Consider the following 57,671-nt stretch of genomic DNA (forward strand, 5'->3'; position numbering starts at 1 on the left):
AGAAGAAAGGCGACGACATACTCTCCCACATAACTGCAGTACCATCTGCGCAGGCGGGCTTAACTACTCTGTTCGGGATGGGAAGAGGTGAGCCCCGCCGCAATAACCACCTTAAGAGGTTATAATTGCTTTGGGCAATTATTGTAATGTTGTTTATTGTATAATAAACATCAATCACATAATATCTTAACATACTGAGATAAAGAAAAGTTTTTTTTATTAGAAAGTTTCTCCCCCCGACTTGCATCGGGGGAAAAGCGTACATAAGCTTACGGGTTATTAGTACTACTCGACTATGACATTACTGCCTTTACATCTATAGCCTATCAACGTGGTCATCTCCCACGACCCTTAAAAGAAATCTCATCTTGTGGTGGGTTTCGCGCTTATATGCTTTCAGCGCTTATCCCTTCCAAACGTAGCTACTCTGCGATGCCACTGGCGTGACAACAGATACACTAGAGGTTTGTCCAATTCGGTCCTCTCGTACTAGAATCAGATCCACTCAAATTTCTTGCGCCCACAGTAGATAGAGACCGAACTGTCTCACGACGTTCTGAACCCAGCTCGCGTGCCACTTTAATGGGCGAACAGCCCAACCCTTGGGACCTTCTCCAGCCCCAGGATGTGACGAGCCGACATCGAGGTGCCAAACCCCCCCGTCGATATGAGCTCTTGGGGGAGATCAGCCTGTTATCCCCGGCGTACCTTTTATCCTTTGAGCGATGGCCCTTCCATGCGGAACCACCGGATCACTATGCTCTACTTTCGTACCTGATCGACCTGTATGTCTCTCAGTCAAGCTCCCTTATGCCATTGCACTCTACGCACGGTTACCAAGCGTACTGAGGGAACCTTTAGAAGCCTCCGTTACTCTTTTGGAGGCGACCACCCCAGTCAAACTACCCACCAAGCAATGTCCCCCGTATTACGGGGTTAGGCCTCAGATAAACAAAGGGTTGTATTTCAACAATGACTCCACAACGCCTAGCGACGCCACTTCACAGTCTCCAACCTATCCTACACATCATTTATCCAAGGTCAATACTAAGCTATAGTAAAGGTGCACAGGGTCTTTTCGTCCCACTGCGGGTAAGCGGCATCTTCACCGCTACTACAATTTCACCGAGCTCATGGCTGAGACAGTGTCCAGATCGTTACACCATTCGTGCAGGTCGGAACTTACCCGACAAGGAATTTCGCTACCTTAGGACCGTTATAGTTACGGCCGCCGTTTACTGGGGCTTCAATTCAATGCTTCTCCGAAGATAACATCTCCTCTTAACCTTCCAGCACCGGGCAGGTGTCAGGCCCTATACTTCATCTTACGATTTTGCAGAGCCCTGTGTTTTTGATAAACAGTCGCCTGGACCTCTTCACTGCGGCCAGCATTGCTGCTGGCGACCCTTCTCCCGAAGTTACGGGTCTATTTTGCCTAATTCCTTAGCCATGAATCTCTCGAGCACCTTAGGATTCTCTCCTCGACTACCTGTGTCGGTTTGCGGTACGGGTACTTATTACCTGAAGTTTAGAGGTTTTTCTTGGAAGCCCTTAGGCGCACTATCTCTTTGTCCGAAGACTCCGAGTACTATCGTATTTCCCCAAGCCGCGTGGATTTGCCTGCGCAGCTTATAGGTAGGTACTTCAACGAACTATTCCGTCAGTTCGCGGCGCTTTCATCACTCCGTCACCCCATCACAGTAATAACTAGTACGGGAATATTAACCCGTTGTCCATCGACTGTCCCTTTCGGGTTCGCCTTAGGTCCCGACTAACCCACAGCTGATTAGCATAGCTGTGGAAACCTTAGTCTTTCGGTGTGCGGGTTTCTCGCCCGCATTATCGTTACTTATGCCTACATTTTCTTTTCTAACCAGTCCAGCATCCCTTACGAAACACCTTCTACCCTGTTAGAATGCTCCCCTACCACTTAGAGTAAACTCTAAATCCATAGCTTCGGTAATATACTTATGCCCGATTATTATCCATGCTCGTCCGCTCGACTAGTGAGCTGTTACGCACTCTTTAAATGAATGGCTGCTTCCAAGCCAACATCCTAGCTGTCTGGGCAGACAAACCTCGTTCTTTCAACTTAGTATATATTTGGGGACCTTAGCTGATGGTCTGGGTTCTTTCCCTCTCGGACTTGGACCTTAGCACCCAAGCCCTCACTGTTATGAAACATTATATAGCATTCGGAGTTTGTCAGGAATTGGTAGGCGGTGAAGCCCCCGCATCCAATCAGTAGCTCTACCTCTATATAACTTTACGCATAACGCTGCACCTAAATGCATTTCGGGGAGTACGAGCTATTTCCGAGTTTGATTGGCCTTTCACCCCTACCCACAGGTCATCCGAAGACTTTTCAACGTCAACCGGTTCGGACCTCCACACTGTGTTACCAGCGCTTCATCCTGCCCATGGGTAGATCACACGGTTTCGCGTCTAACACTACTGACTAAAGCGCCCTATTCAGACTCGCTTTCGCTACGGATCCGTGGCTTAACCACTTATCCTTGCCAGCAACGTTAACTCGTAGGCTCATTATGCAAAAGGCACGCCGTCACCCCACGAAAGGGCTCCGACCGCTTGTAAGCGTATGGTTTCAGGATCTATTTCACTCCGTTATTCACGGTTCTTTTCACCTTTCCCTCACGGTACTGGTTCACTATCGGTCTCTCAGGAGTATTTAGCCTTAGCGGATGGTCCCGCCAAATTCAGACAGGATTTCTCGTGTCCCGCCCTACTCAGGATACCACTATCGTTATCTTCTATTACTTATACAGGGCTATCACCTTCTTTGGCTTTACTTTCCAGTAAATTCTAATTCTATCCGCAACAAATGTCGTGGTCCTACAACCCCAATATTGCCGTAACAACATTGGTTTGGGCTAATCCGCGTTCGCTCGCCACTACTTACGGAATCACTTTTGTTTTCTTCTCCTCCGCCTACTTAGATGTTTCAGTTCAGCGGGTTTGCCCACCTATCGGTGTACTATGTCTTCAACATAGTGGGTTGCCCCATTCAGGTATTTACGGATCATATCGTGTGTGCCAATCCCCGTAACTTTTCGCAGCTTATCACGCCTTTCATCGCCTCTGAGAGCCAAGGCATCCCCCATACGCCCTTATTTTGCTTATTGTACCAATCTCGTTAGTTAAAACAAGACCGTTTCTTTTACTTGTCTAATGATAAACAAGCAAAAAATGCTTTCTACTTTTTATTATTTTCTTATCTCAATATGTCAATGAACTTGTATCCTTTCGGATTTGTGGAGAATAACGGAGTCGAACCGTTGACCTCCTGCGTGCAAGGCAGGCGCTCTAGCCAGCTGAGCTAATCCCCCAATCTAATTATGAATTGTGAATTATGAATTATGAATTTATACTTCATAACTCCTCAACTCTAGAATTTCTTCTTTTTTTAAGTCTAAAATAGTTGTCTCGGACAGACTCGAACTGTCGACCCCTACATTATCAGTGTAGTACTCTAACCAGCTGAGCTACGAGACACTCTTATTCTTAAATGGTATTATTTGAACTAACAGCAAGAGTAATATAATGTTGAAACTTGTTTCCAACTCGAACTTTCGTCTTCTTTCCCTAGCGTGTATTAATACTAACACTAAGGCTCTAGAAAGGAGGTGTTCCAGCCGCACCTTCCGGTACGGCTACCTTGTTACGACTTAGCCCTAGTTACCAGTTTTACCCTAGGCAGCTCCTTGCGGTCACCGACTTCAGGCACCCCCAGCTTCCATGGCTTGACGGGCGGTGTGTACAAGGCCCGGGAACGTATTCACCGGATCATGGCTGATATCCGATTACTAGCGATTCCAGCTTCACGGAGTCGAGTTGCAGACTCCGATCCGAACTGTGACCGGTTTTGTAGATTCGCTCCTGGTCACCCAGTGGCTGCTCTCTGTACCGGCCATTGTAGCACGTGTGTAGCCCAAGGCGTAAGGGCCGTGATGATTTGACGTCATCCCCACCTTCCTCTCAGTTTGCACTGGCAGTCTCGTTAGAGTTCCCGACATGACTCGCTGGCAACTAACAACAGGGGTTGCGCTCGTTATAGGACTTAACCTGACACCTCACGGCACGAGCTGACGACAACCATGCAGCACCTTGTAAATTGTCTTGCGAAAAGTCTGTTTCCAAACCGGTCAATCTACATTTAAGCCTTGGTAAGGTTCCTCGCGTATCATCGAATTAAACCACATGCTCCACCGCTTGTGCGGGCCCCCGTCAATTCCTTTGAGTTTCATTCTTGCGAACGTACTCCCCAGGTGGGATACTTATCACTTTCGCTTAGCCACTGAGATTGCTCCCAACAGCTAGTATCCATCGTTTACGGCGTGGACTACCAGGGTATCTAATCCTGTTCGCTACCCACGCTTTCGTCCATCAGCGTCAATCCATTAGTAGTAACCTGCCTTCGCAATTGGTATTCCATGTAATCTCTAAGCATTTCACCGCTACACTACATATTCTAGTTACTTCCTAATAATTCAAGTTTAGCAGTATCAATGGCCGTTCCACCGTTGAGCGATGGGCTTTCACCACTGACTTACTAAACCGCCTACGGACCCTTTAAACCCAATGATTCCGGATAACGCTTGGATCCTCCGTATTACCGCGGCTGCTGGCACGGAGTTAGCCGATCCTTATTCTCACAGTACCGTCAAGACGCTACACGTAGCGTTGTTTCTTCCTGTGCAAAAGCAGTTTACAATCCATAGGACCGTCATCCTGCACGCGGCATGGCTGGATCAGGCTTGCGCCCATTGTCCAATATTCCTCACTGCTGCCTCCCGTAGGAGTCTGGTCCGTGTCTCAGTACCAGTGTGGGGGATCTCCCTCTCAGGACCCCTACCCATCGTTGCCTTGGTAAGCCGTTACCTTACCAACTAGCTAATGGGACGCATGCTCATCTTTCACCGTTGTGACTTTAATTATAAAGTGATGCCACTATATAATACTATGAGGTATTAATCCAAATTTCTCTGGGCTATCCCTCTGTGAAAGGTAGATTGCATACGCGTTACGCACCCGTGCGCCGGTCTCTAGGTCCGAAAACCTATACCCCTCGACTTGCATGTGTTAAGCCTGCCGCTAGCGTTCATCCTGAGCCAGGATCAAACTCTTCATCGTATATTATTTGCTTGATTGCTCAAGCTATTGTCATTCGACTAAATTCTAGTGGTTTTTTCAAATCTCTCGATTCTATTACTCTTATTCTTTTGTTCCGATTTTCATCGGAACGGCTGTCAATTCAATATGTCTAGGAACGTGTTCTTATCTCTTTTTTCAACTCCGTTAACACTTGTTATAGTGTTTCTCGAAGCGGGTGCAAAAGTACAACTTTCTTTTTAACTGGCAAGAAAATTTTGAAGTTTTTTTGGAAATTTTTATCTCCCTTTAATTCTTATTTTCTCATCAATCTTTCAAGGAACTTTGCGCGTTTTGCGGGGTGCAAAGGTAACATCCGTTTTCTAATCTCACAAGCTTTTTTAATCTTTTTTTGAAAATAAATTTTCTAATTTGATTCGTTTTGCTTGCCAGTATTTAAAAGAACGTCTGCGTTGTTGCGGGTGCAAAACTACACCGTTTATTGAGTTATTCAAGCTTTTTAATTACTTTTTTTTGATGTTTTCTTAACTTAAACTTTAACTCGCTGAAACCGTGAATTTTGAAAGTAAATTATTTTACTCTCCCTGGCCCTATCCAAAGGAAAGCTTGGCTTTATCCCCAGAAAACTGTGAATCATATTACCTATAGACAACCTGATCACACCTTTCTTTACCTATACAACCTTATTGTACTTTACCTTTATTCCCTTTTTTACAGCCACTTTGTCCATCTTACTACTGAAAAAAGCTCCAGCTCTCTGCCTACTAACCAAAAAATCGTATGAATTAGTGAAATGACGTTATACGATAACAACTTCCCCTTTTTTAGTCGTTCCTATATATAGCCTCTCCTAATATATAAGGAAACAAAAATTTGTCGTGTAGATGTCATTTTGATTTAGTCGAATAACCAAAAAACTCTGGATTACTGCAGTTCGCGTTAGGGATAGCAGTGGAAAGCCCACAGATAAGTGGAGTGTAACGGAACTTAACGAGGACTTGCAGCGGATAGCCCGACTCATTATATAAAGAAAGGCAATTATCTTTTTTAGATAATTGCCTTTCTTTATATGAGGAGGAACGCACAAATGAATTTTATTATCCGTTCTTCTTTTCCATACTTTCTAATGTTATATTAGAAAGTATGGATTTGTCTTGGTTCAAAATATCTTCATCATTTGCATATTGATCTTTTGACTTTATTAAAAGCCATGTGTTCTCCTGTTTTGTTTTTAATTTCACTAATGCAAATTCACCTTTCAGTTTTTTCCCATTAAGAATAAAACTAAGACGCCCTTTTTGCAAATCGGAATGTAATTTATCTTCAACTTTATTCAATCCATCTTCGTCCGCTATAGTATACGTTCCATTATCCCAAACAATAACACTCCCCGCACCATAATTACCCTCCGGAATAGTACCTTCGAAATCCTTATAACTATAAGGATGATCTTCTACCATGATAGCCAATCTTTTATCAGCTGGATTCATAGAAGGTCCTTTGGGTATTGCCCAACTTTTTAACACTCCATTCATTTCCAATCGAAAATCATAATGCAAATGAGAAGCCGCATGTTTTTGTACTACGAAAATCAATTCGGTCGATGATTGCTTTATTTTCCCTTTAGGCTCTAAAGTAGAATAAAAATTACGTTTTTGGCTGTATTCATTTAAAGACATGATTAATCAGATTAGTAATTAAAACTTACAATAAACCCACTAACTAATTTTTATCTCCAGCATTCTCATCTAAATTACTATGATTATCACCACCTATACTATAATGGTTGTTTACTTCATCTTCATTTCCCCAGTTTTCCTGTTCATCATCTAATTCTGAGCCAGGAATATCTAAATCTCCTCCAGAAACATCCTCTTCAAAATTTTTCTCATTCAATTCCATGATATTATTTATTTCAACCGGAGACTTTTTTAGAAAGATCTTCGGGATCAATTTCCATCTCTTTTTCAAATCGGTTATAAATATCCTCGCTTGGCGGATATAAAAGAGAATCAGGGATTGCATTTTTATCTTTCTTCCCCGGTTTTCTTTTGTCAAAATTCAATTTATTGCTTCTATTATTCATATCACACTCATTTAATTGATTTTCAATATACTAAGTTAAACATTTTATAATAAAACCAACCTAAATTGTTTACATTATTCAAGATAAATCACTAACTTTAAACTACTTAACTCACAATTACAACAATCTACTATGCAATTACTAATCTTAAAAAATAAAAACATAAGTATACTAACTGATAATATAATCCCAGGTAATCATGGTCAAATTTTCGGAACAAATGCCATGAAAGAAGCCGATTTAATAGAAATAAAATCTAGCCTACTAGAACTAGACGGAATAAAAGAGGTTTTATTGAATACTGAAATTTTCCCAAGAGAATTTACCATTCACACTTCAAAAATGATACCTATAAGTAATATTGAAAATCGAGTAAAACTAATCGGATTTCATGCTATACCAAAAGGAGTATTTAAGCTTTGATATTTGGGAATGAATTTTCCCAAATATCAAAGCTTTCACTATTACCTCTAAAATAAAAAAAAACAACCAGATTCAGTTACTTTCTAATTATTTAAAAAAGATGAAAAATGGAAACTAAAAAAACAATTTATGAATTACACGAAGAACATAAAACGTGGCTAAACAAATTTTTATTCTATAAAGATGAGCTTAAAATTATGACTGATCGAATTACGGAGGTCGCTGAAAAGAATACCTCTAACGAGTTACGTGCCTTAGCAGATCATTTTACTAATCAACTGATCATTCAAAAAGAACAGATTGATATCTTAAATCATGATATTAAAAGTCACGAATCTTACCTTGAGGCTGCTGTGCAAAAAAATCCCAATGCTGTAGATCATGAAAAATTTTCAGACCATAAAAAGCACCGAGAAAACATCGCCGTATTTGAAAAATTATTTAAAGAATTAAGAGAAGAGTTGATTGATTTTCTATCAAAATGGATGTAAATTCTAAAACTTTCAACAAAAAAAACTTTTAAAACAGTTTGAATCTTTATTCATTACATGATTTATATCATAGAATATAAGCCTGAAATAAATGAACTTTGGATAGTAATTTTTTAGTTCTAAAGGTCATTAAACACTGCAAAGTATTTATAATTTTTTAATAATCAGATCGACCGATATCAAGACATAATAATATTGCCAGTCCAATAATGGATAAACAACAATCAAACAAAAGTAAAATGGTTCAGACCAAAACAATGAAGGCTCTAGTTTATGACGGTCCTGGAAAAATACAATTAAAAGACGTCCCGCTACCTAAAATCGAAAAACCGACCGATGTATTGGTAAAAATATTGAAAACTACCATCTGCGGAACTGATTTAGGAATTTTACATGGAAAAACGCCATCTGTAAAACCAGGAACGACTCTGGGTCATGAAGGAGTTGGTATAATTGAAGAAATTGGAACCTCCGTTAGGAATTTCAAAAAAGGAGATCATGTAATTATTTCCTGCATCACTTCAGATGGTTCTTGCGAATATTGCAAAAAACAAATGTACGCTCATTGCGAGGATGGCGGCTGGATATTAGGACATCTTATTAATGGTACTCAGGCAGAATATGTTCGTATTCCGCATGCAGATAACAGTCTTTATCTTATTCCTGACGGCGCTGATGAAGAAGCTTTAGTAATGCTAAGCGATATTTTGCCAACAGGTCATGAAATTGGCGTGATTAACGGTGGCGTAAAACCCGGAGACACGATTGCAATTGTTGGAGCCGGACCTATAGGAATGTCGGCTTTGCTTACTGCCCAGTTCTATTCTCCTTCTAAAATTTATATGATTGATATGGATGAAAATCGTTTGAAAATGGCTAAAAAATTTGGCGCCACAGATACGATTAACTCAGCCAAAGAAGATGTGCAGAAAAGAATATTAGCAGAAACGAAAGACGGAGTTGACGTGGCTATTGAAGCAGTTGGAGTTCCGGCTACTTTTGATATCTGTCAAAAAATTGTTCGTCCAGGTGGTAATATTGCAAATATTGGCGTGCATGGAAAACCCGTAGAACTACAAATTCAAGATTTGTGGATTCAAAATATTACAATAACAATGGGATTGGTAAATACAAATACTACTCCAATGCTATTAAAAACTGTTTCATCAGGAAAATTGGAACCTTCTAAGCTAATTACACATCATTTTAAATTAAGTGAAATACTAAAAGCCTATGAAGTTTTTGGAAACGCAGCAAAAGAAAAAGCGATGAAGGTAATTATTGAAGCCTAAAATCTGATTGTAGCTTAAGCAATCTGCATTGTTACTTGAGAAATATTCAAAGAAATAGCAATACGATCATGGTAGAACTCTGTTCACTCCTACTATATTGTGTTGCTTTTTAATTATAAATTGACGCAAAATATTTTGTTGTTTCTTTCTAAGATCGTAATATTGCAATATAAATATATAGCGATGGGAATTACTAAATCAGAACATTTCACAGACGAGCAAAACGAATTGGCAACTTTGGCGAAAGCCATAGGTCATCCTGCACGAATTGCCATTATTCAACATCTCATAAAAGTAAATAGTTGCGTGTGCGGCGATATTGTAAACGAATTGCCTTTGGCACAACCTACCGTTTCGCAACATCTGAAAGAACTGAAAAATGCCAGGCTTATAAAAGGTAATTTTGAAGGAGCTTCCATTTGTTATTGCTTAAATGAAGACGGTTTTAATAAAATAAAAGGTTTTTTTGAACACATCAATACCTATTTAGAAAATAAGAAAAACCAATGTTGTTAATTTTTAAATTACACAAATCATGAAATTATCAGAAATTAAAAAAGAGTTAAGCACGTTGGACAACGTTGCTTTTGTATTGCCAAATGGAACCTATGTACCAGAACATTTTCACGTAACCGAAGTAGGTTTAATAACCCGAAACTTCATTGATTGCGGCGGAAAAGTTCGAAAAGAAACTGTGGTAAATTTCCAATTATGGGATGCCGATGACTTTGAACACCGTCTAAAACCAAAAAAATTATTGGATATAATTGAATTATCTGAGAAAGTATTAGGCATTGAAGATTACGAGGTGGAAGTAGAATTTCAAGCGGAAACTATTGGTAAATACGATATTGGATTCAACGGAACAGCTTTTACATTATTAAACAAACAAACGGCTTGTTTAGCAGAAGACCAATGCGGAATTCCTGCAGAAAAACAAAAAGTAAAATTATCCGAAATCCCAAGTCAAACCAATAGCTGCACTCCAGGTGGAGGTTGTTGCTAATTTTTTGAAAACTGTAAAATGGAACTAACCAAAACCACCCTATTTCCAGAAATTGCAAAAACAATTTCTTCTTTTAATTTCGAAAGCATTTCTGCTGAACGGAAAATCATTTTGCAACCGCTTATTGATTTTATTCAAGTAAAAGCATCGAATCAACAAGAAGTCAGGCTGAACTTGATTTGTACTCACAATTCCAGAAGAAGTCATTTATCCCAAGTTTGGGCACAAACTGCAGCGGTACATTTCGGTGTGAAAAATGTATTTTGCTATTCTGGGGGCACCGAAGCAACTGCTTTGTTTCCTATGGCAGCTAAAACATTGGAACAATCAGGATTTAAAATCAAAACCATCGCGGCAGGAACTAATCCTATTTATGCCATAAAATACGCCGAAAATGAACATCCTATTATTGGTTTTTCTAAAACGTATGATGATGAATTTAATCCTAAAAGTGAATTTGCAGCGATATTGACTTGTTCGCAAGCAGATGGCGGCTGTCCATTTATTGCAGGAGCTGAAATTCGTATTCCAATCACTTTTGAAGATCCAAAAGCATTTGACAATACGCCACAACAAGCAGAAAAATATCAGGAACGCAGTTTGCAAATTGCAACCGAAATGTTTTATGTTTTCTCTCAAATAAAATTATAATAATGGCTTCTAAAAAAAGATTAAACTTTCTCGACAGTTACCTTACACTTTGGATATTTTTGGCAATGGCAATTGGCGTTTCCATTGGGTATTTTATCCCTTCAAGCAGTGGTTTTATCAATTCCTTTTCAAGCGGAACGACCAATATTCCTTTGGCTTTTGGATTGATATTAATGATGTATCCGCCATTGACTAAAATTGATTTTTCGAAAATTCCTTTAATGTTTGAAAAGCCAAAATTACTGACCGCCTCTTTCTTAATCACTTGGATTGTTGGTCCCTTTTTAATGTTTTCATTGGCAACATTCTTTTTGAAAGACTATCCGGAATACATGACGGGTCTAATCATTATTGGAATTGCGCCTTGCATTGCAATGGTAATTGTCTGGAATGAATTAGCCGAAGGAAATAGGGAATTAACAGCTGGATTAATTGGTATTAACAGTTTACTTCAAGTATTCTTTTTTGGCTTATATGCGTATTTTTATCTGGAAATCATGTTGCCATTATTTGGAATAAAAGGACTTGAATTAAATATTACGGTTGCCCAAATTGCTACAACGGTTGGAATTTATTTAGGGATTCCTTTTGCATTAGCAGTAATCAGCCGTTATGCCATTAAGAAATTCATTGGAGACAAATGGTTCAATCAAAAATTCATTCCGTTTGTCTCCCCTATTACTTTGATTGCTTTACTTTTTACAATAGTAGTTATGTTTAGCTTAAAAGGTGAAATGATTGTTGATTTACCAATGGATGTAATTCGGATAGCCATTCCGCTAGTCATTTTCTTCACCATTATGTTTTTCCTGATGTTTTTTGTTTCCAAAAAAATCGGGGCTAATTATAGAGATGCCGTTGCACTTTCATTCACCGCATCGGGAAATAATTTTGAGTTGGCAATTGCAGTTTCCATTGGAGTTTTTGGCATCAATAGCGGACAAGCATTTGCAGGAGTTATTGGACCATTAGTAGAAGTCCCGGCTTTGATAATCTTGGTAAACGTCGCTTTTTGGTTAAAAAAGAAATATTATTCGAATTAGGTTTTACTATTCTTATAAAAATAAAAAAGCCCGAAATCTAAAATTTGATTTCGGGCTTTTCTATACATTCTAAAAATAAACTATTCAATAGGAAGAATAAGTGTTGTCGTTATAGCTTCTAAAACTTCAAAAGCAGTTTCTGCCATTTTATTTCCTTTAGTATCTAATAATGGATTTACCTCCACAAATTCAATGCAAACAACTTTTCTCGTTTGAATAATTTGATTGATAATCGCTATGATTTCATACTGATCAAAACCTTTGGGAACCGGTGTACCTGTTCCATAAGAAATCATATCGCAATCCATGGAATCCACATCAAAAGAAATATACAAAACTTCACAATGCGTTAATTTTGACAAAGCTTCCCTAACACACGTTTCCAATCCTCTGTAACGTACTTCGTCAACTTTATAATTTTTGATGTTTAACTTTTCAATTTGCTTATCTTCTTCTTCTTCGGTATCCCGAACACCAAAATAAATCAGGTTTTCAGCCATAACTTTAGGTCCTTTATAGCCTATATTTTTCATATCTTCCCAATGCTGTTGGGTTTCCGAAGGGACTTCGTTATTCTGACAACTCAAATTATCATCGCCAAGTGCCGCAGATAAAGGCATTCCGTGAATATTTCCCGATGGCGAAGTGTAAGGCGAATGCAAATCAGCATGGGCATCAATCCAAAACACTCCAATATTTTGCTCCGGATACACTGCTTTGATTCCACTTAACGTTCCTAATGCCGAAGAATGATCTCCTGACAAAACTATTGGAAAATAATTTCCCTCTAAATTTTTCTTTACTGCATTGCAAACTCTGGTGCATTGCTCTACAACATGCTCAATCCTTTTTGCGGAAGAACTTCGGTTTTTATCATATATGGATTCGTTATGCGTTTTGACATCTTCAAACTCAAATTGATTAAAATAATCACTGTTTTGATTTATTGCCGCAATTTCGATAGCATCAATTCCTAAATCGGAACCTCGTGTACCCGCTCCTATATCGGATCGGTTTTTTATTAATTTTATTGTTTTTCCCATTATCTAAAATCGTTTAATGCTCTTTCGATAATAGCCAAACATTCATGTATTTGAGCTTCTGTTATTACTAATGGCGGTGCAAATCGAATTTTGTTTCCATGAGTTGGTTTTGCCAATAATCCATAATCTCTAAATTTCATACAAATATCCCAAGCTAAATCAGATTCTTCATCACTATTAACAACTATCGCGTTCAATAATCCTTTTCCTCTAACCAATGTGATTAATGGATTTCTTGAAGCAATCTCATTAAGTCCGGTTCTTAAAACTTCGCCTAAGTAAGCCGCATTTTGTGCCAAATTTTCCTCTTTTACTACTTCAAGCGCAGCAATAGCAACAGCAGCAGCAATTGGATTTCCTCCAAAAGTAGAACCGTGTTGTCCTGGTTTAATCACATTCATAATGTGATCATTCGCTAAAACTGCCGAAACAGGATACACACCTCCAGAAATCGCTTTTCCTAGAATTAGGATATCGGGTTTCACTTCAGGATTGTTTTCACATCCTTTTTTACAATCACAATTTCCGCAAGTTGCCAATAATCTTCCAGTACGGGCAATTCCTGTTTGCACTTCATCAGCAATAAATAAAACATTATGCGCCTCACAAAGCGCTTTAGCTCTTGCCAAATATCCTTCGGTAGGAACATAAACTCCAGCCTCTCCTTGAATAGGTTCCACTAAAAATCCTGCTATATTTGAAGTTGATTTTAATACGTTTTCCAATGCTTCTACATCATCGTATGGAATTTTAATAAATCCAGCCGTGAATGGTCCAAAGCTTTTGCGAGCAGTTTCATCATTCGAAAAGGAGATAATAGTTGTTGTTCTTCCGTGGAAATTGTTTTCACAAACGATAATTTGTGCTTGGTTTTCAGGAATTCCTTTTACCTCATACGCCCACTTTCTACATAATTTCAAAGCAGTCTCAACAGCTTCTGCACCAGTATTCATAGGCAACACTTTATCAAAACCAAAATACTTAGTTACATATTCTTCAAAAGGTCCTAATTGATCATTATGAAAAGCACGTGAAGTCAAAGTAAGCGTTTGCGCTTGTTTTACCATAGCACCAACAATTTTTGGATGACAATGTCCTTGATTTACGGCAGAATATGCCGATAAAAAATCATAATATTTTTTTCCGTCCACATCCCAGACATGAACCCCTTCGCCTCTTTCTAAAACTACAGGTAAAGGATGGTAATTGTGAGCTCCGTATTGATTCTCTTTTGCTATCAACGCTTCAGATTTTGAAGAAAGGTTTTGTTCTGTATGTGTCATGATGTTTGGATTTTAATACTTTAAAGTACAAAATTACTATTTTTTTTTAATTTACCAATAAAAATAAATATTTTGACTTTTAAAAAGACAGTATTTAGAAATATTTCTTTAATTTAGATTAAAATTAAGTCATTTTTTAAATTTACAATTCGATTTACAGATGCATTTCGAAATAAATAAAAATAAGTACTTTTATACAAACACAAAAGCATCATTTATAATTAAACCAACATGGATATATTAGACGAATTCGATATCAATATTATCAAAGAATTAGAGAAAGACGGAAGAATGGCCTATTCAGCCATTGCAGCCAATCTAAAAATATCGAACACAATGGTGCATCAACGTATCAATAGATTAACGGAACAAGGAATACTCACAGGAATAAAACCCTTGATTAATGAAAAAAAAGTGGGTTATGATTGGGGATCATTTACCGGCATTACTTTAAATAAAGATCAAGATTCTGATAGGATTATTGAAGAATTGAAAAATATTCCGGAAATAACTGAATGCTATTACATCACCGGATCTTTTACCCTTTACATAAAAATTATTGCCAAAGATCATGAGCACATGCGTAAAGTTCTTTATGAAAAAATAGATAACATTCCCGGTATTGCTAAAACGGATTCTATAATAGAACTGGGGTGCGCTTTCAAAAGAAATGTAAGTCTCTAACATAATATTCCATAAAAATGAAGCGCTTCAAAAACCATTTGCCACTGATAGTTTTAGTTTTTTATTTTGGCTTCCCCATGTTTTCACAAAAAATATCAAACCAAGAAATAGAACGATTAAAAAAACTATCCCAACAAGTGACCATCATCAGAGATAATTGGGGAATTGCACATGTATATGGCAAAACTGATGCTGATGCCGTTTTTGGAATGTTGTACGCGCAATGTGAAGACGATTTCAAACGGGTAGAAATGAATTATATTGAAAAACTGGGACGCCTTTCAGAAATTAAGGGACAATCGGTTTTATACAATGATCTAGAAATTAAACTTTTGATAGATACCGAAGAAGCTAAAGCCGATTATAAAAAAGCGGCGCCATGGTTGAAAAAATTATTAAACAGTTATGCGGACGGAATAAATTTTTACCTATACAATCACCCCGAAGTAAAGCCCGCTTTATTAACACATTTTGAACCTTGGTTTCCGTTACTTTGGACGGATGGAAGTATTGGAGCCATAAGCACCGCTGACCTTTCTACCGGAGAATTGAAAGCATTTTATTCCGGAAACACTAATAAAGTAGCGTATATAGAACGTGAAAAAGACGTGCAAACTGGTTCTAACGGATTTGCAATTGCTCCTTCAAAAACAGCATCAGGAAATTCCATTTTATACATTAATCCCCATACTACTTTTTATTTCAGGCCAGAAATACAAATGAGCAGCGAAGAAGGATTGAACGCTTACGGAGCAGTGACTTGGGGGCAATTTTTTATTTACCAAGGATTTAATGAAAATTGTGGCTGGATGCATACCTCATCAAATGTGGATGTGGCAGATATGTATGCCGAGAAAATCGTGACTAAAAACAACAAACTATTTTACGAATACAACAACAAATTAGTTCCGGTTATCGAGAAAAAAATAACCATAAAGTATCTGGAAAACGGAAAATTGATTCCGAAAACATTCAACACCTATTATACCAATCACGGCCCAATCATGGCCAAAAGAGACGGGAAATGGATTAGTTTAAAATCCAATAATCGTTCGATGAAAAGTCTGGAACAAAGTTGGATGAGAACAAAATCGAAAAGTTTTGAAGAGTATAAAAAGGCCATGGATTTGAAAGCCAATACCTCTAACAATACTGTATATGCCGATAAAGAAGGAAATATTGCCTACTGGCATGGGAATTTTGTTCCTATTCGAGATAAAAAAATGAATTGGTCAAAAGTGATGGATGGCACAACACCGGCAACCCAATGGAAAGGATTACACGAAGTTTCAGAAACGGTACATTCGTATAATCCAATAAACGGTTGGTTACAAAACTGTAATTCTACACCGTATACTGTGGCGGGTGACAATAGTCCGAAAGAAGAAAATTACTTGCCTTATATGGCACCAGATGGAGAAAGTTTTAGAGGATTAAATGCCGTGCGATTATTGAGTAAAGGCAATAAATATACGCTCGACAAAGTAATTGCAGACGGTTACGACACGAAACTAACGGCTTTCGAGTTTTTAATTCCATCTTTAATTAACAGTTTCGAAAAAAACATCAGTGCCAATAATCCGCTTTACACAGAACTTTTAGAACCGATAACCCTATTAAAAAACTGGGATTATTACGCCAAAGAAAATTCTGTTGCTACAACCTTAGCCGTAGAATGGGCTTATAAATTAGATCCTATTATCCAAAAAGTATATACTAATCAAGGAGAATTGGACCAAATAGAAAACACCATTAATTTTGCAAAAAATGCTTTTCCAGACCAATTGCTTCCTCAACTACAAATGGTTATAAACGAATTGAAAATCAAATTTGGAACTTGGCAAATTCCTTGGGGAGAAATCAATCGTTTCCAGAGAACATCCGGCGATATTACTATGACTTACAATGATGCCATGGAAAGTTTGCTCATAGGCTATGGACCGGCACTTTGGGGAAGTTTACCAGCTTTTAAAAGTAATTATCAAAAAGACACTAAAAAACGCTATGGAACTAACGGAAATAGTTTTGTGTGCGCGGTAGAATTTGGAACAAAGGTAAAAGCTAAATCTTTATTGGCAGGAGGAAACAGTGGCGATCCAAAATCAAAACATTTTTACGACCAAGCTGAAATGTACCGAAAAGGAGAATTTAAAGACGTCTTGTTTTATAAAGATGATGTTCAAAAAAATGCACAAAAAACGTATCACCCCGGCGAATAATAACTCCTTGGTTCACCATAAGAATTAAAGATACAGTTATAAATTAAAAAAATCATAGTCCTAATTTTATGACTAATTAATCGAGACATTTGTAAAAATAAAAACACCAAATATGAAAAATATTTTCTTTGCCTTTTTAGGATTTGTATTGTTTTCCAACGGTGCATTAGCACAATTAAAAGCAGTAAAATACACGGATGGAAATCAAAAATTAAATGGATTGTCAATTGCTCCTAAGAAAGGAAGCAAAACTAAACCTGGAATCTTAATCCTTCCCGCTTGGAAAGGAATCGACACACATTCAAAACAATCCGCAGAAAAACTATCAGCCATGGGCTATTATGCATTTGTAGCTGATATTTATGGCGAAGGAAACTACCCAACAAACACCCAAGAAGCTGGAAAACAAGCTGGTTTTTACAAAAATAATGTAACTGATTATCAACGACGCATTCAACTTGCTTTAGATCAATTAGTAACAGCAGGCGCAAATCCAGATAATATTGTTGTGATAGGCTACTGTTTTGGCGGAACTGGCGTACTTGAAGCAGCAAGAGCAGGAATGAAAATTCAAGGAGCAGTTTCTTTTCACGGAGGTTTAGGACGTGATGCTGCAAGAGTAAATAATCCAATTGCTGCAAAAATTTTGGTGCTACATGGAGCTGATGACCCTTATGTTCCAGTTGCAGAAGCAGCCGCTTTTCAACAAGAAATGAGAGATACAAAAGCAGATTGGGAAATGATTTATTACGCTGATGCAGTACATGCATTTACAGAACCTGAAGCTGGAAACGATAATTCTAAAGGAGCCGCCTACAACGAAAAAGCAGCAAAACGTTCTTGGGAACGAATGAATTCTTTCTTGAAAGAAGTTTTGAAATAATTTTTTAAATATATTTTTTAAAAACAGTATAAGTTCGGTTTTTTTGTTAGTTTTATAGATTAAAATTCAACAAAAAGTCTAGAATTTATACTGTTTTTTTTATGTCAAAAAGTAAAATCCGAAACGACAAAACCTGCCTTAATTGCAGATACGTGGTCGAAAATAGATTCTGTCCTAATTGTGGACAAGAAAATACTGATACCCGAAAAACGTTTCACCACCTTTTTATCCATTTTTTTGAGGATTTAACACATTATGAAAACGCTTTTTGGCGCACCATAAAAAATCTTTTATTCAAACCTGCTGCGCTAACTAAAGAATACCTTTCAGGAAAAAGATTGTCTTATTTGGCTCCGGTTCGACTTTATATTTTTATTAGTTTTATCACTTTTCTATTGATTGCCATTTTCCCTGCTGAAATCAATTCTTCTGAAAAAACTATCGAAAAGAAATCCACCATTACCACCAAAAACAAATCGTTTCAGAATACCATAACCAAAAATGATTCGGTTAAAAAGAACCTAACTGATTCAAAAGAAGAAAAAGATTCCATTAAAAACAATGTTGCGGTTGTTGACGAGGAATATTTTAGCTATAAATCAGTTCGGGAATTAGATTCGATACAAAAACACGCACCTGAGTCGGAAAAATTATCCGATTTTAGTTATTGGGCCAACAGGAAAGTCCAAATTGTATTAGACAACAACCCAAAAGGAGACCTATTTAAAAAATTCACAGAATCATTCATCCATAATTTTTCAAAAGTCCTTTTTGTATTCATGCCTATTTTTGCTTTTTCCCTCTGGCTATTCCACAATAAGAAACGCTGGTATTACTTTGATCATGGTATTTTCACCTTACATTACTTTTCCTTTTTGTTATTACTCTTTTTGTTGCTGTTCATGATTAACAAAGGATTGACACCATTTTCAGAATCGAGTCTCGTTTCTTTCATACAGATACTAATTAATTTTATTGGTATTGGATGGATGTTTTATTATTTCTATCCAGCGCATCGTCGTTTTTATGGAGAAACTCGCTTTATCTCCTTTATAAAATGCAGCCTGCTATTTTTTATCAATTTTATACTAGTCTCTATTATATTATCCCTTTTTGCTCTTTATACATTTATCAATTTACATTAAAAACATGAAAAAAATCCCTTTATTAGGTTTACTGGTAGTTTTAAACATAAGCTGTACTACTCAAAAAGTTAGTATCGCTAACACCGACCCTACAAAATACATGAATACGATTACCGCAGACGAACTAAAAACACACCTTTATATTGTTGCTTCAGACGAAATGGAAGGCCGTGAAACTGGCTCTGCAGGTCAGAAAAAAGCAGGTGTTTACCTCATCGATCAATACAAGAAAAATGCTATTCCTTTTCCTACTGTCGCTTCTGACTATTACCAAAAAATTCCGGCAGCTTTCCTAAATGCAAAACGCAACGAAAACTTACCGGATTCCGAAAACATTTGGGCCTACATTGAAGGTTCTGAAAAACCAAATGAAATTCTTGTAATTTCTGCCCATTACGATCACGTAGGAGCAAAAAACGGAGAGATTTATAACGGTGCCGATGATGATGGTTCCGGCACAGTTGCTTTACTTGAAATTGCACAAGCATTCCAAATCGCTAAAAAAGAAGGACACGGCCCAAAACGCTCTATTCTTTTTCTTCATGTAACTGGCGAGGAACATGGCTTACACGGTTCAAGATATTATTCAGAAAATCCTTTGTACCCGCTAGCAAATACCATTACTGATATCAATATTGACATGATAGGCCGTCGTGATGAAGCTCATGCTGGCAGCAATAATTACGTGTACGTTATTGGTGCTAACCGCTTATCGACTGATTTAGATAACATTTGTACCCTTGCAAACGCTAAATACACAAATTTGGAATTAGATTATAAATACAACGATCCTAAAGATCCAAACCATTTCTATGAGCGTTCTGACCATTATAATTTTGCTAAAAAAGGCGTTCCTTCTGTATTCCTTTTCAATGGAGTGCATGCTGATTATCACAAACCAACGGACAGTCCAGACAAAATTGAATACGATGCGTTAACAAAAAGAACCCAATTTGCATTTGTAACTGCTTGGGAACTGGCTAACCGCACCGAAAGACCTGTTGTAGATAAAAAATAGATTGAAAATTTGGGCACATTCTCGCTTACACTAGCGTTACAGCGTGGTCGGGCTATACGTTACAATCTTTTCTATCCTGTCAGGGTTAAACCCTGACAGAATAGAAAAGGATTTCCACTGCTATCCCTTGTGCAAACCCCATAAAAAAAGAGCTTTGAATCACTTCAAAGCTCTTTTTTTTATCAATTATTTCTTAAACTCTTTCGTCAAATTCTATTTTATCTGCGCAATCAATTTTATTTAAAGGTTCCTCAAGAGGTAACGTAAAATAAAAAGAAGAGCCTATTCCTTCAATACTTTCAACCCATATTTCACCACCGTTTTTTTCTAAAAATCCTTTCACTAATAATAATCCAATCCCGGCACCTTTGTTCTCTATCCTCGCTTTTGAAAGTATATTCACTTGTGGTGTAAACAGTTTATCTTGGATTTCCTTAGACATACCTACACCGGAATCTTTTATTTGAACTATTATTTTATCATCTTTAATTTTTGCAGAAACGGTAACTTCTCCTCCTGGTAGTGAATGCTTAATAGCATTAGAAACTATATTTTGGATAACAGAGAGTAACATTTTTCCATCTGCAAAAACGCTGGTGTTCTCTTTAATATCATGATGCAGATTTATTGTATTTAAAGAAGCAGTATCATTTAGAGTAACAAAAACTTTTTGTACATACTCAACTAGCTCAATTTTCCTTGGAGAAAACACTTCTGCCGCGTATTTTATCCTCGCCCACTCGACTAAGTAGTCTAACATATTTAACTCATCTATTGATGCTTTATAAAGAAGCTCGAGCATTTCTTTAACTGTATCCGGCTTCATCCTTTCGAAATTTGATTTCAAATATCCAGTAGTAGCAATAATACTAGATAATGGACTTCTCAAATCATGCGAAAGTATGGCAAGAACACTTTCTTTATGTGTATTTAGATCTTCAAGATCTTTTACATATTTTTTTATGGCATCTTCAGATTTCTTTCTTTCGGTTAAGTCGCGAAGGATTTTAACATATCCTAATAACTCTCCGTCTATTCCAGTAAGTGGAAAAACCAAACCATAAGCATAAAACTCACTCTTGTCTTTACAAATGTGCCATCTGTTATCTGTTGCTCTTCCTTCTTTTAATGCCGTTTCAATTTCATTTTTTGGAATACCATTTTGTATATCTTCTTCAGTAAAAATCAAATCAAAATGCTCTCCTATAATTTCGTCTGGCTCATATCCAAAGATTTTTGATGCTCCGGAACTCCAGCTATTAATTACAAAGTCATTATCAAGAGTAAAAATCGAATAATCTTGTAAGCTATCAATTATTTGGCTATAAAACTCAGCTGTTGGAATGTAATTATTTTTAAGAATTTTAGAATTAATTTTCTCGTTTTCCATTAAATGATGTAAATAATATTTAAAATTTTGAAAGCTTATTTCGGGTTGATTTAACTACACAATGCATTCAAAGATACACAAAAGAAAATACGATTTCTGTAAAACACCGAATATAACCTTTAACGTGAAAATGTATGGCCTAAAAGCTATTATCTTACTTTATTTGATAATGAAATCCTACATGACTTCTATGAATGCACTGCGATACTATTTCCTTTTACAATATTCAAGCCAATAAAATATCACCTACAATCTCACGAAACTTTATTCCACAAAAAAAGCCTCGAATTTCTTCGAAGCTTTTGCTTTCTGGGTGGGAGACGGGGCTCGAACCCGCGACCCTCGGTACCACAAACCGATGCTCTAACCAACTGAGCTACAACCACCATTTGCTTAGCGGTGGCAAATATACAACATAAGTTTACTTCTGCAAATATTTTTTTTAAAAATTTACATGAAATTTATATCAAATCTGCTAAGCTATTGACTGCCAAATATCTTTCTACAGTAAAACCTTCCGCATGATCCACTCCAGTAAGCCTTCCTAAATCTCTGGAACGATAATTTAGGCTTTCCAAGAAATTTTTACTGGTTATTGGCGATTCAGGTTCGTTTGAATTGGCATCATAAAACTGAGAACCGTAAGCTAAAATAGATTCCATTTTTTTATCGGTGAAACCTGTAATATCTACCACAAAATCTGGTTCTATATTTTTCCACTGTATGTAATGGTAGACTAATTTTGGTCGCCAAGCAGTTTGTTTCTCTCCTTCTAGGAAAGTTTCAATCTTCATCAACCCAGACAAAAAACAAGCATCTGAAACTAATTTGCTTCCCTTTGCATGATCAATATGTCGGTCATCAATCGCATTACACAAAACAATCTCTGGTTGGTACTTGCGAATCATTTTAATGATCTCTAATTGGTGTTTTTCGTCATTGACAAAAAAACCATCTCGCATTTCTAAATTCTCACGTGCTGAAACACCTAGAATCTTTGCAGCAGCATTCGCTTCCTGATCTCTGATTTCCGCTGAACCACGAGTCCCTAATTCACCACGGGTCAAATCAATAATCCCCACAGTTTTCCCTAAAGAGATTTCTTTTAAAATGGTTCCTGCACAACCCAATTCCACATCATCAGGATGGGCACCAAAAGCAAGTATATCTAATTTCATCTAAAATTCGTTTAATGTTTTTTTGTTTAATGTTTAAGTTTCAAATACTACTACAAATTCAATATTTTCTTCATTGTCACAGATTTATTGACACTTTCATTCCACTCTTTTTCGGGAATACTATCCTTTGTAATGCCACAACCCACATATAAATGTGCTTGATTGTCTTTAATTTGCATGCATCGCAAATTAACATACAAATCGGATTTTATTTCTCCTTTATTAAATCCTTCCTTATTTAATTCGCCTAAAAAACCAGTATAATATTCTCTTTCATAACCTTCATTTTGAACAATAAAATCTTTAGCTGTTTCTTTTGGCAATCCACATACTGCGGGTGTTGGATGTAAAACAGAAACAACTTCTTTCAAACTTGAACTCTCATTTATAACCCCTTCAATATCTGTTTTAATGTGCGCTAAAGTCCCTGCTTGTATCGTATAAGGACTGGAAACTGACACTTCCGAGGCCAAGTCCTTCAGATTATTCAAAATAAAATCGGTAACAAACTGTTGCTCTTCGATTTCCTTTTTCTCCCAGACTATTTCTTTTGTACCTTGAAGCTTTTGCGTTCCAGCTAATGACATTGTATAAAAAGTATTCGTAGTAGCTTTCAGTAATCGTTCCGGTGTAGCCCCCATCCATAAGCCTATCTTTGGATGAAACCAGCAATAGCAAAAGGCAGTAGGATAATTTTGAATTAATTTTTCGAAAATTGAAACTAAATCAAAATTTGATAAATCAACTATTTCTTTCCGGGACAAAACCACTTTTTTTAAAGTCCCCATTGCAATAGCATCAATTCCTTTTTGAACAAGTATTTCAAAATGTTCTTTAGCTTGCCTGTCTTCTGAATATATAAAATCTGAAACATCCATTTCGTTAGAAGAAGTAATCAGAGCTTCCCATTTTACAGACTGATTTTTAGGAATAAGTATCATTTGACTCCCTTCAAAAGGAGCAAAAACAAAACCTGTTTCTTCAAAATTTTCAGCAAAATATAAATGGTCATTATTCTGAAAAAAACCCACTAATTTGATATCATTTGGTTTTCTGAACAATACAAACGGCAAATTTTGAGCTTTTTGTTGTTTTACTTTTATAAAAAAATCAATCATATTTAATGTATTAAAATATAAATTCCATTAACACTCCAAGAATTATTATTTGCTTGATTTTATCAAAACTATTTTGTCAATTTCCCTTTAAAACTGTTATGGCTTTAGCTACAATTGCTTCAATTATTAATCTCCGCTTTTTCTTTTTGGCAAAACCATATTTGTCAGCTTGCAAAGTGAAATTAAATTATTGTTTTCATCTGTAATTCGTATTTCCCAGAGATGAATGCTTCGTCCTTTGTGCAAAATCTTGGCAGTTGCCGTTACAATTCCGTCCCGTTTTGCTTTCAAATGATTGGCTGAGATTTCAATTCCGCGCACTTCGCTTAGTTCAGAATTTATGTAAATCATAGAGGCAGCGCTACCCACACTTTCTGCTAAAGCAACTGAAGCACCGCCATGCAACAATCCCATAGGTTGGTGTACGGAGGGATTCACAGGCATAGTAGCAACAAGAAAATCTTCTCCTGCGTCAGTATATTTAATATTCAACGTTTGCATTAAAGTATTTTTAGAAACGTGATTGCAATAATGAAGTATTTTTTCTTTGTCAAATGTCATGTTATTGTCTTTAAAAATGTAAAAATAATTAAAAGATAACTCACATAACAGCAAATACAATTGTTATTCTAATTTCGAAAATAGATTTTTCCTATTTTTACAAAAAAAATATCCAGATGCGTCCCAAAATAGTATTGTTTTTTATTGGAATTATAATCACTATCTGTTCCTGCCGTTCTGATTTTGAGACTGTAGCCAGCACAGGAGATTTAGAATTTTCCAAGGATACAATTTACCTAGACACCGTTTTCTCTAACGTAGGTTCTAGCACGTACCGACTCAAAGTGTACAATAAAAGTAAAAAAGACATTACGATTCCAAGTATTAAATTAGCAAAAGGACTGAACTCAAAATACCGAATGACCGTTGATGGAATGCAGGGTACAGGCGGGAAAGTTTTTAATAATGTAGATCTTTTAGCCAAAGACAGTTTGTATATTTTCATAGAAACCACCGCCAATATTGCTGATGCCAACCCAACCGATTTTTTATACACCGATCAAATTCAGTTTGACAGTGGCGAAAACCTACAAAATGTAGAACTGGTAACACTAATTCAAGACGCTGTTTTTCTTTATCCAAAACGGTTTGCTGACGGAACCACTGAAACACTTCCTATTGGAAACGAAAAAATTAATGGATTTTATCTGGATGAAAATGACTCTGTAAATGGAAATGAATTACAGTTTACCAATGACAAACCGTATGTAATTTATGGCTATGCAGCTGTCCCTTCGAATAAAACGGCCACTTTTGAAGCAGGAACCCGAGTTCATTTTCATGCTAATTCCGGGCTTATAGTAGCTAATAATGCCTCCATCAATATTAATGGAACACGATCAACAACAGATAAACTAGAAAATGAAGTTATTTTTGAAGGGGATCGTTTAGAACCTGATTTTTCTGATGTGCCGGGACAATGGGGAACGATTTGGCTTACTGATGGCAGTACAAATAACACCTTGAATCACCTCACAATTAAAAATGCTACTATAGGTTTGTTGATTCAAAACAATGATGGCACGACCGTTTCTGTCAAAAATACCCAAATTTACAACAGCAGTAACTACGGAATTTTGGCGCAGACCGCAAAAATAAGCGGAGAAAATGTAGTCATCAACAATGCCGGACAAGCGAGTTTAGCCTGTACCTATGGTGGAAATTATAAGTTCACTCATTGTACTTTTAATAATAACTGGAACAGCTCACAACAAGTGGCGGTTTTAGTGAGTAATTATATTTTGGGTGCAATTCCGGAAGCGAAGGATTTAACCGCAGCCACTTTTAACAATTGCATCATTTATGGTTCCTATTCAAACGAAATGAGTTTAAGCAAGAAAACAGGAGCCACTTTTGAATACCAATTCAACAATTGCCTGATTAAATTTGATAACGTATCCAATCAATTTTCAACAAATCCTGATTATCAATTCAATACTGATACTGCACATTACAACGCTATACTTTTGAACAAGGACCCAAAATTCTTCAACACCTCACAGAACAAATTCAATATTGACGAAACTTCTGCTGCTTTCGCAAAAGGGAATTCGGCCTATATGATTCCGCTTGATATCATAGGAAATACAAGAACTTTACCTCCCGATTTGGGTGCCTATCAAAACAAAGTTTTTCCAAAATAAACTGCTCTGAATTACGCCATATCACATCCTTAAACAGTTAATGCCAACAATAAAATTGGTTAACGACATACTGGCGACTGAAATGGCTTTTAATGATAATGATGCTGTAGGTTTATTCAAAAATGGCGTTTTAATTGACATCATTGAAACTTTTAACGGTATAACGGCAAACTTTGCAGCTGATAAAACAATCCGAAGAAAAGCTACTGTTACTTCTCCAACGACAACTTTTAATAAAACAACCCAATGGGATTCTTACACTTCAGATACGTGTAACAATTTAGGAAGTCGTATGATTGAAAAAACACCTAAAACAATTGTTGCTCTTGATATAAATGATATTGCTATTTATCCAAATCCATCTAATGGAACTTTTTCTGTCAATAATTCGAATAAAATGTATTCTATCGAAATTTACTCTATCATTGGTCAGAAAATTTACAGCGAAGAAAATAGCACCAAATCAGAAATTACGCTGTAAATAGTGTAAAAGGAACGTTTTTAATTCGAGTGACTACCGACTCAAATTCGGTCATCAAGAAATTAATAATCAACTAATTAAAAAAGCGGCAAATTGCCGCTTTTTTTTTACCCAAAATTTAATCTTAATTGACTAAATTTGCACCGCAATACAACAAACTAAAAAACAATGATCCATTTCTTTGAAAACCAAAGCAAAACTGTTTTTGCCGTACACACGCAAAACGAAATTTCGGCTCAAGACATTTCAAAACTTAACTGGCTTTTTGCCGATTCAAATAAAATAGAAAAATCCGTACTGACGGATTTTTTTGTTGGTCCTCGTGCCACAATGATAACGCCTTGGAGCACTAATGCAGTGGAAATCACCCAAAACATGGGAATATTCGGCATCATTAGAATCGAAGAATTTCACAAAGCAACAGCTGATTTTTCTGATTTTGACCCGATGCTTTCGCAAAAATACGCCGAGTTAAATCAAGATATTTTTACTATCAATGTACTACCAGAAGCAATTTTGGACATCGATGATATTGCTGCTTACAACAAACAAGAAGGATTGTCTTTGAGTCCCGAAGAAGTAAACTATTTAGACAATTTAGCGATTAAATTAGGACGAAAACTAACAGATTCTGAGATTTTTGGTTTCTCACAAGCCAATTCAGAACACTGTCGTCACAAGATTTTCAACGGAAAATTTATCATTGACGGAGAAGAAAAAGAGTCTTCTTTATTCAAATTAATCAAGAAAACGTCACAAGAAAACCCTAACGATATTGTTTCGGCTTATAAAGATAACGTTGCTTTTGTAAAAGGGCCACGTGTACAACAATTTGCTCCTAAAAGTGCTGACAAACCTGATTTTTATGAAGTAAAAGAATTTGATTCGGTTATCTCCTTAAAAGCAGAAACACATAATTTCCCAACAACAGTAGAGCCTTTCAACGGAGCTGCAACTGGTTCTGGTGGAGAAATCCGTGACCGTTTAGCAGGTGGACAAGGTTCTTTGCCAATGGCAGGAACGGCAGTTTACATGACTTCATACTCTCGTTTAGCTGAAAACAGACCATGGGAAAACGGTATGACCGAAAGAAAATGGTTGTATCAAACGCCAATGGATATTTTGATTAAAGCATCAAACGGAGCTTCTGATTTTGGAAATAAATTTGGACAACCGTTAATTACAGGTTCTATCCTGACTTTCGAACACGAAGAAGACGCTCGCAAACTAGGTTTCGACAAAGTGATTATGCAAGCGGGTGGAATTGGATACGGAAAATTAGATCAAGCTATTAAGAAAAAACCTCAAACAGGTGATAAAATTGTTATCCTTGGTGGTGAAAATTATAGAATTGGAATGGGTGGAGCTGCAGTTTCTTCAGCAGATACCGGAGCTTTTAGTTCAGGAATTGAATTGAATGCAATCCAACGTTCTAACCCAGAAATGCAAAAACGTGCTGCCAATGCCATTCGTGGTTTGGTAGAAAGTGATATCAATCCAATTGTTTCTATTCACGATCACGGAGCTGGTGGACATTTAAACTGTCTTTCAGAATTAGTGGAAGATACCGGTGGATTAATTGATTTAGACAAATTGCCCGTGGGAGATCCTACCCTTTCGGCAAAAGAAATAATTGGTAACGAATCTCAAGAAAGAATGGGATTGGTTATCGCCAAAGAAAACATAGATTTATTGCAGAAAATTGCCGACCGTGAGCGTTCTCCAATGTACCAAGTGGGTGACGTAACCGGAGATCACCGTTTTACTTTCGAATCAAAATCAACTGGTGCTAAACCAATGGATTTTGCTTTGGAAGACTTTTTTGGAAGTTCTCCAAAAGTGGTCATGACAGATAAAACAATCCAAAGAAACTATACTGATTTAGTATACGACAAGAAAAACATTTCAACCTACTTAGAGCAAGTACTTCAACTGGAAGCGGTTGCTTGTAAAGACTGGTTGACTAATAAAGTAGACCGTTGTGTGGGTGGTAAAGTTGCCAAACAACAATGTGCCGGTCCGTTGCAATTGCCATTAAATAATTGTGGTGTAATGGCCTTGGATTATCAAGGAATAGAAGGAATTGCCACTTCGATTGGTCACTCTCCTGTTGCAGCATTAATTGATCCTGTTGCGGGAAGCAGAACGGCAATTGCTGAGGCATTGTCTAACATTGTTTGGGCTCCAATAAAAGATGGTTTAGATGGACTTTCATTGTCTGCTAACTGGATGTGGGCTTGTAAAAACGAAGGAGAAGACGCTCGTTTGTACGCAGCTGTACAAGGCTGTTCTGATTTTGCAATCGAATTGGGAATCAATATTCCAACCGGAAAAGACTCCCTTTCCATGAAACAAAAATATCCAAATGAAGAAGTAATCGCACCGGGAACGGTAATTATTTCAGCTGGTGGAAATTGTACCGATATTAGAAAAGTAGTGGAACCCGTTTTACAAAGAGACGGCGGTTCTATTTATTACATCAATCTATCACAAGACGACTTTAAATTAGGTGGTTCTTCGTTTGCACAAACGTTGAATACTATTGGAAAAGAAGTGCCAACGATTAAAGATGCTGCTTTTTTCAAAAGAGCTTTCAATACAATCCAGGAATTGATTTTAGAAAACAATATCCTTGCAGGACACGATATAGGAAGTGGTGGTTTGATCACGACTTTATTAGAAATGTGTTTTGCAGATGTGAATTTAGGAGCTAAAATAGATTTCTCGGTTTTCGAAGAAAAAGACATCATCAAATATCTTTTTGCTGAAAATATCGGAATTGTTTTCCAAGCAAAATCGGATGCTGAAGTGGAATCTAAATTAAACGCCAATAACGTTTCTTTCTATAAATTAGGAACTGCTACAAATGAAGCGACTTTAGACTTTGGTCCTTGTACATTAGACATTGCTAAATATAGAGATGTTTGGTTCAAAACTTCTTTCTTATTAGACCAAAAACAATCTAAGAACGGAACAGCTCAAGCGCGTTTCGATAATTATAAAAACCAAGCATTACAGTATACTTTCCCAACTCATTTTACAGGAAAAAAACCAGTTATCGACGCTTCTCAAGGAAGACCTAAAGCTGCGATTATCCGTGAAAAAGGAAGTAACTCGGAGCGTGAAATGGCAAATGCGATGTACTTAGCCGGTTTTGATGTAAAAGATGTTCACATGACCGATTTGATTTCAGGTCGTGAAACTTTGGAAGACATTCAGTTCATTGGAGCTGTTGGTGGGTTCTCTAATTCAGATGTATTGGGTTCTGCCAAAGGTTGGGCTGGAGCATTTTTATACAATGAAAAAGCAAAAACAGCTTTAGACAATTTCTTCAAAAGAGAAGATACGTTATCTGTTGGAATTTGTAACGGTTGCCAATTGTTTATGGAATTGGAAGTAATTAATCCAGAGCATGAAGTACACGGAAAAATGCTGCACAACGAAAGTCATAAACACGAAAGTATTTTTACATCAGTAACGGTACAGGAAAACAATTCAGTGATGCTTTCTTCGTTAGCAGGAAGTACACTTGGAGTTTGGGTTTCACACGGAGAAGGAAAATTTAACTTACCAATGGGTGAAGAAAATTACAATATAGTTTCTAAATATGCCTATGAAGGCTATCCTGCCAATCCAAATGGCTCTGATTATAACACAGCCATGCTTTGCGACAAAACAGGGCGTCACTTGGTAATGATGCCACACATTGAGCGTTCTACGTTCCAATGGAACTGGGCACATTATCCAAAAGATAGAGACGATGAAGTTTCGCCATGGCATGAAGCTTTTGTCAATGCCAGAAAATGGATGGATAAAAAATAATTTTTTGATTTACAATATTGAAAGCGTTCTTGAAAAAGAGCGCTTTTTTTTATGGAGTTAATTTAAAAGTTATTTTGATGATTTGTAAGATAATATTTAAATTGTATCTTTGAAAGTAATACGCTACGCTGTAGCGCCTATCCACCAAAAATGTGATGTATATGTGCTATTTTGTAGCGCATATATATAAGTTACAAGCAACCCTACCACAGAACGTTGAAATACAACTATTTAATATAGATTATTCAGTTATTAAAGAATAAGTTTGACTGGGTGGAAACAATAAATTCATTGCAGAAGGTTTTAGTTTAAAGTTACAACCTTTATCTTCAACTTTTCCATTTGCTAATCTTTTCATATTATAATCAACTGTAATTGCTCCAATATCAACCAATAATCCAAATTGATTTGCTAATGGATTCTTTGTATGAACAACTTTTTTATATAAAAAATGTTCTTTTTGACTAATCATTTTACTTTCAGCTTCAATCCAAAATGTTTCTTTATGCTTTGTAATTAATGTACTTTTTAAATCCTCTAATTTCCAAGTCAAAAAATCACCAATATTTGCTTTGTCTGAATTTTCAAAAAGATAGTCTAGCTCATAATCAGTTCTTAAAATTAACCCTTGTGCATTTCGTCCAGTAGCTCTGATGGTATTGTATAATCTAAAAATTCCATTTTCCCAATATCCAAATTCATCGAGTACTTGATTTCTATTCTTAAATTTACTTAATCCCCAATTTGGTATTTGGGCAAATAAGCCTTTTCTTGTGCCTTTATTTTCTCTTGCAGATTTTAACTCAATGCCTTTATAATCAGGATTTCTAGAAGAATTCATTTGAATTCCTAATAAATGTTCTAAAGTTCGCCCGATTGAAGTATCTGCCTGTAAAAGCGCTGGAACAAATCCATTGGAAGCTATCTTTCTTAATTTTAATAAAAGCTCATCACTAATCGCATTTGATATATTGTTAATCTCATTAACTAATTCTTTTATTGGATTTACAAGTGATGAATTCATTAAAGTTTCAATTGGAGTTTTAGTTAAATTTAAAACCCAAATTCTCTTGTCAAAGCTTATTAATGCTAAAATATCATTTGGACTACAATATTTTGCAATTCCATAAAACCAAATTCTTGGATCTCCGCCTTTTCCTTTGGCTTTAGGTCTATAAAGAGATGCTTTTGAATCAACAAACGAATCACTTGTAAGTATTATAGAATCAATTAAAACACCATTTTCTTTTGCTCCTTGTTTTTGAATTTCATAGTCGTGTAAATCATTTTCTTTTAAATAACTTCGTACAGAACCAGTTGCATCCATTATTCCTTTTTCCAAACCTGTTTTAGTAAGTTCAATTAATGAAACGGAAATCGCATTCTCGGCTAAAATCTTTATTCTATCAATCTCAATTGTGGTTAAATCTCTCATAAACGATTTATTTGATGTTCTTCAATATTTCCAGAGCTACCGCTCTAGCCATTAGTGGTGGAACTGCGTTCCCAACTAAAGTATATTGTGGAACTTCAAATTTACGTTTATTTCCTCCTGTAGAACGTTTTCCTTGAAAAACAAAAGAATCATCAAATGATTGAAGTCTTGCCATTTCTCGAACAGTCAATGCTCTTGGGTTTGAATAATGAATGTAATCGTCTGCAATTGTCATAATCGTTGAACTTTGTCCTTCAGGTTTTAAAACAGTATAACTTCTTTTATCGGATTCTAATCCAATTGCTTTAAGGTTTTCCTTTGCAGATTCGTAATTTCCAGATTTTAAAATAACATCCAACCTTTTTACAACATCATTATTTTGTTTGCTGGTTTTGTGGTTTTGTAATGGTGCAACTAAATGGGATAAAGTATTTTCGAGTTCCTCGAAACTTCTAACATAAAATGGATTCTTTGCATTTGCAAAACGTCCATTTAAACGCCCTTTTTTAGACCATTCTGAATAACTTAATCCATCATTTTCATTTGGTTTACCATCAATATTTCTTTTCTGAATTAATGATTTCATCTTTTCAGTAGAACCATTATATTGTGCTTTTAAATTAATTTTTTCATAATCAAATCTTTCATCATCATTTCCAACAAAATCTAAATCATAAATAGCTTCAAATACATTAACCTTTTCGTTATGTTTTACCGTTGCAGGAACATCATTTATCAATTTTTGGTCTTTTCTACATCCAATGAATAAAACTCTTTCTCTATTTTGAGGAACACCATAATCTGATGCTAATGCTACAAATGGTTGTTCAATGTTATATAGCCTTATTTTAGATAAAATAGTTTCAAATTCTTTTACTTTATTAGCTTTTATAACAAATAAATTTAAACCTTTAACACATTCATCAAAAGAGTAATCAAATATTTCAAGTGCTGTAATAATTTGTTTTACTTCATTAGAAAAGTTTTCATTTGGTTTTAAATTATTAAAAGAAGTATGTATCTTTTCAATAATTGTTTCTGGTTCAATTGAAGTTAAAAAAGAATCAAAATCATCTGCAAAAAAATCATTATCTACATTTGAAAAGGCTTTTTCATTAATTACTTTTTTCCTAATATATTCAAGCTCTTTAACACGTTTTAAAAGATTAAAACCGTGGCGAATTGTGCTGATGTTTTTATCAGTTTTACTTGTTTTGTAATCAACAATTTTTGGCGTTAATATTCTAAATTTATTTTCTAAGCTATTAATATAACTATTCTTTAAATTATCTAACTCTTTATCAGTAGCCTTTTCAAATTGTAAACGTAAATTGTAACATTCTAAAATAAAAGATTGCTCAATTTCTATTTTCTTAAGTTGTGTAACAAAAAATATAAGTTGATTGAATTCTTTCAAATCTACAATTGACCTAATTTCTTGCAAAATCATATCTTTAATTTTACCTTGTTCTTTTGTCAAAATTCCTTTGACATTTTCCATAACAAAATATTTCGGTCTTAATTGTCTAATTACTTTTAAATAATGAGCGAATAAATCATCTTTTTTATCAAACTTTTTTCTTTTTCCAGCCAAACTAAAACTTTGACAAGGTGGTCCGCCACAAACAATATCAATTTCTTTATTACCAATTTTCTTTAAAAAATTATCTAAAAAATCTGGTTCTGTAATATCTTGACGAAGAAATTCTGCATCTAAACCAAGTTGATAATTATATCTTGCCAAATGTGTAAGTTCACAATTTTCATTTATGTCGCTTGCTAATCTAAAATCGTAAAACTTGTTTGCATATTCTGCTTGAAGAAACCCTTCACTAAAACCTCCTGCTCCAGCAAATAGATCCACAAAAGTTACTTTAGACTTTGTTTCATATTCTGTTGGCGGTTCCGAAACAATGTTAATGTCGGTATTTTCTTTTCTACTATTAACCAATGATGCTATTTTTTCTTTAATTTTTTTGTCTGTAAAATTTGTATGTGGCTCATTTTCAAAATATTTTTCAACTTCGTGTTTTAAAAAATTTAAAAACTTATTTATTGATTTATATGAATATTCAGAATCCAAAACCAATTGATTGGAGCTATCCCAATCTTTCTTCATTATCTTTTCTCCAGTTGCAACTTTGATTTGCAAATCCTTTTGACGCAAAACAAGATGAATTGGAAATCTTTTGCTTTTATCAGCTTTATCTAAATAGAATTTGACATTTATCATATTACGGACACTTTTACGGATACGGACAAATTTACGGACAAATTTTAGACACACACAAGAAAAAAAGGATTTATTTTTTAGAAAACTACGAACAAAAACAAGTAAATTCGATATAAATAACAAGGGCAGCTTGTAGCGCCGGAACATCAAACTGTCTAAAAACCTCGGTTTTGAGTTTTTGTTATCGGACTTCTATCATTAAAAATCTCAAATAAGGAATTGTTAGAGACTTGTTTTAGGTTATTAGACAAACATATGTTAGCGTAAAGTGTTACGCAGAATGAACCTATAAAGTTGATGAAATATACAATTAAAATCCCTAAACCTTGTAATGAAAATTGGAGTAAAATGACTCCAACAGAAAGAGGTATGTTTTGTTCAAATTGTAGAAAAGAAGTAATTAATTACCAATATTATTCCGATAATCAACTTTTGAAAAGTTTAAATGAAAGTAAAAAAATTTGTGGAAGGTTTTCACCAAATCAAATTGATAAAGAAATAAGCCCATTAGAAACAAATCGTTTTCATCGAATTGGATTACTACTTGGTTTTTCATCTTTGTTTTTATCAACAGCTGTTTATTCACAAAATGAAAAGTCAAAAACAGAAATTATTGAAAATAAATCAAAGGATGAACTGAAACAAAAAAGCTCAGATGAGTTTATAGCGTTTTACGGCAAAATAATGGAGAAGCCTAGAAATAATGATGAGAACACCTACCCTATCCCAGGAGTCAATATTATTCAAAAAGGAACAAAAAATATTGTACAATCAAATTTTGATGGAGACTTTAAAATCAAAATTCCAATTGAAGATTTTGAAGATAAAGTTATTCTTGTATTTAATTATATAGGAATGGATTCAAAAGAAGTAGAAGTTTTTAAAACAAAAAACAACCTAAAAATAGAAATGATTTTAAGTGATTCATTGATGGGGGAAGTTATAATTGTCAAAACTAAGAAAAAAAATATTTTTACAAGAATTGGAAATCTATTCAAATAGAGAATACCAGCCACTCCTCTGTAAATCATCGTAAAGTTATCACAACTTTTGAGAGGGTTATATGTTGGTTATTTTAAGAAAAAAAACTCGTAAATTTATAACTTTAACAAAAGAATCGTTTATGATGAAATTTTGGATAATTGCAATATTGATTTTTGCTGCTTCAACTTACATTCTTTCGAAATTTACTTTGAAAGAAAACAGAAAAGAAACTGGCGAAAAAGTTTGGAAATATGGGTATGGACAATCTACGTATTGGCGAATTCTTTGTTTATGTAGTTTCGGAATAACAGTTGCAATAATGCTTGTTATGCATTGGATAGGAATTCCTATCCAACCGCGCTGATCTGCCACAAGCGTTAGCACAGTTTTACAAATTCTACTCAGAAAGTCAATATTAGGATTTCTGACTGAAACAATTACTATCGCTTTATGCTGTAGGATTGTTTACAAAATACATTTTCATCATCCCATGGTTTTTAACTTCAATTTCACCTCTATAATCACAATCAAAAATATCCTTAATGAGTTTATACGTGTTTTCGGATATATTAATTTTCCCGGGCTCTGAATTAGATTCCATGCGAGAAGCAATGTTTACTGTATCTCCCCAAATGTCATAGGCAAATTTCTTGGTTCCAACTACTCCGGCTACCACCGGACCGGAATTAATCCCGATGCGAATTTCAAAACGGGTTTCATTTAGTGGATTATTATTTTTTGAATCCTTAACAAAAGAGGCTATTTCAAAAGCAGCTTTTACCATTTTATAAGCATGATCTTCTGTTGAAAATGGCAAACCTCCTGCGCACATATAACAATCCCCTACAGTTTTGATTTTTTCTAAATCATACTTTTCCATGATTGCATCAAATTTCGAGAAATAATAGTCCACACTTTCTACCAATTTTTCTGGCGGTAGTTTTTCTGCATATTGGGTAAATGCCTCAAAATCGGTAAATAATACAGTAACCGATTCGAACCTTTTAGCAAGTACTTTGCCATTTTGTTTTAATTCATAAGCGGTTTCTTCAGGAAGAATATTTAGCAATAAGCTGTTTGACCGATTCTTTTCTTCTTCAATAATAACATTGGTTTTCTTTATGAATTTATACCGTCTGAACATCCCGAAAGCGAGTAAAAAAACCAATCCAGAGGAAATGGCAGAGGAAATGACAATAATTTGTCGGTTTTTTTTCCTTGATTGAGTAAATCAACTTCAATTTGTTTCTGGGAAACCTCAAAATTCGTTCGCAAATCTGCCATTTGCTGAACTGATTTAAGATTAGTGATACTATCCCGATAAATAATATGATTCTTATAATGCTTAAAGGATTCGACGGGATTTCCGGATATTTGATACAGTTCTGAAAGTTTGAGATTTGAATTACTTATTTGATCTTTCAAACCATATTTTTGGGCTAGCTCCAGACTTCTCTGCGCATAATTGAGCGCAACAGTCTGGTTATTTTGTTTTAAATAAATAGCTGACATGTAGGTCAGGTAATCTGAAATTGCATAATAATCCTTTAGTTCTTCCAGAATTTTTATGGCTTTACTTATATATTTCATAGCCAAAACATCCTTTCCCTGCTCAGCATATACCATTCCTATATTTCCTAAATTATAGGCAGTACCAATTAAGTAATCAGCTTTCTTGAAGATTTCACCTGACTCTTCAAAATTCCTTAATGCTAAATCATATTTCTTGTTTTTAAAATATTCATCTCCTGCATTTAATAAAGCTGACGCCAGCCCTATAAAATTATCCGTATTTCTCAATAAATCAATAGCTTTGTTGTAATATAAATAAGCATTTTTAGAATTCCCCATAACCGAATATACATCGGCAATAGAGGAATAAGCCATTCCTTGACCCGCACTATATTTTGCTTTGCTAGCGGCTGCTTCACTTTTAAAAAAAGCGTCTAAAGATTTATTTAAATCTCCTATAAGTCTGAGCTTATTTCCTTTTTGAAAATACCCTCTGTGCAGGTATAAATAGTTATTTTCTAACTTTGACAGCGCAATAAGTTCCTCAGCATATTTTAAGGACAACCTGAGATTATTCACTTCATTAAAAGATAAATTCCTAAGCAATTCTAATTTTTCAGCATTTTCAATATTCCCTCTTTGATAAATTTTCACAAGGCTGTCAGCAACTTTTTGCTCCTGGGCTAAAATACTTAAGTGCACAAAAAAAACAAAAAGAGAGACTTTAAAAGAATATTTAAAACTCAATTGCATTAGGGATTTATGGCTAATTTGGGATCGATACTAAATGTTTTAAACAAATTACCGGAATCATAAACACTAAAATTGATGTTATAAATATCCAACTGGTTGATTAAATTAGGGTCGTTTTTGACTTTGGCAGATGCGTTTCCTGACCTTCCTCCCGATCCATAAATAGTAGCATTGTCAAAAAAATTAACGTCATTGGATTTGGACTCATAATCAATACTATCGATTGCCACAGAATATCCCGAATCTCTTGAAACACCAACCCACTTTACATTATTATTGATAAACACATAGGATTTAAAATCTTCTAAAGTTCCATTTTGAGACCTTCCGGAATTATCATCGGATAATCTGCAACAACTATCAATTTGAGGTTGTGATGGATCATTCATTCCATAAAGAGTTGCTGCTTGAACAGTCAACGTGATTACAACAGGCTTTGCCATGATTACTATATTTAAAGGTTAATAAATTCTGATTCAGAAAACTATTAATTTAAAAATGGCTGGGGAAACCAAGAAATCAAGATTTGGAGGTAACAATCTAATTATAAGGTAAATATAACATATATTTTTAAAATAAAGTAGTATATTTAAAGGATTTTAATCCAAATTCATTCTTATGAATATTGAACACCAACCAATTGACTGGAAAGAAATATTTCATCCAAAAAATATTATTCTGAATTTAGTGGGCGTAGTATTCATTACATTGGCATTAAAAGGATTTATGATACCCAATAAATTTTTGGATGGCGGTATTATAGGCATCTCGATACTCACTCATGAAATCACTCATCTGCCATTTGGAATTCTTGTTTTAGGCTTAAACATACCGTTCTTGTTTTTAGGAAAAAAGCTGTTGGGAAAAACATTTGCCATTCAAAGTTTGATAACTTTTTTATTGCTCGCCGCAAGTATGACTTTTATTGATATTGATGCTGTTACCACCGATCGACTTTTGATTGCGTTGTTTGGCGGTTGCCTAATAGGTATCGGGATGGGATTGTGTATTCGGAGCGGATCCACTGCTGATGGTGTAGAAATTTTGGCCTTATTGACTACCCGAAAAATTGGACTCAACGTATCCGAAGTTATCTTTGGGATGAATACCTTATTATTTTTGGCTGCAGCCTGGTCTTTTGGCATTGGGACAGCATTGTATTCTATTGTCACTTATTTTTCAGCTATAAAATCACTCGATTATATCACGCATGGCTTGGAACAATATACTTCCTTGCATATCATTTCATCCAAAAGTGAAATTATTAAATCTTTGATTGTGAAAAAATTTGGGAAAGGAATCACAATAATTAAAGGGGAACGGGGTTACTTACCTGATACTTTCGATTTAAGAACTGACTGTGACATTATCATCACAGTCGTAACACGACTTGAATTGCTTAGAATCAAAGATGAGATAAAAAAAATAGACCCCAATGCTTTTATGTTTATCCAATATATCAAAGAAGCCAGCGGCGGAATTCTAAGAAATAAACAAAAACACTAATATTTGAAATACATGAAACAGGCTTCTTTTGGCTTAAAATCAGCCTCTTAAAATTCATTTCAAGAAAACGATTTCGTAAAATGGAAAAATTATGGTTTAATTTTCCATTTAATTTTTGAAAATTAATAATTATTATTAATTTTTATTTAATTTGCGAATCAATTCAATATACGAATAATGACTTCTATAACCAGACTTTTTGATTTTCCCTATTATCAACAAGATAAATATACTTCAATTCCAGATGCTTTAACAACAAAGCAAAACGGGGTTTGGATAAAAACTTCTACTCAAGAATATATTGCTAAAGCCAATGCAGTTTCGAGGGCGCTCTTGAAAATGAACGTTCAAAAAGACGATAAAATTGCCATTATTTCTACTAATAATAGAACCGAATGGAACATTATGGATATTGGTGTCTTGCAAACTGGTGCGCAAACCGTTCCTATTTACCCAACAATTTCCGAAGATGATTATGAATATATCCTGAATCATTCCGGTGCCGTATATTGTTTTGTATCGGATGCCGAAGTACTGCGCAAAGTAAATTTGATTAGAAATAAAATTCCTAATGTCAAAGAAGTCTATTCGTTCAACGAAATTGAAGGCTGTAAAAACTGGAACGAATTACTAATTCAAGGTGTTGATACTGGAAATCAAAGCGAAGTTGAGAATCGTAAAAACAACGTAAAAACAGAAGATTTAGCGACTATAATTTATACTTCGGGAACTACCGGAAGACCAAAAGGCGTTATGCTTTCGCATAAAAACATTGTCTCAAATGTATTAGACAGTGCTTCGAGAATTCCTTTTGAAGCAGGAAAAAGCCGTGCATTGAGCTTTCTTCCTATTTGCCATATCTTTGAAAGAATGATTTTATATTTATACCAATATTATGGAGTTTCGGTATATTTTGGTGAATCAATTGATAAAATTAGTGACAATCTAAAAGAAGTTAGACCAACTGTTATTACTGCTGTTCCAAGACTTTTAGAAAAAGTATACGATAAAATTTACGCAAAAGGCACAGAGTTGACAGGTATCAAAAAGAGTTTATTCTTTTGGGCAATCGATTTAGGATTGCGTTATGAACCTTACGGTAAAAATGGTTTTTGGTATGAGTTCCAACTCAAAATTGCTCGCAAACTTATTTTTAGCAAATGGAAAGAAGGTTTGGGTGGCAATCTTGATTTAATGGTATCAGGTAGTGCCGCTTTACAACCACGATTAGCTCGAATATTTGCTGCAGCAGAAATTCCAGTTATGGAAGGATATGGTTTAACCGAGACTTCTCCAGTAATATCCGTTAACGATATTAGAAATAATGGTTTCAAAGTGGGAACTGTAGGTAAAGTAATTGATAATGTCGAAGTGCTAATTGCAGAAGACGGTGAAATCCTTTGCAAAGGACCAAACGTAATGATAGGCTATTACAAAGATGAAAAGCTAACTAATGAAGTAATTACTGACGGCTATTTCCACACTGGTGATATCGGAATTTTTGACCAAGAGGGATTCTTGAAAATTACGGATCGCAAAAAAGAAATGTTCAAAACCTCCGGAGGAAAATACATTGCACCACAGTTAATTGAAAATACGATGAAACAATCCCGTTTCATTGAACAAATAATGGTGATTGGTGACGGACAAAAAATGCCGGCAGCTTTCATTCAACCAAGTTTTGATTTTATTAAAGAATGGGGGGTTATCCATGGAATTGATGTTGGAAAAAGCAATGAAGAAATTGTTACAAACGAAAAAGTTATTGCCAGAATTCAAGAAGAAATAGATAGCCTAAATGAAAAATTTGGAAATTGGGAGAAGATAAAACGTTTTGAACTTACACCTGACGTGTGGTCTATTGAAGGCGGACAGCTTACTCCTACTCTAAAACTGAAACGAAAAATAGTGATGGAGAAATATATTGATTTGTTTCATAAAATCTACAATTAGTCTTTAATAAAACTGTTCCGTTATGAAACTAAAAGTCTTGATTTGCTCCGTTATAAGTGTGTTCTTTTTTTCTAATTGTCAAGAAAAACCAAAGGAAGATTCCATAAAGGCAAATTATTTAGACTTTTCCAAACGTGATGACCAGCTGACTGGCGGTATTAAAATGATTCCAATTAAAACGCCTAAAGGCACTTTCAACGTTTGGACAAAACGAGTGGGCAACAATCCAAAAATAAAAGTGTTGCTATTACACGGTGGACCGGGATTGACGCACGAACTCTATGAATCTTTTGATGGGTATTTTCCAAACGAAAGCATTGAATACATCTATTACGACCAGTTAGGTTCGTATTACAGCGACCAACCTAATGACAACAGTTTATGGACCAATGAACGTTTTGTAGAAGAAGTTGAGCAAGTACGCATCGCATTAGGCTTAGACAGTTCTAATTTTTACCTGATGGGACAATCTTGGGGCGGAATCCTCGCAATGGAATATGCTTTGAAATACCAAAAGAACCTAAAAGGCTTGATTATCTCTAATATGATGGCGAGTGCAGCGGAATATAATGCTTACGCAAAAGACGTTCTGGCACCGCAAATGGATCCAAAAATCCTAAAACAATTGCAGGATATCGAGAATAATAATGATTTTGATAATCCAAAATACAGCGAATTACTGTTCAAATATTACTACACCGAACATGTTTTGAGAATGCCACTGGAGAAATGGCCAGAATCTATCAACAGATGTTTCAAGCACATTAATCCTAATGTATATGTGTACATGCAAGGGCATAGTGAATTTGGCATTACTGGAAACGCGACTCTTAAAAATTGGGATGTCAAAGCCAGACTAAAAACCCTGACGGTTCCTACATTGAGTATTGGCTCTAAATACGACACCATGGATCCAGAACACATGAAATGGATTGCTAACGAAGTTCAAAACGGACGCTTTTTGTTTTGCCCTAACGGAAGTCACCTTTCACAGTATGATGACCCAAAAACCTATTTTCCGGGCGTGATCAAGTTCTTGAAAGATGTGGATAGTGGGGAGTTCAGAAAAAAGTAAATTCCTTTAATCAAAAATAATATTTAGAAACTACTTCTATGTACAAGTATTAATTTGGTCTTCCCAATAAAATACCTCTCTACTATTTAAAACCTTACATTTTAAGGATAATCCATTTTCTATACAATCCATTTTTTTGCATAGTTGTCAATAAGACGCCGCTTAAAAATTTATAACCGGAATCAAAGAAAAATAGTAAAAGAGTCAACATATTTAGAACTTATTAAACAACAAAAATTTAATGGGTTCTGTTTTTTAAATAAATTAATAAGTTTAAGTTTACGCTTTTTTTTAGGTTATCAAAAAAATTATTTTTTTTTAATGTAAAACAAAAAATTTAGTGGATTTGAAAAATTCCTGGATCAATTTTAAAGTACATGACTTAAAAATGAGAAACATTATTTTACTGATTTTATTGCAGTTTTCTTCCCTTCTTTTTGCCCAGCCTGGAAGTTTAGACAATACTTTTGATAATGGTCCAAGTGCAATAACCTATGGAATTATTTATTCTACAATTATACAACCGGATGGAAAAATTATTGTAGGTGGTTCATTTTATTCTACAAGCGGCAAATGGGTCCTAAATTTAACTCGCTTGAATCCTGACGGAAGTTTAGATATGAGTTTTAACACTGGTACTGGAGCAAATGACACTGTAAAAGCCATAGTATTACAGCCGGATGGAAAAATTATCATTGGAGGCGAATTCTATAATTATAACGGCACACAAATAAACAGAATAGCCCGTTTAAATTCAGATGGAAGTATTGATACAAGCTTTAATCCCGGACAAGGTCCAAATAGTGATATACTAAATATTTCTCTTCAAAGTGATGGAAAAATTATTATTGGTGGGTATTTATATACCTTCAACGGTACACTTATCAATAGAATGGCACGGTTGAATACTGACGGAAGTTTAGATACTACATTTAACCTGGGTATAATCCCTACAAATTGGATTGAGCGCACACTTATTCAACCGGATGGTAAAATTTTAATTGCTGGAAGTTTTAATTATACTAATGGTAGGATTGCACGTTTAAACGCTGATGGGAGCTTGGATTCTAATTTCAATATTGGTAGTACAAATGGTCAGGTGGAAAGTATGTTGCTTCAACCCGATGGGAAAATTATTTTAGGAGGTCAGTTCTTGAATTTTAATGGTTCCGGGAAAAATAATATTATACGTTTCAATACAGATGGTAGTATCGATACTAGTTTTAATCCAGGTTTAAATCTGACACATGATAACGGTGGAGTTAAATTGATTGGTAGTATTTCAACAATGACTCATCAACCCGACGGCAAAATTATAATCGGCGGATGGTTTGATAATTTTAACGGTACAGTAAGAAATAATATAGCCCGTTTGAATGTAGATGGAAGTTTAGACCTAACATTTGCTCCAATTACAACAACGTCTACTTTAGATAGCGGTGCGGGTTTTAACGTTACTTCTTCTGCAATACAGTCTGATGGAAAAATTATTATTGGTGGTCAGTTTACTACTTATGATGGTATACCTACCAATATTATAATCCGTTTAAACAACAATTTATTACCCCCAATAGCTTTGGCACAGTCAGTTTGCTATAACGCAACTATTTCAAATTTAACTGCATTAGGTGCTAATTTGAAGTGGTATTCAACCTCCTCAAGTACCACACCTCTAGCTACAACTAGTATTTTAGTAGCAACAACTTACTATGTTTCCCAAACCGTGGGAGGAATTGAAAGTGAAAGAACGATGGTCCCTGTAACAATTAATACCCCAATAACACCAACTTTTACACCACAAAATGATATTTGTCCAGGAACAATACTTCAACCACTACCAACTATTTCAAACAATGGTATTTCAGGAAGTTGGTCACCTGCAATAAATAATACCAATACAACACTTTACACTTTTACACCTACAATTGGTTTGTGCGCCACTACTGCCACCATGACCATTACCGTAAATTCAAATATAATCCCAATATTTACTCCGGTAATGCCAGTTTGTTCAGGAGAAATAATAGCGACATTACCTACTACTTCAAACAATAACATTACAGGAACCTGGTCACCTTCTTTAAATAACAAGACTACAACCACCTATACTTTTACACCAAACAGTGGATTGTGTACCACTACTGCAACAATGACTATTATAGTAATGCCCTTGCCAGATATTGAACCAAATCATGATGAAATAATTTGTTCTGAAAATAATGACCCTATACAACTCAACGCTGGTTTGCTGTCAGGTTCTCCATCACAATTCAGCTATGAATGGTTTCGTAACAATCAATTGATACCGTCTGAGCAGGAATATTCCCTAAACATAAATGAGGAGGGCATTTACACCTGCAAAGTAAAAAACAAAACAACAGGATGTGAGAATACTAGAACCAATAGAGTGACTTATTCTAAAAAAATCACAATAGAGAAAGTGATAATATCTGATCTAACTGAAAACAATACTGTAACCGTTTTGGCATCAGGTATGGAAAATTCTGAATATAGTCTAGATAATCCAACAGGCAACTTTCAAGATTCTAATGTATTTGAAAATGTGGAACCGGGTATTCACACGGTCTATGTAAACGATAAAAATGGCTGTGGTGTTGTTTCTAAAACTGTTGCTTTAATCGGTGCCCCCCTTTACTTTTCTCCTAACGGAGATGGATATAATGATAAGTGGACAATAAAAGGAATAAATGAACTTTTCTTCAAAAATTCAAAAGTAAAAATTTTTGACCGATACGGTAAATTAATAAAAGAGCTCTCAGATGCTTCAAGCGAAGGCTGGGATGGTACATATAACGGATATCCTTTACCTGCTTCTGATTATTGGTTTGTTGCTAATATTGATGATGGCAGGATTATAAAAGGTCATTTTGCATTAAAGCGATAACAAATATTATAAACTATAATTGCTTTTTTGCAAAAAAATACCAATTCGGAATCCACAACCTTAATAAATTTTAATTTATTCCTTTCAACAATTATAATCTAAAAAACCCAAATCATTCTTCAATGCACGATTCGCGTGAGGGATTGAAGTGGCATCCTTTTATGTAGCCAGCGGAATAAAAGATACAACGGACAGCCCGACCCACAGTCTCGTCCATAAAGACGAGACTGTGGGACACGCCCAAAATAAATAGCATCTAACGCTTTTAGATTGACAACTATTTTATAGTTGGTTGTTTTTTAACACCTTATCCATTATTTTATTATTTTTAATACCTTTATTATGTTAACCAATAAAACCAAACATTATGAATGTAAAAAAATTTTTAGTTTCAGGTATTGCGGGTGGTATCGTCCAATTTCTTTTAGGATGGTTGTTTTACGGAATCCTATTTAAAAACTCATTCCCTACTGATGGAAATGAAAACATGCTATTTATATTTTTAGGATGCATGACTTTTGGATTTTTCGTATCCTATATTTTTACGAAATGGGCCGGAATTTCGAATGTAGCTTCCGGTTTTAAAGCCGGTGCAGTTATTGGATTATTCATAGCACTGTACACTAATTTCTTTATGAATTCTATGACATCTGCAATCAATTATCAAACTATAGGGTTAGATGTTGCAATTACAGTTATAATGGCCGCATTAGTAGGTGCAGTAATTGCTCTAGTGAATGGAAAACTAAAATAAAATATAAAAGCAACCAGTAAACTCCTCATTTTATGGGGAGTTTTTTAGTTTAAACAAAAAATTTCAAAAAAATATTTCAATATATTATGCATGCATAGTATTTTTTTTATTATATTTGAAATCGATATAGTTACATATGAAAGATAAAACGATAGATTATATTTTACGTGCCACCTGGCAAGCAGTAGCCAGAATGTATAATGAAGAAGCTTCAAAATATGATGCGAGCATGGCCACAGGTTTTGCTTTGTTGAGTATTGATAAAGAAGGTGGAACTCCTTCAACTTCTTTGGGGCCAAAAATGGGAATGGAAGCCACCAGCTTAACCAGAACCTTAAAATCTATGGAGGAAAAAGGATTAATCATCCGAAAGAAAAATCCTGAAGATGGTCGTGGCGTATTGATTTATCTAACTGATTTTGGTAAAGAAAAAAGAGAATTGTCTAAGAACACCGTATTGAAGTTCAATGAAACGGTAAAACAACATATCTCTGAGGAAAAGCTGCAACATTTTATTGAAGTAGCTGAAACCATCAACGAATTAATTCTAGACAAAAATATATTTAATCACACGAACGCCAGCGAACTGGCGGAGCAAACTGAAAAAACAAATACAAACGAAGTATGAAGCGCACAATTAAAAGAGTTGCAGTAATAGGATCCGGAATTATGGGTTCAGGTATTGCCTGCCATTTTGCCAACATTGGAGTTGAAGTGTTACTGTTGGACATTGTTCCAAGAGAACTTACCGAAGCGGAAGCTAAAAAAGGACTGACTTTAGAAAGCAAAATCGTAAGAAACCGATTGGTGAACGAGCATTTGGCTAATTCCCTGAAATCGAAACCATCCCCTATTTACAGTCAGAAATTTGCCAGCAGAATTACAACTGGAAATACCACTGATGACATGGCAAAAATTGCTACTGTGGATTGGATTATTGAGGTAGTAGTAGAACGTTTGGACATCAAGAAAATGGTTTTTGAACAAATTGAAAAATTCAGAAAACCAGGAACCTTGGTGACTTCAAACACGTCCGGAATTCCAATTCACTTTATGAGTGAAGGAAGAAGCGACGATTTTCAAAAGCATTTCTGCGGGACACACTTTTTTAACCCTGCGCGTTATTTAAAATTATTCGAAATCATTCCTGGTCCGCAAACTTCAACAGAAGTTTTGGATTTCCTTACTGATTATGGTTCAAAATTCTTGGGTAAAACTTCGGTCGTGGCCAAAGATACTCCGGCGTTTATTGGGAACCGAATCGGGATTTACGGTATTCAAAGTTTGTTTCATTTGGTAAAAGAAATGGGATTGACGATTGAAGAAGTGGATAAATTGACTGGTCCGGTTATTGGAAGACCAAAATCGGCTACTTTCAGAACGGTTGACGTGGTTGGATTGGATACTTTGGTACATGTTGCCAACGGAATCTATGAAAACTGCCCGAATGACGAACAACACGAGTTGTTTAAACTTCCAGAATTTGTCAATAAAATGATGGAGAACAAATGGTTAGGAAGCAAAACAGGTCAAGGTTTTTATAAAAAAGTAGACAAGGATATTTTGTCTTTAGACTTAGATACTTTAGAATACCGTCCGGCTAAAAGAGCTTCTTTTACCACTTTGGAATTGACAAAAACGATTGATAAACCAATTGACCGTTTTAAAGTTTTGGTAAAAGGAAAAGACAAAGCGGGAGAATTTTACAGGAAAAGTTTTTCTGGAATGTTTGCTTACGTTTCCAACAGAATTCCTGAAATCTCAGATGAATTATATAAAATTGATGATGCCATGAAAGCCGGTTTTGGATGGGAAAATGGTCCTTTCGAAATTTGGGATGCCATTGGTGTTGCCAAAGGAATCGAAATCATGAAAGCCGAAGGTCTTGAACCAGCTGCTTGGGTAAATGATATGTTAGCTTCTGGAAGTTCTAGTTTTTACTCTATTAAAGAAGGAGCAACTTTTTTCTACAATATCCCTACAAAATCACAAACTAAAGTTCCTGGTCAGGATTCATTTATCATCCTGAACAACATTCGCGAAAGCAAAAAAGTATGGAGCAATAGCGGAGCGATTATACAAGATTTAGGAGACGGAATCTTGAATTTAGAATTCCAGTCTAAAATGAATACGATTGGTGGCGATGTTTTGGCCGCTATCAATAAAGCGATTGACTTATCTGAAAAAGAATACCAAGGTTTAGTTATTGGGAATCAAGCAGCGAATTTCTCTGTTGGTGCCAATATCGGAATGATATTCATGATGGCAGTCGAGCAAGAATACGATGAGTTGAATATGGCTATCAAGATGTTCCAAGACACAATGATGCGTGTGCGATATTCTGGAATCCCTGTTGTAGTTGCTCCTCACGGAATGACTTTTGGAGGTGGATGCGAAATGAGTTTGCATGCTGATAAAGTGGTTGCTGCTGCAGAAACCTACATGGGATTGGTTGAATTTGGTGTTGGGGTTATTCCTGGCGGTGGTGGTTCGAAAGAATTGGCTTTGAGAGCTTCTGATTTATTCCGTAAAAACGATGTGGAATTAAATGTTTTACAAGAATATTTCATGACTATCGCTATGGCAAAAGTATCAACTTCGGCTTATGAAGCTTTTGATACTGGACTTTTACAACACGGTAAAGATATTGTGGTGGTAAACAAAGATCGTCAGATTGCAGAAGCGAAGAAACATGCCTTATTAATGGCAGAAGCTGGTTATACACAACCAATCCGTAGAACTGATGTAAAAGTTTTAGGAAAACAAGCTTTGGGAATGTTCTTAGTAGGAACCAATCAAATGGTTGCTGGAAAATACATTTCAGAACACGATCTTAAAATTGCAAATAAACTAGCTTATGTTATGGCTGGTGGTGATTTGTCTGAAGCTACATTAGTATCTGAACAATATTTATTAGATATAGAACGTGAAGCTTTCTTGTCATTGTGTACCGAAAGAAAAACATTGGAAAGAATCCAATTTATGTTGACGAAAGGGAAACCGCTTCGCAATTAGAAATTTGAGTATTAAGATTTGAGTATTAAGTATCAAGAGTCAGTAATTAAAGTAAAACAATTATGCACCAATTTGAAAAGTTAAAAATCTGGCAAAAGGCAATGGACATTACTGAAAATGTTTACCGTGCTTGCATTACTCTACCTCAAGAAGAAAAATTCAATCTTACAAGTCAAATGAAAAGATGTTCTGTTTCAATACCTTCAAATATTGCAGAAGGATCTGGAAGAAATTCTAAAAATGAATTTGCACATTTTTTAGGAATTGCAAATGGTTCAACTTTTGAATTAATCACTCAATTAATGATTTCTAAACGTCTTGGATTAATAGATGAAGTAATAATTACACCAATAATAAATGAATTAGTAGAAGTGAGTAATATGAATTTCGCACTTCAAAAAACACTGAAAAACCAATAATTAGAAAGAAAAAGTATTAAGGAAATAGAATTAAGTATTAGTCCAAAAAGTCTAATCTACTTCCAAAATCTTAATACTTAATACTTAAATCTTAATACATTTTAAAAATGAAAACAGCCTATATAGTTAAAGCATACAGAACAGCCGTGGGGAAAGCTCCAAAAGGCGTTTTTAGATTTAAACGTCCTGATGAATTGGCAGCAGAAACGATTCAGTTTATGATGAATGAGTTGCCTGATTTCGACAAAAAACGTATTGACGACGTGATGGTAGGAAATGCGATGCCAGAAGCAGAACAAGGACTAAACGTGGGACGATTGATCTCTTTGATGGGATTGAAAATCGAAGATGTTCCGGGTGTAACCGTAAACCGTTATTGCGCGTCAGGATTAGAAACAATTGGTATGGCTACAGCCAAAATCCAGTCTGGAATGGCAGATTGTATCATTGCAGGTGGTGCCGAAAGCATGAGTTTTATTCCAATGGGAGGTTACAAGCCTACTCCGGATTATGCTGTTGCAAAAGCGGGTAACGAAGATTACTATTGGGGAATGGGATTAACTGCGGAAGCTGTTGCCCAACAATTCAATGTATCTCGTGCAGACCAAGATGAGTTTGCTTATAACTCACACATGAAAGCCCTAAAAGCGCAAGCCGAAGGTAAATTTGACAAGCAAATTGTTCCTATTACGGTAGAACAAACGTTTATCAATGAAAATGGTAAAAAAGAAACAAAATCATATATCGTCAATAAAGATGAAGGTCCCAGAGCAGGAACTTCTGTAGAAGCTTTGGCAGGTTTAAGGCCCGTTTTTGAAGCGAACGGAAGTGTAACTGCAGGAAACTCCTCTCAAATGAGTGATGGAGCAGCATTTGTTCTAATCATGAGCGAAGAAATGGTCAAAGAATTGAACCTTACTCCTATTGCCCGTTTGGTAAACTTTGCGTCAGCTGGAGTGGAACCAAGAATCATGGGTATTGGACCGGTAAAAGCAATTCCAAAAGCATTGAAACAAGCAGGATTAACATTAAATGATATTGATTTAATTGAGTTAAACGAAGCTTTTGCATCACAAGCATTAGCAGTAACGAGAGAATTAAATCTAAATCCTGATATTATCAATGTCAATGGTGGAGCAATTGCATTAGGTCACCCACTAGGTTGTACCGGAGCAAAATTGTCTGTTCAATTATTCGACGAGATGCAACGCAGAGGAAGCAAATACGGAATTGTGAGTATGTGTGTAGGAACAGGACAAGGTTCAGCAGGGATTTACGAACTTTTGTAGTCATACATTTCCATCCCTTTATTGAGGATTTAGATTATAAATAAAACATATAAAAAAATAAAAAAATGGCAGATACAATCGAAAAAAACGTAACCCGTGGCGGTCAGTTTTTGGTAAAAGAAACAAAATGCGAAGATATCTTTACTCCAGAAGATTTTTCAGAAGAGCAATTAATGATGCGTGACTCTGTAAAAGAGTTTGTAGACAAAGAATTATGGGCACATAAAGATCGTTTTGAGAAAAAAGATTACGCCTATACAGAAGAAACCATGAGAAAAGCCGGAGACTTAGGACTTTTAGGAGTTGCAGTACCAGAGGCTTATGGTGGATTAGGAATGGGATTTGTATCAACAATGTTGGTTTGTGATTATATTTCGGGAGCAACGGGTTCGTTCTCGACTGCTTTTGGAGCGCATACCGGAATTGGAACGATGCCAATCACTTTATACGGAACTGAAGAACAAAAACAAAAATACGTTCCTAAATTAGCTTCTGGCGAATGGTTTGGTGCGTATTGTTTAACAGAACCGGGCGCAGGATCAGATGCTAATTCCGGAAAAACAAAAGCAGTTTTATCAGAAGATGGAACACATTACAAAATCACAGGACAAAAAATGTGGATTTCGAATGCAGGATTTTGTTCTTTGTTTATCGTTTTTGCCCGTATTGGCGATGACAAAAACATTACCGGTTTTATACTTGAAAACACTCCAGACAATGGAATTTCTATGGGTGAAGAAGAGCATAAATTAGGAATTCGTGCCTCTTCTACACGTCAGGTTTTCTTCAGTGATACGAAAGTTCCTGTTGAAAACATGTTATCAGAAAGAGGAAACGGTTTCAAAATTGCCATGAATGCTTTGAACGTAGGTCGTATCAAATTAGCAGCAGCTTGTTTGGACGCGCAACGCAGAGTTATTTCAGGTTCAGTGAAATATGCAAATGAAAGAATCCAGTTCAATACTGCAATTTCTCAGTTTGGTGCTATTCGTGCAAAACTAGCGGAAATGGCAACAAGCTGTTATGCTGGTGAAAGTGCTTCTTATAGAGCAGCAAAAAATATTGAAGACAGAATTACAGCTCGTGAAGCTGAAGGTACTTCACATCAAGAAGCAGAATTGAAAGGTGTTGAGGAATTTGCTATCGAATGTTCTATCCTAAAAGTAGCGGTTTCTGAAGATGTACAAAACTGTGCTGATGAAGGAATTCAAATCTTTGGTGGAATGGGATTCTCTGAAGATACACCTATGGAAAGTGCTTGGAGAGATGCTCGTATTGCCCGAATCTACGAAGGTACAAACGAAATCAACAGAATGCTTTCAGTAGGAATGTTGATCAAAAAAGCAATGAAAGGTCACGTTGATTTACTTGGACCTGCATCAAAAGTGCAAGAAGAATTAATGGGAATTCCATCTTTTGAAACTCCTGATTATTCTGAATTATTTGCAGAAGAAAAAGAAATGATTGGCAAATTGAAAAAAGCATTCTTAATGGTTGCCGGTGGAGCTGTTCAAAAATACGGCCCAGATTTAGATTCACACCAACAATTATTGATGGCAGCTTCGGATATTTTAATCGAAATCTACATGGCTGAAAGTACTATCCTTAGAACTGAAAAATTAGCCAAAAAAGAGGGAGAAGCTAAAATACAAGAGCAAATTGCTATGGCAAAATTATACTTATATAAAGCGGTAGATATTGTTACTCAAAAAGGAAAAGAAAGTGTAATCTCTTTCGCTGAAGGTGATGAACAACGTATGATGTTAATGGGATTACGTCGTTTTACTAAATACACCAACATGCCAAATATTGTAGGATTGAGAGAAATAATCACTTCTAAATTAGTGGCTGAAAATGAATATTGTTTTTAATTAGAAGATAGTTTTTAGTAATTTTATTTGTAAAAGACCGCCTTGTTCCTGAAAACAAGGCGGTTTTTTTTATTTCTTTAAAACATACATCCTAGCGGTTTCTCCTATAATTACTTTGCCTTCCATGTCCAATTGCATCAACCTGTTTTCCCCCACTTTATATTGATTTGGTTTATCTTTCAACTCTTTTAAAGAAATAATTCCCCCCGTTTTATCCCAAACAAAAGTACCCTTTTCTTCGAATGTTTTTGAGTCTCCTTTTCCTAGATATTTTGTTTTTATAATAAAAGTCATGTCTTTATTCAAAACAACTTCAGTTTCAATTCCTTCGCAATCGGCACAAGGAGTTATTCCTTTATAGGTTCCCTGCCAATCTAAAGAGTTTTGGGAATTATGCATGTCTGTCGCTTTAGTATCTGCAACTGCAATAGAGTCCGCTTTAACTTCCTCTTTTTTCATTTCTTTTTTACAGCTAAAAAAGAATAATGAAGTACAGGCAAGTAAAATAATTTTATTTTTCATATTGTATTTTTATTATTTAAATTTTTCATTCCATAAAAGATTACTTAACCCTTTTTTTTCAATTTTGAATATCTCGCCATTATAAGAAATCGTACTTCGATTATTGGAACTGATGGAAAGTGTAGCACTACCCTCAAAAAAAATGGAAAGTAACAGTCTGTATGTATCTTTATCGCCTCTGACAACTGCTTTATCTGATACGCCTTTTTACCTTTTTCAATAGTAAATTCTTGCGGGATTCCTTCAAATTTCAGCCCTCCATCACCACCATAACCCACTCCACTAAATGCTCAGCCAAAAAAAGGCATTTCACTCTTGATCATATCAGGATGAAATTCCACATAATTGGAATTCGTGGTTAAATCCATAGTTCTAAACCCTTGAGAAAAAGCTGTTTTCCCAATAAAAACAAACATTTTGGGATTCACCAATACATCTATCTGTCTCTTTTTCTCTATTTTATGTTCTTCGTTTAATTCTTTCTTACTTTTTTCTTGGGCATAACCAGTAGTCATTAGGAGTGACAGAAAATTACTGATATTGATGTTTTTATTCTCATGATATACTTTTTTAATGTTTTCGTATTGATATTACAAAACCAATATTAAATACACATTGAAAGATTCTAAAGATAAATTAAACTAAAATTTTAAATTTATTTTTTCTCAAAACGCATCATTGCGATATCGTCCATGATGAAATTTAAGGTTTTTCCATCTTCTGAAATTGCATAAGAATCTATTTTTTCTAGAGTTGACATGTAAACATTTTCACCTTGAATATCCGTACACATCATTTTGGTCATCGCCATTCCCTCTTTAAAGCTGATTTTATTGCCAACTACATTTAGTTTACCTGAATATCTATTACAACTACCACTGCCTGAAACGTTGTTCTCTTTCAAATCGAAAGTGATAGTTGGTTTTTTGTTTGGATATAATCCTTCAAAAGAAATTCTTGGACCTGTAATATAATTTAACTCCCACGTTCCTTCAAGTGAAGCTGTTTTATTTGTTGCTGTTTTGACCGAGTTACAAGAGATAAATGCCAAGCATAAAATAGTCAGCGATACAATTAATTTTTTCATGTGTTCAATTTTTGATTTTTATATTTTAAATATAAAGCAAAAACATTGCCAATATATCGTTTCTCCCAAAAAATAAATACAAAATAGAGTCTTACAAAAACAATCTTTTAAAGGCATCAAACCTTTGAAATCAGGCATGAATTTATTTTTTTTTCACCTCTACAACTTCCACCTTAATTGCGACAGCATACCCATTTGGGATAATTTTATTACCATGTGCATTAGCATATACTTTAGTGAATTCAGCTCCAAAATATAAAATTATAGCTGAATAATAGACCCAAATTAAAATAATTATGATTGATCCTGCAGCACCGTACACAGTCGCAACAGTTGAACTTCCTAAATAAAAGCCAATAGCAAATTTACCAAACATAAAGAAAAATGAAGTAAAACTGGATCCTATCAAAGCATCTTTCCAATCAATATTTCCATCAGGCAAAGTTTTGAAAATGATAGCAAATAACATGGTAGTTGTTGCAAACAAGATTATTATATTGAAAATATAAAATATATAGACCGTCGTATCAGGAAAATAAACAAGTAATCGCGCGTTGATAACGTCCATCACTGTATTGACCATTAAACTCACCATCAGTAAAAAACCAACCGAAGCAATCATAGAAAATGACATCAGTCTGTTTTTAATGAATTTCATAATCCCTTTATTGGGTTTTGCTTTCAAGCCCCAAATAAAATTAATGGAACTTTGGATTTCAGCAAACACACCCGAAGCGCCAATCAGCAACATAATTCCTCCAAAAACAGCCGCAAATGTATTACTGTCAGAAAGTTCTATATTCTTAATTGTCTCTTGAATTTGAATTGCTGCCTCATTCCCAACCATACCATTAATTTGACCAAAGAATCTTCCTGTAACTGCCTCTCTTCCAAAGAAAAAACTAAAGATTGACAAAATAATAATTAACAATGGTGGTAATGAAAATATAGTATAATAAGATAATGAGGCACTTAATTTTATAGCATTGTCATCATCAAATTCATGATAGGTACGCTTGAGTAAACTCCAACTCGTCAGGGCTATTTCTTTATGTTTCATTTTGATTTTTTTATGTTCTTTATGACGAAAAGATTCCGATATTCTGATTTTCATTTATTTACAAAAAACAGAATCCCTTTTTAAGGCTATTCCATTTGCGGATGTTTTCAAAATTACAAAGATATTTTATACAAATTTGAAATGAATTTTACATAATTCCTATACGCTTTACTAAGTTTTAAATATATTAGAAACAAAAAGCGAAGCAAATTTTAAGTCTTTATTAACCCATCCCTATCTTTTAATGTTTAAATTTATGTCCTACTTTAATCACCTTTTTAGGATAAATTTTCAACCTATGGAAAATAATAATACACGAAGAAATTTTTTAAAACAAACTGCAATACTTTCCACAGGGACAATTATTGGCTCCAGCTTATTTAATTCAGCATTTGCCTCTGAAAACCCTTTAAAATTAGAAAATCAAATCTTAGAATTAGACACTATGGATTTTCAAGGAAACTATAGTCTTCCTAAATTACCATATGCTTATGATGCTTTAGAGCCACATATTGATAAAGCAACAATGGAAATTCACTATAGCAAACACCATCAAGCTTATGTCACAAATTTGAACAAAGCAATAGAAACTTTGGATAAAAATTTAGTGGAACATTCTAAATCATTGGAAAGTATCTTCGGGACAATGTCGAAATTTCCAGAAGCTATTCGTAATAATGGTGGCGGACATTACAATCACAGTTTATTCTGGAGTTTAATGAAACCAAATGGCGGCGGTACTCCAAAAGGTAAATTAGGAGAAGCAATAACTGCTACTTTTGGTACTTTTGATGAATTCAAAAAACAATTCAGTGATGCTTCCATGAAACGATTTGGTTCCGGTTGGGCTTGGTTAGTGGTTCAGGACGGCAAATTAGTTATTGGTTCAACGGCAAATCAAGACAATCCATTAATGAGTTTGCGTGGTAAAGGATTAAAAGGAAAACCTGTTTTAGCTTTAGACGTTTGGGAACATGCGTATTATTTGAAAAATCAAAACCGCAGAGCCGATTATATTGCTTCTTTTTGGAATGTAGTAAATTGGGATGCAGCTGAAGTTTTATTCAATTCTTAAATACCTATAAAAGCCCTGTTTTCAATGTAATTCAGGGCTTTAAATTATACAGATACATTTTCTAGGCAAAATTATAACAATTAAATTTATCTTGTTTAAAACTAAAAAAACAACACTAATTAATTGTAGAATCTGTGTTAAACTAAAAAACACAAGGTAAAACTACCGCAAAAAAGTATAGCTTTGTACCTTCAAATTAAAGCAATGATTAACCCTTCGGCATCAGGTTGGATAGATAAATTTTTTGTTGAACAAAAAATTTCAGAGAAAACGGTTTCTAAAACTACAGATACATTTTATCAAAAAGTTAGAGAAACTGGATTTATTTATGGGCACATAATCACATTTGACACCGTAAACACAATTGAAACCAAAGGTTGGTTCAAAGAAGAGATTTCTAAAGTTGCACTATTAAATACTTTATACGGTATTTTTTGTTTGACCAATGACGAAATCAGTTCTGAAAATTTCATTAAACAAACGGTTGCTTTTTACAACCAAATGAATCCTCAAGGTTTTAGTTTGTTTAAAAAAATACTGCCTAAAAATTCTCTTTCCTTAACACTCGAAAAAATAATTGATGAACGTGTTCAAACGAATGATAGTATTATCAGTAAAAATTTCTCCCATCTGGTAACTAATGCGTTACTTTTTATAGATGTCTTGGCTTTTCGCCAATACTTAATACATGGTGAAATTCCAGAAAAATACCTGAAGAAAATTGAAGAAACAATTGTAAATATTGTGACGCTGGCTTTAAAAATTAAATCTAAAAAATCGCAATATGATGATTTATTAATAAAACTTTTTGAAGCCTCCATACGTTACAGCAAATTTTCCCGAATCTCTGTACAAAGTCTGGAAACACTTCAATTGGATTATTTCACGAATGAATTAGAACAATATTATTTGATAGATATTGCCGGAATGGCTTTATGGAGCGATGGCAAAATTGAAAACAATGAGGCCTATTTTTTACATTCACTGGCTGAAACAGTATCGGTTTCAGATGATTTTGTAAAACAAAGTATAGACAGTACCGATGCTTTTATAACCAAACATAAAAAAGAAATACCGTATTTCAACTATTCAAATCCTGTCAAGCATTTTTACGATCAAACTACTCAAAGTGTTGTTACGCTTATAAGCCGTAATAAAAATAGGTTGATAAAGGAAATTGTGCAAAGCAAAGAATTAATGGTTTTATTGGCCTACTCTACTCGAAGAGATTTGGACGAAAAAGAAAAGAAAAAAGTCAAAAAACAACTGTTGGAAATTTGTAAAACCATTCCTTCGTTGACTATATTTTTACTTCCTGGTGGCAGTTTATTGTTGCCTATTTTAATCAAATTCATACCTACGTTATTACCTTCTGCTTTTAATGAAAATCTGGATACCGAATAAAAAAAAATCCGCTTAAAAGCGGATTTTATAATATAATTCTTTAATTAAAATTTTAACTGGTAAACCGCATCCAAATCTTTTTCGGAACTGATGTTAACCTCTAAATCTGTTACAAAACCCGAGTTCAGTCCATAAGCCCATCCGTGTAAAGTCAAATCTTGACCGTTTCTCCAAGCTGCCTGAACGATTGAGGTTTTAGCTAAATCAAAAACCTGTTCTTTTACGTTCA

Annotated in this window: 48 protein-coding genes, 3 tRNA genes, 3 rRNA genes and 1 pseudogene (1 of these 55 running past the window's edge); 29 read left to right on the forward strand and 26 right to left on the reverse strand. The window is 35.1% G+C overall.

All coding sequences use genetic code 11. From position 1 onward, the window contains the following. Positions 1-4: 4 nt before the first annotated feature. The 8 genes from rrf to ACXX80_RS00040 form a co-directional block, all read right to left on the reverse strand. Positions 5-114 (reverse strand): 5S ribosomal RNA (rrf, locus tag ACXX80_RS00005). Positions 115-259: 145 nt separating this feature from the next. Then, positions 260-3,143 (reverse strand): 23S ribosomal RNA (locus ACXX80_RS00010). A gap of 130 nt (positions 3,144-3,273) precedes the next feature. Beyond that, positions 3,274-3,347: transfer RNA gene (locus ACXX80_RS00015), tRNA-Ala, on the reverse strand. Between the two features lie 92 nt (positions 3,348-3,439). Continuing rightward, positions 3,440-3,513: transfer RNA gene (locus ACXX80_RS00020), tRNA-Ile, on the reverse strand. 124 nt (positions 3,514-3,637) lie between these two features. Further along, positions 3,638-5,151 (reverse strand): 16S ribosomal RNA (locus tag ACXX80_RS00025). The 16S, 23S and 5S rRNA genes sit together here with 2 tRNA genes alongside, the layout of an rRNA operon. 1,076 nt (positions 5,152-6,227) lie before the next feature. After that, positions 6,228-6,809, reverse strand: a complete 582-nt coding sequence (locus ACXX80_RS00030) for a DNA polymerase ligase N-terminal domain-containing protein (protein ID WP_458551438.1) — start codon at positions 6,807-6,809, stop codon at positions 6,228-6,230. Between the two features lie 43 nt (positions 6,810-6,852). Next, positions 6,853-7,083, reverse strand: coding sequence for a hypothetical protein (locus ACXX80_RS00035; RefSeq protein WP_458551439.1), 231 nt, complete (start codon positions 7,081-7,083; stop codon positions 6,853-6,855). Then, positions 7,046-7,216, reverse strand: a complete 171-nt coding sequence (locus ACXX80_RS00040; protein ID WP_458551440.1) for a hypothetical protein — start codon at positions 7,214-7,216, stop codon at positions 7,046-7,048. The genes ACXX80_RS00035 and ACXX80_RS00040 overlap by 38 nt, the downstream gene beginning before the upstream one ends. Before the next feature lie 132 nt (positions 7,217-7,348). On the opposite strand from ACXX80_RS00040, the gene ACXX80_RS00045 reads away from it, so the two are divergent. The 7 genes from ACXX80_RS00045 to arsB all read left to right on the forward strand — a co-directional run bounded on the left by ACXX80_RS00045 (position 7,349) and on the right by arsB (position 12,122). Beyond that, positions 7,349-7,639: a heavy-metal-associated domain-containing protein gene (locus tag ACXX80_RS00045; protein WP_458551442.1), complete on the forward strand. Its 291-nt coding sequence runs from the start codon at positions 7,349-7,351 to the stop codon at positions 7,637-7,639. A 107-nt stretch (positions 7,640-7,746) separates the two neighbouring features. Next, on the forward strand, positions 7,747-8,130 hold the full coding sequence (locus ACXX80_RS00050) for a hypothetical protein (RefSeq protein WP_315208104.1): 384 nt from the start codon (positions 7,747-7,749) through the stop codon (positions 8,128-8,130). A gap of 239 nt (positions 8,131-8,369) precedes the next feature. Next, positions 8,370-9,422: a zinc-dependent alcohol dehydrogenase family protein gene (locus ACXX80_RS00055; protein ID WP_458551444.1), complete on the forward strand. Its 1,053-nt coding sequence runs from the start codon at positions 8,370-8,372 to the stop codon at positions 9,420-9,422. Between the two features lie 183 nt (positions 9,423-9,605). Next, a complete protein-coding gene (locus tag ACXX80_RS00060) occupies positions 9,606-9,938 on the forward strand; it encodes an ArsR/SmtB family transcription factor (protein WP_458551445.1) in 333 nt (110 codons plus the stop codon). 19 nt (positions 9,939-9,957) lie between these two features. Further along, entirely contained in the window at positions 9,958-10,428 is a 471-nt protein-coding gene (locus ACXX80_RS00065) for a DUF6428 family protein (protein WP_458551446.1), read from the forward strand. Positions 10,429-10,446: 18 nt separating this feature from the next. Continuing rightward, positions 10,447-11,079, forward strand: a complete 633-nt coding sequence (locus ACXX80_RS00070) for an arsenate-mycothiol transferase ArsC (RefSeq protein WP_458551448.1) — start codon at positions 10,447-10,449, stop codon at positions 11,077-11,079. A 2-nt stretch (positions 11,080-11,081) separates the two neighbouring features. Next, positions 11,082-12,122, forward strand: a complete 1,041-nt coding sequence (gene arsB / locus ACXX80_RS00075; RefSeq protein ID WP_458551449.1) for an ACR3 family arsenite efflux transporter — start codon at positions 11,082-11,084, stop codon at positions 12,120-12,122. An 80-nt stretch (positions 12,123-12,202) separates the two neighbouring features. Here the strand turns inward: arsB and ACXX80_RS00080 are convergent, their stop codons facing one another. Both ACXX80_RS00080 and rocD read right to left on the reverse strand, forming a co-directional pair. Beyond that, entirely contained in the window at positions 12,203-13,165 is a 963-nt protein-coding gene (locus ACXX80_RS00080; RefSeq protein WP_458551450.1) for an arginase, read from the reverse strand. After that, complete coding sequence (gene rocD, locus ACXX80_RS00085) at positions 13,165-14,448, reverse strand: ornithine--oxo-acid transaminase (RefSeq protein ID WP_458551451.1); 1,284 nt, start codon at positions 14,446-14,448, stop codon at positions 13,165-13,167. Before rocD ends, ACXX80_RS00080 begins: the two co-directional genes overlap by 1 nt. 231 nt (positions 14,449-14,679) lie before the next feature. On the opposite strand from rocD, the gene ACXX80_RS00090 reads away from it, so the two are divergent. The 5 genes from ACXX80_RS00090 to ACXX80_RS00110 all read left to right on the forward strand — a co-directional run bounded on the left by ACXX80_RS00090 (position 14,680) and on the right by ACXX80_RS00110 (position 20,397). Continuing rightward, entirely contained in the window at positions 14,680-15,132 is a 453-nt protein-coding gene (locus ACXX80_RS00090) for an Lrp/AsnC family transcriptional regulator (protein WP_315208082.1), read from the forward strand. A 77-nt stretch (positions 15,133-15,209) separates the two neighbouring features. Beyond that, positions 15,210-17,351, forward strand: a complete 2,142-nt coding sequence (locus ACXX80_RS00095) for a penicillin acylase family protein (protein ID WP_458551453.1) — start codon at positions 15,210-15,212, stop codon at positions 17,349-17,351. Between the two features lie 112 nt (positions 17,352-17,463). Then, complete coding sequence (locus ACXX80_RS00100) at positions 17,464-18,234, forward strand: dienelactone hydrolase family protein (RefSeq protein ID WP_458551454.1); 771 nt, start codon at positions 17,464-17,466, stop codon at positions 18,232-18,234. A gap of 101 nt (positions 18,235-18,335) precedes the next feature. Continuing rightward, on the forward strand, positions 18,336-19,379 hold the full coding sequence (locus tag ACXX80_RS00105) for a DUF3667 domain-containing protein (RefSeq protein WP_458551456.1): 1,044 nt from the start codon (positions 18,336-18,338) through the stop codon (positions 19,377-19,379). Between the two features lie 4 nt (positions 19,380-19,383). Next, the gene (locus ACXX80_RS00110) at positions 19,384-20,397 is read left to right on the forward strand and encodes a M28 family metallopeptidase (RefSeq protein WP_458551457.1); all 1,014 of its coding nucleotides are present in this window, start codon (positions 19,384-19,386) and stop codon (positions 20,395-20,397) included. Between the two features lie 193 nt (positions 20,398-20,590). On the opposite strand, the gene ACXX80_RS00115 is transcribed toward ACXX80_RS00110, so the two are convergent. From ACXX80_RS00115 to ACXX80_RS00135, 5 genes are all read right to left on the reverse strand, one after another. Next, positions 20,591-21,787, reverse strand: coding sequence for a PAS domain-containing sensor histidine kinase (locus tag ACXX80_RS00115; RefSeq protein WP_458551458.1), 1,197 nt, complete (start codon positions 21,785-21,787; stop codon positions 20,591-20,593). 311 nt (positions 21,788-22,098) lie between these two features. Continuing rightward, positions 22,099-22,174: transfer RNA gene (locus ACXX80_RS00120), tRNA-His, on the reverse strand. Between the two features lie 74 nt (positions 22,175-22,248). Then, entirely contained in the window at positions 22,249-22,965 is a 717-nt protein-coding gene (bshB1, locus tag ACXX80_RS00125; RefSeq protein WP_458551459.1) for a bacillithiol biosynthesis deacetylase BshB1, read from the reverse strand. 50 nt (positions 22,966-23,015) lie between these two features. Next, complete coding sequence (locus ACXX80_RS00130; protein ID WP_458551461.1) at positions 23,016-24,083, reverse strand: isochorismate synthase; 1,068 nt, start codon at positions 24,081-24,083, stop codon at positions 23,016-23,018. A 126-nt stretch (positions 24,084-24,209) separates the two neighbouring features. Beyond that, a complete protein-coding gene (locus tag ACXX80_RS00135) occupies positions 24,210-24,644 on the reverse strand; it encodes a PaaI family thioesterase (protein WP_315208063.1) in 435 nt (144 codons plus the stop codon). Between the two features lie 116 nt (positions 24,645-24,760). On the opposite strand from ACXX80_RS00135, the gene ACXX80_RS00140 reads away from it, so the two are divergent. From ACXX80_RS00140 to purL, 3 genes are all read left to right on the forward strand, one after another. Beyond that, entirely contained in the window at positions 24,761-26,287 is a 1,527-nt protein-coding gene (locus ACXX80_RS00140) for a hypothetical protein (RefSeq protein ID WP_458551462.1), read from the forward strand. 40 nt (positions 26,288-26,327) lie between these two features. Next, the gene (locus tag ACXX80_RS00145) at positions 26,328-26,768 is read left to right on the forward strand and encodes a T9SS type A sorting domain-containing protein (protein WP_458551463.1); all 441 of its coding nucleotides are present in this window, start codon (positions 26,328-26,330) and stop codon (positions 26,766-26,768) included. A 168-nt stretch (positions 26,769-26,936) separates the two neighbouring features. Further along, positions 26,937-30,590, forward strand: coding sequence for a phosphoribosylformylglycinamidine synthase (gene purL / locus ACXX80_RS00150; RefSeq protein ID WP_458551464.1), 3,654 nt, complete (start codon positions 26,937-26,939; stop codon positions 30,588-30,590). Positions 30,591-30,831: 241 nt separating this feature from the next. Here the strand turns inward: purL and ACXX80_RS00155 are convergent, their stop codons facing one another. After that, positions 30,832-32,025: an MvaI/BcnI family restriction endonuclease gene (locus ACXX80_RS00155; protein ID WP_458551465.1), complete on the reverse strand. Its 1,194-nt coding sequence runs from the start codon at positions 32,023-32,025 to the stop codon at positions 30,832-30,834. Positions 32,026-32,032: 7 nt separating this feature from the next. Further along, on the reverse strand, positions 32,033-34,381 hold the full coding sequence (locus tag ACXX80_RS00160) for a DNA cytosine methyltransferase (RefSeq protein WP_458551466.1): 2,349 nt from the start codon (positions 34,379-34,381) through the stop codon (positions 32,033-32,035). Between the two features lie 225 nt (positions 34,382-34,606). On the opposite strand from ACXX80_RS00160, the gene ACXX80_RS00165 reads away from it, so the two are divergent. Both ACXX80_RS00165 and ACXX80_RS00170 read left to right on the forward strand, forming a co-directional pair. After that, on the forward strand, positions 34,607-35,260 hold the full coding sequence (locus ACXX80_RS00165; protein WP_458551468.1) for a carboxypeptidase-like regulatory domain-containing protein: 654 nt from the start codon (positions 34,607-34,609) through the stop codon (positions 35,258-35,260). 121 nt (positions 35,261-35,381) lie between these two features. After that, the gene (locus ACXX80_RS00170) at positions 35,382-35,606 is read left to right on the forward strand and encodes a hypothetical protein (RefSeq protein WP_458551469.1); all 225 of its coding nucleotides are present in this window, start codon (positions 35,382-35,384) and stop codon (positions 35,604-35,606) included. Between the two features lie 84 nt (positions 35,607-35,690). On the opposite strand, the gene ACXX80_RS00175 is transcribed toward ACXX80_RS00170, so the two are convergent. The 3 genes from ACXX80_RS00175 to ACXX80_RS00185 form a co-directional block, all read right to left on the reverse strand. Next, positions 35,691-36,386 carry an adenylate/guanylate cyclase domain-containing protein gene (locus ACXX80_RS00175; protein ID WP_458551471.1) on the reverse strand — a complete coding sequence of 232 codons (696 nt, stop codon included), beginning with the start codon at positions 36,384-36,386 and terminating at the stop codon, positions 35,691-35,693. Then, positions 36,362-37,408 (reverse strand): tetratricopeptide repeat protein, encoded by a 1,047-nt coding sequence (locus ACXX80_RS00180; RefSeq protein ID WP_458551473.1) that lies wholly within the window; start codon positions 37,406-37,408, stop codon positions 36,362-36,364. The genes ACXX80_RS00175 and ACXX80_RS00180 overlap by 25 nt, the downstream gene beginning before the upstream one ends. A gap of 98 nt (positions 37,409-37,506) precedes the next feature. Then, positions 37,507-37,950, reverse strand: coding sequence for a hypothetical protein (locus ACXX80_RS00185; RefSeq protein ID WP_458551475.1), 444 nt, complete (start codon positions 37,948-37,950; stop codon positions 37,507-37,509). Between the two features lie 175 nt (positions 37,951-38,125). Here ACXX80_RS00185 and ACXX80_RS00190 point away from each other — a divergent pair, with 175 nt between their 5' ends. The 10 genes from ACXX80_RS00190 to ACXX80_RS00235 all read left to right on the forward strand — a co-directional run bounded on the left by ACXX80_RS00190 (position 38,126) and on the right by ACXX80_RS00235 (position 52,294). Then, positions 38,126-39,013, forward strand: coding sequence for a YitT family protein (locus ACXX80_RS00190; RefSeq protein ID WP_315208048.1), 888 nt, complete (start codon positions 38,126-38,128; stop codon positions 39,011-39,013). Positions 39,014-39,190: 177 nt separating this feature from the next. Continuing rightward, on the forward strand, positions 39,191-40,966 hold the full coding sequence (locus ACXX80_RS00195) for an AMP-dependent synthetase/ligase (protein ID WP_458551476.1): 1,776 nt from the start codon (positions 39,191-39,193) through the stop codon (positions 40,964-40,966). 22 nt (positions 40,967-40,988) lie between these two features. After that, the gene (locus ACXX80_RS00200) at positions 40,989-42,041 is read left to right on the forward strand and encodes a proline iminopeptidase-family hydrolase (protein ID WP_458551477.1); all 1,053 of its coding nucleotides are present in this window, start codon (positions 40,989-40,991) and stop codon (positions 42,039-42,041) included. Positions 42,042-42,429: 388 nt separating this feature from the next. After that, positions 42,430-44,946, forward strand: coding sequence for a T9SS type B sorting domain-containing protein (locus tag ACXX80_RS00205; RefSeq protein WP_458551479.1), 2,517 nt, complete (start codon positions 42,430-42,432; stop codon positions 44,944-44,946). A 367-nt stretch (positions 44,947-45,313) separates the two neighbouring features. Next, the gene (locus ACXX80_RS00210; RefSeq protein WP_458551480.1) at positions 45,314-45,700 is read left to right on the forward strand and encodes a hypothetical protein; all 387 of its coding nucleotides are present in this window, start codon (positions 45,314-45,316) and stop codon (positions 45,698-45,700) included. A 136-nt stretch (positions 45,701-45,836) separates the two neighbouring features. Continuing rightward, complete coding sequence (locus ACXX80_RS00215; RefSeq protein ID WP_099714882.1) at positions 45,837-46,328, forward strand: MarR family winged helix-turn-helix transcriptional regulator; 492 nt, start codon at positions 45,837-45,839, stop codon at positions 46,326-46,328. Continuing rightward, positions 46,325-48,715 carry a 3-hydroxyacyl-CoA dehydrogenase/enoyl-CoA hydratase family protein gene (locus ACXX80_RS00220; protein WP_458551481.1) on the forward strand — a complete coding sequence of 797 codons (2,391 nt, stop codon included), beginning with the start codon at positions 46,325-46,327 and terminating at the stop codon, positions 48,713-48,715. Before ACXX80_RS00215 ends, ACXX80_RS00220 begins: the two co-directional genes overlap by 4 nt. 62 nt (positions 48,716-48,777) lie before the next feature. Next, positions 48,778-49,134, forward strand: coding sequence for a four helix bundle protein (locus ACXX80_RS00225; protein WP_196851662.1), 357 nt, complete (start codon positions 48,778-48,780; stop codon positions 49,132-49,134). A 107-nt stretch (positions 49,135-49,241) separates the two neighbouring features. Then, the gene (locus tag ACXX80_RS00230; RefSeq protein WP_315208032.1) at positions 49,242-50,423 is read left to right on the forward strand and encodes an acetyl-CoA C-acyltransferase; all 1,182 of its coding nucleotides are present in this window, start codon (positions 49,242-49,244) and stop codon (positions 50,421-50,423) included. A gap of 65 nt (positions 50,424-50,488) precedes the next feature. Beyond that, positions 50,489-52,294, forward strand: coding sequence for an acyl-CoA dehydrogenase FadE (locus ACXX80_RS00235; RefSeq protein ID WP_458551483.1), 1,806 nt, complete (start codon positions 50,489-50,491; stop codon positions 52,292-52,294). 69 nt (positions 52,295-52,363) lie between these two features. Here ACXX80_RS00235 and ACXX80_RS00240 read toward each other — a convergent pair whose 3' ends face one another. The 5 genes and pseudogenes from ACXX80_RS00240 to ACXX80_RS00260 form a co-directional block, all read right to left on the reverse strand. Then, positions 52,364-52,816: a copper resistance protein NlpE gene (locus ACXX80_RS00240; RefSeq protein WP_458551484.1), complete on the reverse strand. Its 453-nt coding sequence runs from the start codon at positions 52,814-52,816 to the stop codon at positions 52,364-52,366. Positions 52,817-52,828: 12 nt separating this feature from the next. Next, a pseudogene (locus ACXX80_RS00245) lies at positions 52,829-52,987 on the reverse strand (DUF4251 domain-containing protein); the annotation flags it as partial. A 119-nt stretch (positions 52,988-53,106) separates the two neighbouring features. Continuing rightward, positions 53,107-53,331, reverse strand: a complete 225-nt coding sequence (locus ACXX80_RS00250) for a DUF4251 domain-containing protein (protein WP_458551485.1) — start codon at positions 53,329-53,331, stop codon at positions 53,107-53,109. A 140-nt stretch (positions 53,332-53,471) separates the two neighbouring features. Next, positions 53,472-53,903 carry an META domain-containing protein gene (locus ACXX80_RS00255; RefSeq protein ID WP_458551486.1) on the reverse strand — a complete coding sequence of 144 codons (432 nt, stop codon included), beginning with the start codon at positions 53,901-53,903 and terminating at the stop codon, positions 53,472-53,474. Positions 53,904-54,045: 142 nt separating this feature from the next. Then, positions 54,046-54,963, reverse strand: coding sequence for a YihY/virulence factor BrkB family protein (locus ACXX80_RS00260; protein WP_458551488.1), 918 nt, complete (start codon positions 54,961-54,963; stop codon positions 54,046-54,048). Between the two features lie 445 nt (positions 54,964-55,408). Here ACXX80_RS00260 and ACXX80_RS00265 point away from each other — a divergent pair, with 445 nt between their 5' ends. Further along, on the forward strand, positions 55,409-56,038 hold the full coding sequence (locus ACXX80_RS00265; RefSeq protein WP_458554064.1) for a superoxide dismutase: 630 nt from the start codon (positions 55,409-55,411) through the stop codon (positions 56,036-56,038). 204 nt (positions 56,039-56,242) lie between these two features. Continuing rightward, on the forward strand, positions 56,243-57,442 hold the full coding sequence (locus ACXX80_RS00270; RefSeq protein ID WP_458551489.1) for an LETM1-related biofilm-associated protein: 1,200 nt from the start codon (positions 56,243-56,245) through the stop codon (positions 57,440-57,442). A gap of 44 nt (positions 57,443-57,486) precedes the next feature. On the opposite strand, the gene can is transcribed toward ACXX80_RS00270, so the two are convergent. Continuing rightward, a protein-coding gene (gene can, locus ACXX80_RS00275) for a carbonate dehydratase (protein WP_113667103.1) crosses the window boundary here: on the reverse strand, positions 57,487-57,671 show its 3' portion. Its footprint extends 451 nt past the window's final position; 185 of the gene's 636 nt are visible here — the last part of the coding sequence; its start codon lies beyond the right edge, outside the window; the stop codon is at positions 57,487-57,489.

It is taken from the genome of Flavobacterium sp. GNP002 (assembly GCF_054343795.1).

Bases quoted from the DNA above. Each gene is read 5' to 3' on its own strand.
- arsB (WP_458551449.1), top strand. From the start codon at position 11,082: ATGGCTTCTAAAAAAAGATTAAACTTTCTCGACAGTTACCTTACACTT.
- ACXX80_RS00170 (WP_458551469.1), top strand. From the start codon at position 35,382: ATGATGAAATTTTGGATAATTGCAATATTGATTTTTGCTGCTTCAACT.
- ACXX80_RS00070 (WP_458551448.1), top strand. From the start codon at position 10,447: ATGGAACTAACCAAAACCACCCTATTTCCAGAAATTGCAAAAACAATT.
- ACXX80_RS00195 (WP_458551476.1), top strand. From the start codon at position 39,191: ATGACTTCTATAACCAGACTTTTTGATTTTCCCTATTATCAACAAGAT.
- ACXX80_RS00090 (WP_315208082.1), top strand. From the start codon at position 14,680: ATGGATATATTAGACGAATTCGATATCAATATTATCAAAGAATTAGAG.
- ACXX80_RS00040 (WP_458551440.1), bottom strand. From the start codon at position 7,216: ATGAATAATAGAAGCAATAAATTGAATTTTGACAAAAGAAAACCGGGG.
- ACXX80_RS00205 (WP_458551479.1), top strand. From the start codon at position 42,430: ATGAGAAACATTATTTTACTGATTTTATTGCAGTTTTCTTCCCTTCTT.
- ACXX80_RS00190 (WP_315208048.1), top strand. From the start codon at position 38,126: ATGAATATTGAACACCAACCAATTGACTGGAAAGAAATATTTCATCCA.
- ACXX80_RS00065 (WP_458551446.1), top strand. From the start codon at position 9,958: ATGAAATTATCAGAAATTAAAAAAGAGTTAAGCACGTTGGACAACGTT.
- ACXX80_RS00185 (WP_458551475.1), bottom strand. From the start codon at position 37,950: ATGGCAAAGCCTGTTGTAATCACGTTGACTGTTCAAGCAGCAACTCTT.
- ACXX80_RS00240 (WP_458551484.1), bottom strand. From the start codon at position 52,816: ATGAAAAATAAAATTATTTTACTTGCCTGTACTTCATTATTCTTTTTT.
- ACXX80_RS00220 (WP_458551481.1), top strand. From the start codon at position 46,325: ATGAAGCGCACAATTAAAAGAGTTGCAGTAATAGGATCCGGAATTATG.
- ACXX80_RS00145 (WP_458551463.1), top strand. From the start codon at position 26,328: ATGCCAACAATAAAATTGGTTAACGACATACTGGCGACTGAAATGGCT.
- ACXX80_RS00165 (WP_458551468.1), top strand. From the start codon at position 34,607: ATGACTCCAACAGAAAGAGGTATGTTTTGTTCAAATTGTAGAAAAGAA.
- ACXX80_RS00270 (WP_458551489.1), top strand. From the start codon at position 56,243: ATGATTAACCCTTCGGCATCAGGTTGGATAGATAAATTTTTTGTTGAA.
- ACXX80_RS00175 (WP_458551471.1), bottom strand. From the start codon at position 36,386: ATGTTCAGACGGTATAAATTCATAAAGAAAACCAATGTTATTATTGAA.
- ACXX80_RS00230 (WP_315208032.1), top strand. From the start codon at position 49,242: ATGAAAACAGCCTATATAGTTAAAGCATACAGAACAGCCGTGGGGAAA.
- ACXX80_RS00105 (WP_458551456.1), top strand. From the start codon at position 18,336: ATGTCAAAAAGTAAAATCCGAAACGACAAAACCTGCCTTAATTGCAGA.
- ACXX80_RS00210 (WP_458551480.1), top strand. From the start codon at position 45,314: ATGAATGTAAAAAAATTTTTAGTTTCAGGTATTGCGGGTGGTATCGTC.
- ACXX80_RS00045 (WP_458551442.1), top strand. From the start codon at position 7,349: ATGCAATTACTAATCTTAAAAAATAAAAACATAAGTATACTAACTGAT.
- ACXX80_RS00250 (WP_458551485.1), bottom strand. From the start codon at position 53,331: ATGACTACTGGTTATGCCCAAGAAAAAAGTAAGAAAGAATTAAACGAA.
- ACXX80_RS00050 (WP_315208104.1), top strand. From the start codon at position 7,747: ATGGAAACTAAAAAAACAATTTATGAATTACACGAAGAACATAAAACG.
- ACXX80_RS00255 (WP_458551486.1), bottom strand. From the start codon at position 53,903: ATGAAAAAATTAATTGTATCGCTGACTATTTTATGCTTGGCATTTATC.
- ACXX80_RS00155 (WP_458551465.1), bottom strand. From the start codon at position 32,025: ATGAGAGATTTAACCACAATTGAGATTGATAGAATAAAGATTTTAGCC.
- ACXX80_RS00055 (WP_458551444.1), top strand. From the start codon at position 8,370: ATGGTTCAGACCAAAACAATGAAGGCTCTAGTTTATGACGGTCCTGGA.
- ACXX80_RS00080 (WP_458551450.1), bottom strand. From the start codon at position 13,165: ATGGGAAAAACAATAAAATTAATAAAAAACCGATCCGATATAGGAGCG.
- ACXX80_RS00235 (WP_458551483.1), top strand. From the start codon at position 50,489: ATGGCAGATACAATCGAAAAAAACGTAACCCGTGGCGGTCAGTTTTTG.
- ACXX80_RS00215 (WP_099714882.1), top strand. From the start codon at position 45,837: ATGAAAGATAAAACGATAGATTATATTTTACGTGCCACCTGGCAAGCA.
- ACXX80_RS00140 (WP_458551462.1), top strand. From the start codon at position 24,761: ATGCGTCCCAAAATAGTATTGTTTTTTATTGGAATTATAATCACTATC.
- ACXX80_RS00100 (WP_458551454.1), top strand. From the start codon at position 17,464: ATGAAAAATATTTTCTTTGCCTTTTTAGGATTTGTATTGTTTTCCAAC.
- ACXX80_RS00130 (WP_458551461.1), bottom strand. From the start codon at position 24,083: ATGATTGATTTTTTTATAAAAGTAAAACAACAAAAAGCTCAAAATTTG.
- ACXX80_RS00225 (WP_196851662.1), top strand. From the start codon at position 48,778: ATGCACCAATTTGAAAAGTTAAAAATCTGGCAAAAGGCAATGGACATT.
- rocD (WP_458551451.1), bottom strand. From the start codon at position 14,448: ATGACACATACAGAACAAAACCTTTCTTCAAAATCTGAAGCGTTGATA.
- ACXX80_RS00200 (WP_458551477.1), top strand. From the start codon at position 40,989: ATGAAACTAAAAGTCTTGATTTGCTCCGTTATAAGTGTGTTCTTTTTT.
- ACXX80_RS00030 (WP_458551438.1), bottom strand. From the start codon at position 6,809: ATGTCTTTAAATGAATACAGCCAAAAACGTAATTTTTATTCTACTTTA.
- ACXX80_RS00260 (WP_458551488.1), bottom strand. From the start codon at position 54,963: ATGAAACATAAAGAAATAGCCCTGACGAGTTGGAGTTTACTCAAGCGT.
- ACXX80_RS00060 (WP_458551445.1), top strand. From the start codon at position 9,606: ATGGGAATTACTAAATCAGAACATTTCACAGACGAGCAAAACGAATTG.
- purL (WP_458551464.1), top strand. From the start codon at position 26,937: ATGATCCATTTCTTTGAAAACCAAAGCAAAACTGTTTTTGCCGTACAC.
- ACXX80_RS00110 (WP_458551457.1), top strand. From the start codon at position 19,384: ATGAAAAAAATCCCTTTATTAGGTTTACTGGTAGTTTTAAACATAAGC.
- ACXX80_RS00135 (WP_315208063.1), bottom strand. From the start codon at position 24,644: ATGACATTTGACAAAGAAAAAATACTTCATTATTGCAATCACGTTTCT.
- ACXX80_RS00115 (WP_458551458.1), bottom strand. From the start codon at position 21,787: ATGGAAAACGAGAAAATTAATTCTAAAATTCTTAAAAATAATTACATT.
- ACXX80_RS00095 (WP_458551453.1), top strand. From the start codon at position 15,210: ATGTTTTCACAAAAAATATCAAACCAAGAAATAGAACGATTAAAAAAA.
- bshB1 (WP_458551459.1), bottom strand. From the start codon at position 22,965: ATGAAATTAGATATACTTGCTTTTGGTGCCCATCCTGATGATGTGGAA.
- ACXX80_RS00265 (WP_458554064.1), top strand. From the start codon at position 55,409: ATGGATTTTCAAGGAAACTATAGTCTTCCTAAATTACCATATGCTTAT.